This window comes from Roseofilum acuticapitatum BLCC-M154 (assembly GCF_030068475.1).
Classification (GTDB): Bacteria; Cyanobacteriota; Cyanobacteriia; order Cyanobacteriales; family Desertifilaceae; genus Roseofilum; species Roseofilum acuticapitatum.
This window is the reverse complement of the sequence record NZ_JAQOSP010000086.1, coordinates 1-57,531: the sequence shown is the minus strand read 5'-3', so window position 1 is coordinate 57,531 and position 57,531 is coordinate 1. Positions and strand designations below refer to the sequence as shown.

Sequence of the window (57,531 nt, the reverse complement as noted above, 5' to 3'; positions counted from 1 at the left end):
TAGTCGTTGCCTATGATAACTCCCGGATGGCCTTTGCCTCTCGTTGTTGGTGGTTACTTCGCTATCTCGGTCATGAGCAAGTAGCCATTTTAGATGGAGGTTGGAAAAGCTGGCAAGAAGCTGGATATCCTATCAGTCAGGAACCCAGCGCAGCCAAACAACCGGGAGCCTTTACGCCTGAGATTCAATCCGATTGGGTGGTTGATTGTGAAGCCATCAAGCGCTTAGGAGAACGATCGGATGTGATTCTAGTCGATTCGAGAGCCTATGACCGATATATCGGTAAAACCGAGCCAATCGATCCGGTAGCCGGTCATATTCCTGGAGCGATGAACCACCCGTGGCAAGAGGTTACCACCGAGTCAGGAGCGACGCAACCGATGAGCTACCATCAAACTCGATGGCAAGCCTATCCTGCTGAGTCCGAATTCTGGGTATACTGTGGTTCCGGAGTTACCGCTTGTGTTAACTTATTTTCCCTAGCTCTAGCCGGAAGACCCCAAGAAAAACTCTATGTGGGCAGTTGGAGTGATTGGTGTTCCTATCCCGAACACCCCATCGTCACAGAATTTCCTAACTCTTGACAAAACTCTTGAGCAAAAGCTAAGACTTTCTGTCATAATAGAACCAGAATTTAGAGGCCCAAATCGAATTAGAGATGCTTCTATAATGGATTAGGCCTCGTTATTCTTGTATAAATTTTAGGCGATTTTATCGCTTTGTTTTTTCTATTAAAACCCTTACAACTCAATTCTTACCCTTAATTCTATTGACTCAATTTTTGGGATAATTTCTCTCCTGAACTGCCTACTCTAACGCTCAATAGTGCCCCCCAGAATGGGTCTAGATAGCCCAACTGGATGGGGTGGGTTTTGTGTTTGAACGGTTAGCATCTTGGCTAACCGTCAGCGCTCTTGTATGCACATCCAATCGTCTAGGACAACATTTTATGGGATATAAAAATCGTGTATCAATCTTTGTCGATGGAAACAATATGTTCTATGCCCAACAAAAAAATGGCTGGTTTTTCGATCCAAAACGGGTTTTAGAATACTTTGCTGGCAAGGAAGAAATGGATCTAGCGAATGCCTTTTGGTATACGGGAATTAAAGACCCCCAAGATCAAAGAGGATTTCGAGATGCTTTGATTAGTTTGGGTTATACGGTACGCACCAAAATTCTGAAGGAATATTATGATGACCATTCGGGGCGCTATTCCCAGAAAGCGAATTTAGATATAGAAATTGTTATTGATATGTTTAATACGGTAGAGCAATATGACCGGGTGATCTTATTTAGTGGGGATGGAGACTTTGAACGGGCGATCGAGCTGTTGCGCTCCAAAAGTACCCATATTACCGTCGTTTCCACGGAAGGAATGATTGCTAGGGAACTGAGAAATGCAACAGACCGTTATATCGATCTCAATGATATCCGACCGTTAATTGAGAAAACCGATCTATAGCATGTGTTGTTGGGCCAATTGAGTTAACCGCTCTAATCCCTATCTAAAACCTGTAGGGACGTAGTATGCTACGTCCCTAGCTGATGACTGATAGCTGACGGTGAATGCTTACAGTGAAACTTTACCCTTGCTGCACCATCCACATTAGAAATCCTAAAATTTGCTCAACGGGGGGTAATGGATAATCGGTTAAATCAATGGTAACAGATTGTCCTTCGAGCTTTAAAAACCGCCACACCGTTCCACTGGTGACAGTCCCATAAATTGTGGCGATCGCTTGTTGTTTTTGTTGGTTAAACCGTTGAGCAGCGACCATCTCAGCTAAACACTGACCTAAAGCAGGTTTGAGGTCTTCTTTTTTGGCTTCGACTAACACAACAGCAGGAGCTTTAATGAACAATTGTTCAGGGGAACGACTAATCAAAAAATCTACATATCCGGTTAAATCTACTTCCGGTTGTACGGTAAACTCTTCACCCGAAAAAACACTGATTTGTCCTTTCAGTTGACGTTTTACTTCCAACAAAACGGGGTTAATAATTCCTTCGGAACGGGCTTTTTTACTACTGACGGCGATCGCCCAAGGGATGGTTTCTTTTAGGATATCTTGGAGTAGGGGGGTCGGTTGGACGGGTTGAATTTTAGGGAAAAAGCGATCGCCTTCAATCAAGGTTAGTTCAAAATCTTCTACAGCGCGACTGAGGGTAAATTTACTATAGGGCATAATTTGTATTTCCTCATATATTACTAATATATTAAAATGTGGGCTAAAATGAGATGAACCTGTTTTTGTCGAATAGCTTGTATGACTATGCAACCTCAACACGACCGTATCATTATCTTTGATACTACTCTCCGCGACGGTGAACAATGTCCAGGGGCAACTCTGAATGGTGATGAAAAACTGGTGATTGCTAAACAACTGGCCCGTCTGGGAGTTGATGTGATTGAGGCCGGTTTTCCGTTTGCAAGTCCGGGGGATTTTGATGCGGTGCAGAAGATTGCCGCAACGGTGGGGACGGAAGCGGGGCCAACGATTTGTGGGTTGGCGAGAGCAACACGCCAGGATATTAAGGCGGCGGCTGATGCGGTGAAACCGGCGGCGAAACCGCGAATTCATACGTTTATTGCGACTTCGGATATTCATTTGGAATATAAGCTGAAGAAGAGTCGGGAAGAGGTGCTGAAAATTGCGCCGGAAATGGTGGCTTATGCGAAGTCGTTTGTGGATGATGTGGAGTTTTCGCCGGAGGATGCGGGACGTTCCGATCCAGAGTTTTTATACCAGGTTTTGGAGGCGGCGATCGCGGCTGGCGCAACGACGGTTAATATTCCAGATACGGTGGGATATACGACTCCGGCGGAGTTTGGGGCGCTGATTCGCGGCATTAAGGAGAATGTGCCCAATATTAACCAGGCGATTATTTCGGTTCACGGCCATAATGATTTGGGTTTGGCGGTGGCTAATTTCTTGTCGGCGGTGGAAAATGGCGCTCGGCAACTCGAATGTACGATTAATGGCATTGGCGAGCGTGCCGGTAATGCGGCTCTGGAGGAGTTGGTGATGGCTCTGCATGTGCGCCGTCAGTATTATAATCCGTTCTTTGGTCGCGCTCCGGAGTCTATGGAACCTCTGACGCAGATCGATACGAAGCAGATTTATAAGACTTCGCGGTTGGTGTCGAATTTGACGGGCATGTTGGTGCAGCCGAATAAGGCGATTGTGGGGGCGAATGCGTTTGCCCATGAGTCGGGTATTCACCAGGATGGGGTGCTGAAGAATAAGCTCACCTATGAAATTATGGATGCTGAGTCCATTGGCTTGAGTGAAAATCAGATTGTTTTGGGTAAACATTCGGGCCGTCATGCGTTCAGTAACCGGCTGCAAGAGTTGGGTTTTGAGTTGTCGGAGACGGATTTAAATAAGGCGTTTGTGCGCTTTAAGGAGTTGGCGGATAAGAAGAAGGAGATCAGCGACTGGGATATTGAGGCGATCGCCAATGATGAGATTCAACAAGCGCCGGACTTCTTCCGCTTGGAGTTGGTACAGGTGTCCTGTGGAGACAATTCGCGACCGACGGCAACAGTAACGTTGCGGACTCCGGATGGGGAAGAGCTGACGGATGCGGCGATCGGCACTGGGCCGGTGGATGCGATTTATAAGGCAATTAATCGGGTGATTAATGTGCCGAATAAGCTGATCGAGTTCTCCGTACAGTCGGTTACGGCGGGAATTGATGCGATCGGCGAAGTCACCATCCGCGTCCAACATGAAGACCGGGTATATTCGGGTCATGCCGCGAATACGGATATTGTGGTTGCCTCTGCTCACGCTTACGTGAACGCGCTCAACCGTCTCTCGGAAGCGTTGAAAAAAGACCGTCTCCACGCACAGCACGAAACTGCCGTGGTTTAGCCTAATATATGATCTGATTGACTTTAGTTCCAGTGTAACTCTACTATTTTTGTAAGAGTACACTGGAACTTTGTATATAATATGTTATGAAGAAACTATGATACTAGGGAAGTTCTCTGTGACTGATACCTTGGAGAATTTCATATAAAGTAAGGAAAGCTAAATGATCATTTTACACGATGGAACTAGCGGCGACTTGTCTCACGTTCAAGCAATGGGAAGCATTGAGGAAGGTTTTGCCTTGTTTGATTATGTCCGGCTAGATCAGGGTGATATGTCGTGGATTGGCCAGATCCTTGAGCCAAACCGTAACATCTCAATTGTAAACAGTAATAGGCTTGATCCCACTATTCTTCATGGATTAAGACTGATGCAAGATAATCCTAACGTTCAGTCTGTTGAATCTGTGCAGGTTTTTGAAATTGGTATTTTAGGTCAGTATAATGGTCGTCAGTTACTTACACCTAGGCTACGTCCTTTACCTGGAGCCGTCGTAAGTAGACTGAATGTTGAAGATACCAGTAGAGTAATTGGTATCCCTCAAAGGGTAAACCGAGATGATGGTACTTCCAATGTAGTTGGAGAACTGCTTAATGCAGAAGGTGTTCCCCTATGTATTGACCCTCTCAAGTTCAATTATCACATTATGGTTTCTGGGGGAACAGGCTCAGGAAAATCTAATGTTTCAGCAAATCTTGTAGAACAAGCTCTCCAGTTTGGAAAATGTGTTCTTTTGCATGACGCGAAGCCAGATTACGGCTTCATTGATAGAGCAAATACAGATCCAGGCGTGCCTACCGAAATTTGGGAGCAGTTTAGATCCTATGGTTTAGTTCAACATGGGATTTCAAATGTAACAAGAGTTGGGTTTCATGGTTTGTGCGATCCCAATACAGTTGATGCTGTTGTTGGGTTTAATGCATCAGACTTTAGTCCAGAAATTTTAGCAGGATTATTTTTTCCCTATTCTAATGAGCAGGCTCAATTTGAGGGATTTGCAGGTGCAGGAGACACACTTTATCAAGAAGTTCATAGTAGAGATCGACAAAGCTATACAACTTCTGATATTCTCGATTTGGTTCGACAAAGAATGAACAAAAATGTAGATCCACTACTACAAATTCATGAAGCTACAGGGAAAGCGATCTTACGAAAGGCGAACAATCGTCAAAAAGGAATGCCGTGGCTAGATGTTGTCGGACAAAATACTGGAAAACGTAATAAAAAACGTTTGCAATCTAGCCTTGATGGTAATTGGAAACAAACAGTTCAATCTTTTACTTTAGAGGAATATGTAGAGCAAGGCAAGATTTTAGTTATCAACTACGCTCAAATGGAAACTAGATCCTATGCCTTGATTCTTTCGTACTTCTTGCGTATTTGCCAGCAATATTGTAAAAAACGGAATACAGACTCAGTTGGAATTGTTCAGATGGTAGATGAAGCACATCGAGTTTTTGATAATGATTCCCAATATAGTACTTCTCTTGAAAGAGCATTTGAGCGGGTTATGAGAGAAGGTAGATCGGTAGACCATTCAATTATTCTTAGTTTACAAAATACTTCACAGATTCCACAGCGTGTTATGAATAACCTGAATACCAAGTTTGTCATGCGTCAAAATAGTAAAGCTGAAGCAGATGCAGCAACTCAGACAATGGGGAGAGAATTTTCTCCACAAGCAATGAAGCTAGGTACAGGGCAAGCTCTCGTTGCAATACACGAATCAAAAGCAACAGTTTTAGCACAAATGGCTCCGTCGCCGTTTGAATTGATGAGAACCGACAATACTGGTGCTAGAATTAATGCTCAAGAACCATATTTATCAGCAGTAACAGATGAATTTGACCTCTAAAACGCAAGATACAGTTACAAAACTTATTACTGATAGTCAGGCTTTTCCATTGGGTGGAAACTCAAGCAACAATTCGTCTTATAAACAAGGGGAAAAAACAAGTGTTTTGAAGCAGTTCCAAAATTCTGTAGATAGCAACTCATTCTATGAAGTGGCTGAGTTAGTTTCATTGGAAATTACAGATCCACAAGAAATAGCAAGATGTGCTGAACTAGCTTCTCAAAGACAGCCGGGAGGAGCATTTTATCGTGCAAAACTTTGGGCACAAGCTTCTAAAATTTTTGATCATCAAAAAGAAATAGATAAATCGCAAAAACTAAAATTTAGCCAATTATGTACTCAAATTGGGATCAATTCTGTCAAAGCTAGAGGACTTGTGACACAAGGTCAAGCTCTCCTAGAGCTTGAGGCAGAGGGTATAGATACAGGCAAGTTACGTCAAGCTGCTCCTAAATTATTTCAATATGCTCAACGACAGAAAGGTAGGATGAAAGAATATTTTACTGAAGCTCTAGATCTTCTAGATAAAAATCCAGCATCAACATATACCCAAATACACAGAAATTGGTGCAAGAAAAACGGCAGTGTTAAAGCCAATCTTGACATCATAAAACCTTCAGATTGGTGGGCTTTTAGTCATCCAAAGTGGAAAAAAGAAGAGGATTTTTCAGGTTCCATCCCTGGTGAAGTTTATGCAAATGCATTATACTATTTTGCTCCTCACAAGGGAGTTGCAGTAGATGCAATGGCTGGAAGCGGAATGCTCAAAAGGGTTTATGATGACCGTGATCGATGGCAGAAAGATTCTAATTTCAAGCTCAAGATTCATCTATTTGATCTATATCCTCGCCGTCATTTTATACAACAACACGATGCGCGAAACCGCTTACCAATTAAAGCAGATTGGATATTTATTGATCCATCCTATTATGGTCAATCTAGCCACTTATTTGATGATCTGTTAGCTTCAGCAGAAAGTTATCAAGACTATCTGGTTGTGATGCAAGAAATTATAACTTCACTAACAGAATCTCTTAATGAGAATGGCAGACTATGTGTTTTTCTCCCTAAGTGGAGTGGCTTTAAACCCGAAGATCCAAATCATGATGTGCCATCAGATGTTTATTCAATAGCTGTTGGTGGTGGCTTAAGTTGGTTAGATACTGCCTATGTTTCTCGTGGTCGTCAGCAAGAACCTGGAAGTGCATACAAAAATAATATGGCAAAGCGTGACCGTAGAATGAGATCAGACACTTGTGTTCTTAACGTATTTGAAAAAAGGGGAAACTAGAGATATGTTTAGTGAGTTAATTAGACGTTCAAGACGTATTACCCGTGATGAGTTCGCCGCAACTTTTGGCGGTATTGCAGATGATGTCGTTGAAATGCTTGATAGTGAGCAAGCAAGGCAAATCACCCGTGAAGCAAGAGAAGCAATGGAGTCATCAGGCCCATTACCTGGAGGCAGACCCAGGTTACGCCAAGTTGAGTTTGGTTTATTCAGTAACGCTCCGGAATTAGAACAGGGTCATGTTGCTGCTGTAGATGGAACTCCAGCACTTCCTTTACAGATGTACTCATCAGGGCAAGCTCTATGTGTAGGAATTGGTAGCATCTCCCATCGTCGTCCCTTACAAGATTCGTTGCATTATTGGTCTGGTAGAGCCTATCTTAGTGATTCTACAGATACTAATGATTTTATTGCACGGCAAGAACAAGCACTTTTTGGTATTTCATCAACTGCTTATCTCCGGTACTTTGAGGTAAGACATGGATTAGAACTTGAAGAACCTTATATATTTTTTGACGGTACTTTAGTCTATGAATGGCTTGTTGCTATTCAAGAAGGTGTCAGTCTTTACGATACTCTTTTTTCTAGTGGTAAGCAATGTATTGGAGTGATGAAAAATATTAAAGCTAATGTGATATTCTCAACATTTGCTCGTGCTTTAAGAACAGGAGAACTATATATTATAGAAACCCTTGAAGATCACTTGTTAAATAGTAATGTTCCTAATAGAAACCAAGGGGAGAGATCGAGAGGGACACTTCCATCATTCCTCCATAATTATGCTCCTCATATTTTCAGGGGAATTTTTAAACCCAGAAATAAAGTTTTTGGTTTCGAGGTACACGAAGATCATTTAGAAAATATGCTTCGTATGATGGGCGCTGACTGTCAAATGAACCATGCAGGACATGAAATTCCCTTTTTACTTAATCGTGTTGATGAAGAAGTACGTCGAAACTTCAATGCAAGAATTCTTCAAGATCGGATAGCGTTACAAATGGCGACTGAAAGTGAGGAGCTATTTTTTGAGGAAATGAACGAGCGAACTTTTCGATAATCATCTATAGCTCCTTGAATAAAATGAAGATTGAGCAACAAATTCTACAAGAAGGGCTGGAAATTCTTTTCGCCCACATGGAACCCTCTGAGGTCGCCCGATTTTGGGCAGCCTGCAATCTTAGAGGCAGTGACTACCTGAAACTGAAGGATGAATTGTTTGCGGAAGAGTCCGTAGATAGTCTATATGCAAAAATTCTCGATTTCCAATCGCCAGCACAGGAAGTCTAGCGTTCTCAGTGATACATCAACATAGCAGCGATCGCTGCTATATCATGAAAGAAGCCTAACCCAAGATTGAGAGGTAGAGGATGGAAAGCATTAGCATCCAAGTGGATTCAGAAATCGCTCAAGCCTATGAAGGAAAAACCTTGATAGAGCGTCAGAAGATGCAAATCATTGTCAATGGATGGCTGAAGCAAATGATGAAGAAGCGATCGCTAGACGATATTATCGATGACATGCGATCGCAAGCACAAGAAAATGGCCTAACTCAAGAAATTTTAGACGAAATCTTGAGTGAAGATGTCTAAACTGAGATTTGTCATTGATACCAATACTAATGATTACCACAATCGCGAATAGGATAGCGGTTGATGCCAAAAATGGGCGCAAAGAATATGTTAAATACTCAATCTAGCAATTATATTGACCTTCTGCAAGACTTTCCACCTCGCCCGATTAAATCAGAGCAGGATTTACTGGCTGTGCAACAAGTGATTGATACTTTACTAGATTCTGGTGAACTCACACCGGACAAACGAGATTACCTGAATCTGTTGGGTCTTCTGGTTCATGAGTATGAAGAAAAGTATGTATTGATTCCCGACTTAAATGGGGTTGAGTTACTGAAGGCTCTGATTGATGAGTTGGGTTTGAAGCAAAAAGATTTAGTCCCAATTTTCAAAACGGAGTCCATTATTTCTGACGTTCTCAAGGGTAAACGAAAGTTGACGGTGGAACATATTGAAAAATTAGCGGATTTCTTTCAGGTGTCTCCATCGGTGTTTTTCAGGAGATCGCCAGCTCAGGAAGTCTAGCGTGTTCATGGATTGCCCCCAGAAGTAACCCAACCAGTGCAAAGGCGGATAACCGACAATCCCAAGGGCTTAATCTAAAGATACTTTAAAGGGAGGAGGGCGTGATTTCAGTTCTCCTCTAATTGTAGTAATCGAGATGTTGAAGAGCATAACTGATGAAAAACCAATCTTGGCTCAATCGAAAAACCGCGTGGAAATCCTTGGTACTCATGGTTTTAATGCTTGGCCTCACCTTTGGCAGTGCCAGCAGCGCCCTAGCTGCCAGAAGTGGGGGACGCATTGGGGGCGGCTCATTTCGCGCTCCCAGCCGCAGCTATAGCGCCCCTAGCCGCACCTATACGGGCGGTGGTTATGGGTTTGGGGGGGGATTCGGTTTTCCCTTTTTACTGCCCTTCTTCGGCTTTGGAGGTGGGTTTGGTGGGCTGTTTACGATCCTGATTTTTGTGGCGATCGCCAACTTCCTCATGCAAACCATGCGCCGTCTGGGTGATGGGGACACAGAAATGCTCACCGGTAGCTCTAATCCCACCACCTCCGTTGCCCAAGTGCAAGTCGGACTCTTAGCTGATGCGCGTAGCCTGCAAACCGACTTAGACCGAATTGCCCAAACCAGCGACCCCACCACCGGTTCTGGACGCGCCCAAATTCTGCAAGAAGCCACCCTTTCCCTGTTGCGTCATCCCGAATATTGGGTGTATGGCAGTACCGAAAGTTCTCCAGGACGCTTAGATACGGCAGAAGCGAAATTTAACCAATTCTCCATTGCCGAGCGCAGTAAGTTCACCGAAGAAACTCTATCGAATTATAATAACCAACTCAAGCAAGCTGAAAGTAAGGGCGCATTACCCGGTGATGCAACCGATGAGTTAGCACAAGCTTCTGGGGAATATATTGTGGTAACGTTAGTGGCGGCAACATTGGGTAAATTAGAACTACCCACCATTAACGGTTCCCAAGATTTACGCCGTGCCCTGAGTCAAATCGGATCGTTAGGAGAAGATAATCTCTTAGCCATTGAAGTCCTCTGGACTCCCCAAGCGAGTGGGGATACCCTCACCAGTGATGATATTTTAGCCGCTTATCCCAATTTGAAGTTGGTTTAAGGCTTGAGAAACCGGGTTTTTGTCATGGAGATCCTAAAAACCCGGTTTCTTGGGGTGGGGGAAGGGCGGTATTCAGTCTTGAGCTATCACTTGACTAATTTCTTGTAAAACTTGAAAAAGGTTCGGTTTAGGTGACGAGATCACTTTATCGGGTAAGTGCTTGTGATAAGGAAAGTCGGGTAAATCAGGAAAATGAGGGGTACTATCATAGCGAAAAACCAGATAATTCTGTTCATCCTGAAAGTGATAACGGTAATCGAGAAAATTCAATTCACTATCCGTCACGATGATCGCTTCATTCATTTCCAGAAGATGACCGGGATTAAATCGCAGTCTAATCCTGAGATTAACTCGTGTTGGTGTTAAAATTTCTTCTTCATAGCGTTCAACATAAACATTAACAGATTGTTGGACTGCTTGCTCAACGAGATCGAGATAAGCAGATAAGCGTTCATGCAGCATCGTTAATGTATTGTTCTATTTCATGACGTAGAGCTAGATAATGACGGTAGTCGTTTGCCCATTCGACCAATTGGGCATCATCTGATAATAATCCCTGACTATACTGGTAGAAAAATTCCTCAGAGTCCATATTCTTCTGATTTTCATACAAGCTTAATCGCTTGGCAACGGTAATTAGGGCATCTAAGGGGGATGTATATTGAATCGTCTGTTTACGCATTATTTCTGGATGTTGATCGTGACTGAAGGAACCTGCTGTTAATTTTAGCAAAGAGCGATCGCCCCGAAGTCAGAAACCGGGTTTTTGCCACGGATATCGCTTCAGCAGCAAAAGTGACCTAAAAACCCGGTTTCTTGGGGTGGGTCTTTTAAGCCACCGTTAATTCATAATGTAAAGCTAAAATTTCGTTCGCTTTTAATGTTGCCATTGCGTATTCACAGCCTTGGCGATCGCAAAACTCAACCAAATACTGAGGTTCTTCTGCCCGATCATATACTTCAACGATAGTTCCCACTTGTCCGGTGGGTAAACTCAGAATGGATTCATATTCTGGCTCAATTAAAGTGAGCCTTTCCCTGGAAATGGGTTCGAGCAAGGCGACTGAATCTAGAAGTTGAAAATTTTTCATGGTAGTTTCAGAAAAGCAGAAATCAAACGGGGGTTAGGGTTAGTTGAAGTGATTTCCCATATCATGCGAAGTGTGTTAGTGGGGAATTAATTTAGGCCAACTCAATACAAGGCTACAGGTAATTGGAGTCAATATTAACCCATTAAGGTTTTTCTCACTCTCTCTAGCTGCTTTTGACGAATTTCATCTTCCAATCTTGCATTGATTTCTGCCAGTTCTAAGCTAACTTCTCGAACTTCTAAACGAGTTCGACGTAGATTATTTAACAAATGTTTTGATGTTTCCGTGTTAGGGATCTGATGTTTGTTTTTCATAAGAGTTTATACCTGATATTCTTGTTGAACTTCTTGAATACTTCTTTGTAATGCTGGAATTCTTAATTGTGTTCTCTCAATTACTTTCGTGAGTAATTTTAACACATCAGAAGGAACATCCGGTTGGATTTTAGCAATTTGTAACTGGAGGGTGGACAGTTGCGAGTAAGCTGATGCGGCATCTTCTCCCGCATTCTTCATTTCGTCTAAAGCGGCAATGGTTTGCTCTGTTTCTCCAAATTGCTCAAAAACTTTTAGCTCTATAGCTAGAGATTCATCAACTATATCTAAGGCTTGCTGTTTTAATTGATTAACCAGAACAGTTATTTCAATCGGGAGTTTTGCCATTGTGAGATTGTGTTGGGTTTTGTTAATTAGGGCTTGTTTTGACCCATTTGGCGATCGCCCCCTCCCTGCTCGTCCAAAGATCGCCTCGAAGTCAGAAACCGGGTTTTTGCCACGGATATCGCTCAAGCAGCAAAAGTAACCTAAAAACCCGGTTTCTTGGGGTGGTGGAAGGGCCAGGATTTGAACGAGAAAATAACACCTGGTACAATTGAGGTTCTAACCTTTGTATTGATTAATGCAGTTTTATGGACAAAGAGTTATTTCTCAAAGAAATAGAAGAGCTTCCTGAAGCCATGTTAGAAGAGGTCTGGGATTTTTTGCGGTTTCTGAAACAAAAACGCGATCGCCACACCTTAGAAACCAGCTTGCTCAGTCAATCCTCTTTAGAAAAAGATTGGTTGAGCTTAGAGGAGGATGAAGCATGGCAGAATTTGTAAAAGGGGATGTGGTTGTTGTTCCTTTCCCTTTTTCAGATTTAACCCAAGCCAAACGCAGACCCGCTTGTGTGATAGCCACTTTAACAGGAGATGACGTAATTCTGTGTCAAATTACGAGCCAGAAAATTAGCGATCGCTATGGAATCTCTCTGGACACGGATGATTTTAGTGAGGGTGGACTCAACCAAAACAGTAATATTAGACCCAATCGCTTGTTTACAGCCGATCGCCGAATCATACTGTATCGAGCGGGTAAGCTGAAACCAGAGAAATTAAACGAGGCGATCGCCAAAATAGTGGAAATCATCCAATAGCGATCGCCTCCCTCCCTGCTCATCCAAAGATCGCCCCGAAGTCAGAAACCGGGTTTTTGCCACGGAGATTGCTGAAGCAGCAAAAGTGACCAAAAAACCCGGTTTCTTGGGGTGGGGAAGAGGATGGAAGGGACGATAATGCTCCGCATCGCTGGCGAGATCTCCTCCCTGGTTAACTGAAAATACGATTCAAGAACAAGAATTTGAGATATAATAAACACTCACAATCGTCTAGTTTCATTTTTCCATGACAGAAGTAATTTCAGAACATATTCAAATTTCTCCTGATATTTGTGGTGGAAAACCCCATATCGCTGGCCATAGAATTAGAGTTCAGGACATTGTAATTTGGCACGAACAAATGGGCATGTCTCCTGATGAAATTGTCTCCAGATATCCTTCAATTACTTTGGCAGATGTCTATGCTGCGTTAGCTTACTATCACGATCATTTTCAAGAAATTCGACAACAAATTCAACAGAGCGAACAATGGGTTCAAGAGTTGCAAGCCAAAATTCCTTCTAAAGTACAGCAAAAACTAAAGGGAATGAATCTTGGAGAAGATTAAATATCATTTAGATGAGTCAGTTGAGCGGGCGATCGCAGAAGGTTTAAGACGAAGAAGTATTGATGTGACGACAACACCAGAGGAGAATCTTTTGGGAATTACTGATGAGGAGCAACTAGCGTTTGCGATCGCCAACAATCGAGTGGTTTTTACCCAAGACGATGATTTTTTAGCCCTTCACCAACGAGGCTTAGATCATTGTGGTATTGTTTATTGCCATCAAAAGAGTCGCTCAATTGGTGAAATTGTACGAGGTTTAGTCTTAATTTGGGAGGTATTGGAGCCGTTGGACATGCAGAATCATGTAGAGTTTGTTTAGAAAGGGCGATCGCCAGAAACTGACGATATGTACCCAAATCTGTAGGGGCGTTTCATGTCGCGAAGCGAAACGGAGTTTTATCGCCCCCTCCTTTCTCATCCAAAGATCGCCCCGAAGTCAGAAACCGGGTTTTTGCCACGGATATCGCTGAAGCAGCAAAAGTGACCTAAAAACCCGGTTTCTTGGGGTGAGGGAAGGGCGATTGCCTTTCCCAGATCCCGTAGGGTACGTTAATTAACGCACCATAGAATATGGCTCTACAACCTTGTCAGTTGGGCAAATTTACCAATTTCCATTACCAAGAACTGATGGTAAAGACAACTTCGTACCATACCCTCGACCTTCACGAACTTCTACATGAGTATGAACTCCCCAATATGGACTAGACATTGGATATCCTGAACCGTTTCCATTCACATGGCCAGTTCGACCTTCCAGACCGATTAGAGCGCCGGTAGAAATGTGGGTTCCTTTGATAGACTCATTGATCGAACCTTCTTGAAGATGCCAATAGATGAAGGTTTTATTCATCTCTTTGTTATAGATGGCTATCATTCCATTGTAAATCCATTGATTGAAATCCAGAGGATTACTGACTACCTTCCCATTTTTAGCTTCTATCACTTCACCTCCTGCGAGTGCATATACATTTGCACCAAGGCCGCTCCATGAATCAATTGCTCCACCATGCTGGGAAGCAGATTGTGTGATTTGACCTGACCGACCACCATATAGACGATTCAGATATTCTGTACGACTGTTGATTGGAGTAAACTGACCCTCGCCACTATTGGGCAAATTTAGTTTCCACAGGTGGTAGGGGTTCCATGACATGGGATTGGGATGCATGTAGATCTGATTACCACCTTGACCCCCTGGATCTAAAACTTTCCCTGTCGCTTTATTGATGATCATATAAGCATCACCCACTTTTTGCAGTTTCCAGAGATGGAAAGGATTCTGCGTATTAGGGTCGGGATGAATGTAAGGTAGTGTACTACCCGCTCCACCAGCATCTAAAGCTTTCCCTGTGGCTTTGTTGATGATGATGTAATAATCTCCCACCTTCTGAAATCCCCATTGATGAAACTCATTCCCAGAATTAGGTGATGGATGAGGATAAACTGAGTTATTTTTACCACCTGAATCTAGTGCTTTGCCTGTTGCCTTGCTGATGACTGTTGAAAACTGTAACCCAGGAAAACGCTTGAGATTTTTATCTTTCAAGGATTCTCCAGGTGGTTGTTTTGGAGAACCACCAGGAAGATAAACTACTTGATCAATACGCAAACGCCGCGCAGTGGATTCATTGAAAGGATTACCCTTGTCATCTTTAATTTCCCGCCAACGATTACCATTACCTAACAAGCGTTGAGCAATTCCCCAGAGAGTGTCTCCCCTTTTAACAGTATAAGGAACGCCACCAGGAGTAGGTACAGGAGTTGGGCGATTAGCTGGTGGAGGCGTAGGTGTGGGAGTCGGAGTTGGAGTTGGTGTGGGAGTCGGGCTTGGAGTTGGCAACGATGGGGCAAGTACAGGTGGTTTACTTCCTGGATAACCCCAGATATAAGCACTCGGAACCCAGTAACTTGTTCCACGCACTCGATACCATAGCTCATCTGGGCGGTTTAACCACAAGTCAGTGACTCGACTGCCATAAGTCCAGGCATCAAAGTACAATGTTTTCTTGTAGGGTTCGTTAACAGGGCCGCGATCGCTATGAACAGGAGTATTACGAAGATTAACACCTCTTGTTGGCCCAACCCAGCCACTGAAATTGTTTGGGACAATGGGATAATTTGGATAATTCGCAGCACGTTCCGTAGCAGTAAATTGACCGTCTCCACTCCAAGGTTGTGAAAACTCAATAGCAGAATACTCGTAAACTTCTGGTTTCGTCACAGTTGCCAACTGAACGGCGGCGGCAATATTTAACAAGCCAAACCCAGTCTCATGATCGGGATTCGCTTCATGCAAATCAGTCGCTGTTTCCTTGAGAATTCGCACCACTTGCTGATAGCTTAATTCAGGATTAGCCGCCCAAACTTGGGACGCTGCCCCGGTAACTTTTGCGGTTGCTACTGAAGTCCCAGTCATGGTTCCTACACCATTACCAACGGTGGATAAGATCGGATATTCATCGGTTCCTCCAGGAGCAACCAGATTTAATCCTTCTCCATAACTGGAATAGTCTACTCGCTCGAAACCTTCAGCCACAGAGACTTCTAGATTCACTTGTTCAGCAGCACCGACGGTAAGAATATTATCGAACTTCTGAGAAGCTTGTCCCAACGCCGACATCACCCCGCCATCATTTCCGGAAGCAGCTACAATCAACACATTATTTTCACGAGCATATTCAATAGCATCCCACTCCTCTGGGGTAAACTCATAGCGAGTGGTGACATTTCCTTGGGCATCAATCTGAGTTAAATCCATACTCAAATTCACCACTGCATTCGGTTGTCCTGACTCTCGCGCTGCATCGACAAATTCAATCAAAGACTCGGCCCATTTTCCTGAACCGACGGCACGTCCTACCCACAGGGGAGCTTGGTCATTGATGCCATCGATACCGATGCCATTATTCTCGGTTGCGCCGATAATGCCGAGGATATGGGTTCCGTGTTCGTTTCCTTCGCCTTCGGACAATAGGGGATTATTGTCATTGTCGATATGGTCTTGACCCAGGGTAATGCGAGAATAGTCGATATCCGGATTATCCCCGCTAAACCCAGTGTCGATGATACCGACGAGGGGTTGGGCAGTTTGGGCAAACTCAAATTCTGGAGGAGTTTCACCAATGGGAACGATGCGTTGGGCGACATTTTCCAAGCGCTCAACCACTCGCGTGACGGCTAATTCTGCCCGCTCGGAGAAGGATTGATAGTTGGGTTGTTCTAGGGTTTCGGTTAAAGTTTCCACCTGTTGCACTAAGGTTTGCAGTTGTTCCGCTTCTTCGCTGGAAACGGGAGCATCCTGCGCGTCTTCGAGTCGCGTGGTTAAATGGTCTAACCGAGCGATGAGGTTATCGGTGGCTGAGGGTTCCTGATATTCGTCATGAATGTGTTCGGGTTCCTCAGTGTCTGGAGTTTGTGCAGTCGAGTTATCAGAAGTTTCTGTTTCCTCAGTATCTGAATTTTGCTCGTTTTGCTCGGAATTAGAGGTTTCAGCAGTCGAGTTATCAGAATTCTCGGTTTCCTCAGTGTCTGAATTTTGCTCGTTTTGCTTGGAATTAGAGGTTTCAACAGTCGAGCTATCAGAAGTGTCCGTTTCCTCAGTATCTGAATTTTGCTCGTTTTGCTTGGAATTAGAGGTCTCAGCAGTCGAGTTATCAGAAGTCTGTGTTTCCTCAGTGTCTGAATTTTGCGCGTCTTGCTCAGAGTCAGCAGAATTGTCAGTTACTTCAGTCTCTGCGGGTTGCACGGGTTGCTCGGAAGTGGGAGTTTCTGGTTCTGGAGCAGGTTCTTCAGGGGTTTCAACAGGTTCTACAACTTCAGGTTCTAGAGTTTCTACTGCGTCTTGCAAGGCTTCGGTTAAGCCTTGTACGTCCTGAATGAGGTCGCTGACTTCGGTTTCGACAGACTCAGGGGTGATGTAGGGTTTGGCGTATTCGAGTAAGGCTTGCCCAAGATCAGAATAGCGCCATTCTTTGTCGGAGGCGATCGCACTATCCAACAGCGCAGCCTTCCCTTCTGCTCCCCTGACCTGGAAAATCACATCATTGTAATCTGAGTCCGTCTTACCATCGACGCGGATATCTTCCATCACAAACGTCGAACCATCTCCCGTAACATCCGCAATTTGCCCCACATGGAACGCATCATCCGGATTCGCAGTTACCATGGAAAACAAGGGACGACCGGAACCGCCAATACTGGGATTATCCAAAACCCTCGCTACGGTTTTATTCGGAACCAGCATCACCCCAAATTCATCCCCAGAGCGCATCTTAAAGGTTTTCACCCCTAAATACTCTCCGTCATTTTGGTCGCGCTCGCCCAAGTTACCGCTAAACTTAGCCCCTTCTTCAGCATCGGAAATCACCACATGACCGAGTTCTGAATTACTCAAGGCGCGACTGGCTGCTTCTTGGATAAATTCCTCGGAACCGGCTTCAAATTCATCCATTCCCTCTAAGGAAAAGATGGCCAGTTCCCCTTGATATCCGCCCCCATCAAAGAGGAAGTCAACTCCAACTTCTCCACTTTCTCCCACGGTGAAGACTCCGGAATCAAAGGTAAAATTGGGTGGCACAATTTCTAAGGTGGGGGCGAGTTGTTCCTCTTCTTCAGGATAGTCTAGGCTTTGTTCTCCAGTGGGATGATCGTCTATGGGGTCAATCCTATCTCCTCCAGTGGTTTCGGTATCGCTCGGTTGAGAAATGCCTTCAGGAAACTCTTCTGCTGGAGTGCGGTTTGCTGACACAGTGGCCAGGAGTTGGCGATCGCCATCCGCTTCAGTATCATTAAGTTCTATACCTTCTTCGATAACCGTCTCTTTCCCCGTTACCGGTTCATTTCCCTCCGTTTCTCCAGCTTCATCTGCGTCAACTGAGGTTATATAGGCAACTTCTTCTTCCGTTTGTGGATCGAATTCCACCTCATCAACATCAGTCCCATCTATGCTCTCTCCTGTTTCCCCCTCCGTGAAGTCACCCTCAGCAGTGTAGGTCTCATCAGGAGTATCAATATCGTCACCGTCAGCAGCATTGAGGTCAATATCAAAGTCTCCATCTAAGGGGGGAATTTCGTCTCCTCCGTCTCCATCTAAACCCAAACCTGAAGGGGTAAGGATGGGTTCGAGGATGAAGGTCTGACCTGAGTTAGGGTTGGTTTCAGGGGCTTTAGGAGAGGTGAGATTCAGTAATTTCCGTAGTTTCTGTAAGAAGCTCATCGTGGTAAATTCACCCAAATGGTGAAGAACAGTAAAGGATGTGTAGAGTGGCTTGCGTGAAACCCTCTATAGGGTTCTCGTTTTTTTGCCCCTGTTTTTATGCCACTCGCAACAATTCTTTACATCACCTCTGGGATGGATTAGGCTCAAGAGGCTTCTTTCACCAGAACATAGGGTTGGACAATCAGAGCCTCAAACTGCTGATCTTCGGTATGCTCCCAATGGTTTAATTGTTCAAGGGTGGGTTTGGTAATCAGTTGTTCGCCAATCCAGCGCTGTACAGAGGTGACTTCATCGGTGGCGATCGCCACTCCCACATCGACTAAATTTAATCCTGGATTGACTACAACCACATTATCCCTAGCAATATGGGGCTTGAGCCATTGCCATTGTGCCCGATCTACTTCTTGCGTAAGGCGTTCCCTAATGTCTTCCATGTTTGAGATTATGATCTGTAATTCTGCACCCGCCCATTCTACCGCCCTAAGTCATGCAGTGCATGGATCTCATCCCGACAGACTTCAGTTACTCGCTGTAATTCCTCTCTTTTAGTCGTTTTTGGCGGATCGATTAAGGAACCTATACGGACAGTCACTGGGACAGCACGGGGGATCGGAGTCTCTTTAACGAGGATTTTTTCCGTACCCCATAAACTCACGGGCAAAAGGGGAGCTTGAGCTTTAGCCGCAATCATGGCTGCACCTAATTTAGGGGAAGTAATGCGGCCGTCTTTAGTGCGAGTGCCTTGTAAAAATAAGCCGGTTGCCCAACCTTGTTCTAGAGCGGATAGGGCATTGCGAATAGCGCTGCGATCGGCGGATGCTCGTTCAACAGGATAGGCTCCATATAAGCGGATGGCTTGTTTTAAGACTGGGACTTCAAAGAGTTCTTCTTTAGCCATAAAAGCGACCGGTCGCCGCACACAGTTGGAGACAATGGGCGGATCGAAATGACTGGCATGGTTACTCACCACCACTAAGGGCCCCTCTTGGGGCACATTTTCAGCACCGTAAATCCGACCTTGGAAATACACATGCAGCATGGGACTGACCACAGACCACTTGAAGAGGTGGTAAAGAACAAGACTTTCCAAGGGTTCGCGGTTTTGAGTCATGGCTTTAGGGTTTGATTTTGGTTAATCGATCTAATCTGAGCTGATGGTAGGGACTGAGCAGAGCTTGCCAGGCTAGTAATACCACACCGAGGGTTCCTAGTGCGGTTCCAGAGGCGATCGCAAACACAATGATAATCTGATAGCGCACCGCATCTAAAGGGTTGGCTCCGGCCAAAATTTGACCGGTCATCATCCCCGGTAAGCTCACCAGTCCCATCACCATCATGGAGTTAATCATGGGAATCATCCCCCGACGGACAGCTTGTTGCACTTCCCCATGGGTAGCTTCCCATCGAGTTGCTCCTAAGCTCAAGAGGGTTTCAATTTTGCCCTGATTGCTTACTAAACTCTCCATGAACTGCTCTAATCCTAATGAAACCCCATTTAAAGCATTTCCTAGAATCATACCCAATAGGGGGATGAAATACTGGGGATCGTACCAGGGATCGACTTGAATCACTGCCAGGATAGAGAATTGGGTAACGAAGAACGCAGCTACTAAAACAGACAGGAAGGAGCGCCAATAGATGCCCACAAACCGCCGCGAAGTGCGATTCACGCCTGAGATTCCGGCGATGCTGGTCATTAGGACTGCTAGGATGATAATGGCGATCGGATTGGATAAGGAAAAGAGCCAGTTGAGAACATATCCAATTAACAAGAGTTGCACGACCATTCGAGTGGTGGCAATCACCAAAGTTTTTTCTAATCCTAAGCGCAAACCCACCGACAATCCCAGATTAATTAGAATTAACAGGGATGCAGCGATCAATTGACTCACACTAATAGAGATATAGCTCATAGATATCCCTTTTTACCATTTCATCATCGGTAATGGGTTGAGGGGGTTTCGTTTAAATTCTTCTTGGGTTAAGCGGAGCAAGTTCGCATGAAAACCCAGGTTAGGAAAAGTTTTTAAGACTTGCTGAATATAAACTTTGGGTAATCCAAAAGAGCGCAAGCCTTGAGTAACATCTACCCAATCTCCTCTTCTAAAGACTTCCACTAAACGAGACTCAGATTTAGGAACTGGGGTAAATTTATGGTGCAGATCGATCATCTGGGTGATTTCTGTCGTCCACTCTTCCTTACCCTGATTTTTCAGGTAAGTTTTGGCTAATTCAATTGATGGGGGTAAATAGTCTACGGTATCATTCGGCCAAATGCCTAGATCGTGAAAACAACCGGCAATAATGAGCTTTTCGCGATCGTTATCTTGGCATTGATGAAAAATAAAGCAGAAGTTCAGGACTCGATAGACATGATTTTTGTAGGGTTTATATTGACTGCCGATCGCGGATTTCCATTCTTCGAGGATGGATTCTAATAAGGGAATGTGGGTTTCAATCATACTAGATATACTCCTAATGGATGCACTAAAAGTTTTTCATAGCTCGTTGAATTTGCCGTTGATCGTCCCGGCGTTTAATATCTTCCCGCTTGTCATGGAGTTTTTTGCCTCGACCTAAACCAACGGCGACTTTTACCCATCCTGATTTTAAATAGAGTTTGAGGGGAATTAAGGTTAACCCTTTTTGTTCGACTTTGCCGATGAGTTTGCGAATTTCTTCTTTGTGCAATAAGAGTCGGCGGGTGCGTAAGGGGTCATGGTTAAAGTAATTTCCTGTGGTTTTATGGGGGGAAATATGTACATTCAATAAGAGGGCTTCTTGATTGCGGATTAAGACATAGCCATCCCGCAGGTTAACCCGTCCTTCGCGAATGGATTTGACTTCTGTTCCTAGCAGTTCAACTCCTGCTTCATAGGTTTCTAGGATTTCATATAAGTATCTCGCTTGCCGGTTATCACTTAATATTTTATGTCCACTGCTGATTTTAGTCATGTTTTTTTCTCAATATATTAGTATTTTTCAACTTATCGATCCCCCTAAATCCCCCTTAGAAAGGGGGACTTTTTCTAGTGCCCCCTGCTTTCTATGGGGGACTTTTTCTAGTGCCCCCCTTTCTAAGGGGGACTTTTTCTAGTGCCCCCCTCTTTCTAAGGGGGACTTTTTCTAGTGCCCCCCTTTCTAAGGGGGGTTGGGGGGATCGAGATTAAAATGGCTAGACTTTCTTTTCATTCAACGACAATACACCATTCATAGAGATCGTAGGTAACACAATGATTAAGAATTAAGGGATCTTGTTTGACGATCGCCTCGGCTTCTTGCCAAGATGGGGCTTCAAAGATTAACATGCCACCGCCTCGTCTGTGCCAATATCCACTCCGGGCTTTATGTCCTTTGTCTATGAGGTCTTGAACAAAGGCTTTATGGGCAGGAACATATTGATCGAAGGTCGTTTTATCAACAATTCCGGATTCGATTTTGGCAAACCAAGGCATGATCGAAGAAGGGTTATGATTTGGGTGATTCTTTCTTTATTGTAGCGATGAATAGGACAATACAGCGTTTTTTTGTGGCTCTGGTGGTTCCTTCTCCACTTCAGGAAGAGATCGAGCAGATCAAGCAGGAGTTTGGCGATCGCTACCAGAAATGTAAAGTTTTGTTAAAACACTGGACATTCCCCAAAACCGTATCGTAGACTACAGAAAGATAAGGATAAATCGTTCATCTTAATTCGTTTGTCGAGTAAGACGGAAGTAAGGAGAAATCCTGAAGGAACGCGCCTCTGTTAACGATGAAACAAAGCGAGTTTGATTATCTTAGGAGGCGAAAGCTATGGAACTTCGTTATCGCGGACTGACTTACGACTACAATCCCCCCGTAGTTGAAATGGGTGATGAAAAGATTGGTGGAACCTATCGCGGTTTAGAATGGCGTTTCCGCAATATGAGGAAAGCGCCCGTCATGCAAACCAATCTGGATCTGAAATATCGTGGACTGAGCTATCATGTCGGCAGTGAAGTGGAAGCACCCCAAGCTGTTCCAGAGGCTGCACCGGTTACTCCAATGGTGGCTGCTGTAGCATCGGTGGCTGAATCTGTAACGGAAAAAGCTAGAGCGTTGATGATTTCTCGCGATCGCAGCATTAAAACCCGTCAACAAGCTATGCTCGGCCGTTTGGCTACAGAAGTGGGTTTAACTGCCGATCCTGGAAAATATTGGAGCCGCATTCAAGGCAAAATTCAACCCACCTTCCGGGTAAACTATGAGCATCATGTAGGTTCCTACAGCTAAAAGGAACCCGTGGATTAGTTAACTCCTAGTTGGTATACAATCAGTCTTAATATCCCTCCATCACCTGGAGGGATATTTTTATGTCTTAAATCCAAGTTTAGATATAAGATCCGATATCTTCGCCACAGCGATCGGCGAGGAAACAGAGACAACGGAAGCGTAAACTCATGAGTTCATCGTAGAGGGGATTGAGTTTGCATAGGGGGGGGATATGGGCAATGGTGTGCCCAAAGAGTTTGATATCCCGTGCAAAGGGGCATTGAGCGGGGATGAGTTTGACGATTAATCGAGCTACGTCTGGGCGATTGATCTCTAGAGTATTTAACCATTGACGAATGGGATAGAGTAAATCCCAGTGTATGGGAGAGCTGAAGGTAATCTGACTAATTTTAATTAACATAAATCCTCACTCCTTGTGGCGAGATACATTAGGGCGTGGTGCATGAGAATGCGGTTGTTTTAGTCTTTTGTTGGCCATAGATATAGCCATTTAGAATCGGTTCTAAGGTTGTGGATGAATTCAGGCTGGGGATAGTTCCTTCCGGATCAAAAAAAAAGTTTAAGGGGGAACTATTGATGAGTTTAATCGCAGGTTAAGGGAATCGGTTTTTGATGTGGACAATGGTTAACCTGTCACAGGGGTAGGTGGCTGGGTCATGTTGTTTGAATGAAATAGTGCCTTCTCTAAGCTTTAATCGTAAATTGGGCGAGAAGGATGATATTGTTACAATTATTTAATTATTGCAATATAAACTGATATTTTTTGATATTTCTTTGATTAACATTCAGATTGTCTCTGAATAAATAATAGGGTTAAGAATTCAGGCTTTCAGAATTGATTTTGCTGAAAAAAAACTGGGGATCGAGATTACTGGGTAGATGAAGCCGCCTTAGAGAAAAGTTCAAGGTTCATCAGGAACGGAAAGAGGCGCGTAACTGCGCCAGGATGAGAACCGGGTATCAAAATAGAATAGAGCTATTAGAATTAGGTAAGATATCCTACGATCGCCGATACTCATGAATCCGATTTACTGGCTCACCGAGATCCAAGATCGACACCGCTTATCGGTGGGCGATCGCGTTTGGAATTTAAGCCAACTGCTGCAACAAGGCTATCCAGTCTTGCCGGGTTTGGCGATCCCCAATGAGATCCGACAGCAATTTTTAAATGCTCTTGAGTGGTCTTATCCCATTTTGGGGCAAAAGTCCGATGGTAGGCTTTCAGAGGTTTTCCAGGAAACTCTAGAGGATCGGGATCTTCAACTACGCCAAATGACTCAAAGGATTCGAGAGCAAATTCTGAGTACCCCCCTCAATTGGCCAGGGTATAACAGGGTAGTGGAGGCGATCGCCACCTGGGAAGGAGATTTTGTTCTCTGTCGTCCCTCTTTGAGTCTACCTAAACCGTCTAAACCCCAGGGTTATAGGGGCTTATCTGGCTTATGGACGGCTTGGGGATCGCCTAAAAATCCTGATGCTTTAGCCCAGACGATTAAACAAATTTGGGCGGAAACTTTCCGCAATAAATACTTGCTCTACTGGCAATATAAAGGGATCTCGTTACATCAGATTAGGCTGGGTATTCTGATTCAACCGTTGCACAATGAAGTGATGAGTGGGGCGATCGCCACTCAAGATCGTGAAATTGAAATAGAAGCAACCTGGGGATTGGGGTATCTGCTCAATGAACCTCAAGTGAGTAGCGATCGCTATCAGATGAATCTTGAACCTGACCAGATCGAGGAGAAACATTTGGGAAATAAGCGCATCGCTTATCAGCTCTGTGGTGAATCCTCAAGCTTGCCTTTGAATTCTCCCCTGTTCAAGGGTAAGGAGGGTTCCCTTTGTGCCTATATTCTCGATGCCTCCCTGGTGGATCAACCCTGTTTAAACGAAGCACAAATCCAATGTTTAGGCGATCGCGCCCTCTCCTTGAAAAATCAGTGGTCTGATGAATTTCGCCTAGAGTGGATCGGCATACCTGACTTAAATTGGTGGATTACAGATGTTATTCCTTTAAATGACAAAAAACCCTCTTTACTGCCCCATAAGGGTATAGGAGCTTCTCCAGGGGTGGCTATGGCTCCGGTTTTAGTCTTACCAGATCGGCTGGAATCCATGTCCCTAAGTCCAGGGAAAATTATGGTTAAAGGTGCGATCGCCCCCCAAGATACCTGGATTTTAAAAGAAGCGGCGGGTTTAATTACGGAGGAGGGTGGAATCACCAGCCATGGAGCGATCGTAGCTAGAGAATTAGGCATTCCGGCGATCGTGGGAGTCGAACAAGCCACTCACCACCTGTTGAGCGGAGAGACGATCCGAATGAACGGTGAAACGGGAGAGATTAGTTTAGGGGCGAGCGATGATTCATCTGACCCCATTCAAGTTACGGTGGGGGCGCAAAATTTTGCGCCCCTACATGCAACACAGCTCTGGATTAATCTCTCTCAACCCCATTCCATCTACCCTTCAGACTCAGAGGTGGATGGAGTCGGTTTAATCCGCTCTGAATTATGGGCCGCCAGACTCTTTCCAGGAATTCAATGGTGGAGAGATGTGGATCGGTTTACCTCCGAATGGTTGAAGCATCTACAAGAGTTAGCCGAGAGTTTTTATCCCCGTCCCATTTATTATCGTGCCTTTGACTCTTTTGCGCCTTCTCCTGTGCGGGGAATCGTAGCCTGTGAGGTCAACGAGCAAAGATCGGCCTTATTGGATTTAGAATTAACGGTGCTGGAAAAACTACATCGCCAGGGCTATCAAAATCTTCATTTAATGTTACCTTTTGTGCGAACGGTAGATGATGCGATCGCCATTCGCAAGCGGGTCGATCGACGGCAGTTATCGCGGATGGAACTGTGGATCATGGTGGAGGTTCCTGGGGTACTCTGGCAAATTTCCGAGTATATCAACCTGGGGATTGATGGTTTGAGTGTGGGAACCAATGACTTAATTCCCTTGTTGTTTGGTCTAGAGCGTCAGCAGTGGGAAGCGAATAAACGGGGTTTGAATGCTCTGCATCCGGTGGTTTTAAAGGCTTTGGAGCAGTGCATTACTGAAGCGCGAGCTGGGGGAATTCAGTCTAGTGTTTGCGGTCAAGCAGTGGTGAATCATCCAGCGTTAATTGAGCATTTAGTGCGTTGGGGAATTACTTCGATTTCTGTGGAGATGCCTGCGGTGGATCGGGTGCGAAGGGCGATCGCCCGTGGGGAGCAGCAGTTGATTTTAGAGGCAGCTCGGAGTCAATTAAAAATTAAAAATTAAAAATTAAAAATTAGCGGGGGTTTTCCCTTTTAATGGTAAGGAAGATTGGGGAACAATGGTTATGAAATTTGTGGATGAATATCGGGATGCTGAGTTGGCGCAGAAGATGGCAGGGGCGATCGCCGAAATCACCACCCAACCTTGGACAATTATGGAGATTTGCGGCGGTCAAACCCACTCCATTATTAAGTATGGCATCGATCAACTGTTGCCGGAGGAGATTACCCTGATTCATGGGCCGGGATGTCCCGTTTGTGTGACTCCCATAACGCTGATCGATCGGGCGATCGCGATCGCCTCCCATCCCCAAACCATACTCTGTTCCTTTGGCGATATGCTGCGCGTTCCCGGAACCGAAAAAGACCTACTGAGCATGAAAGCCTCTGGTGCAGATGTACGGATTGTTTATTCTCCCCTAGACTGTCTCAAAATTGCCCAAGCCAATCCCGAATCTGAAATCGTCTTCTTTGGCGTGGGCTTTGAAACCACCGCCCCCGCCACCGCCATGGCCGTGTATCAAGCCAAACAACAACAGATTCACAACTTCTCCCTCCTCGCCTCCCATGTGCGCGTTCCCCCAGCCATGGAAGCCATTCTCTCCTCCCCCCAATCTCAGGTACAGGGATTTCTCGCAGCCGGTCATGTTTGCACCATTATGGGCTATACCGAGTATGAACCCTTAGTCAAAAAATACCAAATTCCCATCGTCGTCACCGGATTTGAACCCCTAGACATTTTTCAAGGATTATATCGCTGCATCCAACAGTTAGAAAAGAAAACAGAACCCCTATCTGTCGATAATCAATATAGTCGTTCCGTCCGTCGGGAAGGCAATCTAGGGGCGCAAAATCTGATCGATCAAGTGTTTGAAATCATTCCTCGCACCTGGCGCGGGATTGGGGAAATTCCTGAGAGTGGATTAGGACTGCGGGCAGAATATTCTCCTTGGGATGCTCAAAAGCGCTTTGCCGACTGGCTCGATCCCCATCCCCCTGTACTGACAACTGAATGTATCAGTGGTGAAATCATGCAAGGCGTAAAGAAACCCCATGATTGCCCTGCATTTGGCACACGCTGCACCCCAGAACATCCCCTCGGTGCGCCCATGGTTTCCTCAGAAGGCGCTTGTGCTGCCTACTATCGCTATCGAGGAAAATAGAATTAATAATCAGTAGGCAGGCAAAGAAACCCGGTTTCTTGAAGAAACCGGGTTTCTACCTCTGCGAGTTTCCAGATACAGCGCAACGCGCTGTATTATAGTGGATTCAAATAGCATTGAGACATTTCTGTAGGGGCGAGCGGCCGCTCGCCCCTACAACCATGTCCCATCCTTAATTAAAACAACTATAACTATCAAGTTCCTATGCTGATTTTCTTTATCCATGGTGTCGCCACGCGGAATGTTCAATACGCTGATGCACTCAAAAAATCCCTCAAACAAGCCAGTCAAAAATTAAACCAATCTGCCCCCATCTTTTATGCCAGCTTTTGGGGCAATGCCCTCAGCGATATGCAACAAGTTTGGAATTATATCGATCAAGATTTACAAATCCTGAAACGCGAAAATCCTCAAATTGAGATTAAGGACTCTCTGCGCTATCGCAGTTTTAGAGAAGACTTTCTCTCCCAATTTGCCGGAGATTTATTTACCTATCTGAATCCCCAAAGAGGGCTACAAATTCGTCAAACCCTAGCCCAGCAACTCATTGAATTTCTCAAAGAGAATCCCACAGAAGATGAACTGCACATCATTTGCCATTCCCTAGGCACAGTCATCTTATGGGATATTTTATTTTCTGACCGGTTTACCAACAATGATCCGGCCCATACCATCCGCAGAATCATCCGTCATCTATCAGAAAATCCCACTCGAAGAACGGTCAACCTGAAAACCATTACGACCATGGGATCGCCGATTCTATTCTTAAATACTATGTTAGCCGTCAACCCTCAATCGGTGAAAGACTTTTCCAAAAAACAAGGGAATTCAGGTCTAAAATGGCTCAATCTCATCGCTTCTTCTGATTTAATTGCCTATCCTTTAAAATCGAGTTTCGAGTTAACGCCAACAGATAACTTAAAAGTCCAAGATATTTACGTTGAGACCGATATTAATATGGTTGCCATGGCTGCACGCTCTTTAGGTCAAGATATGGCATCCATGGCTTTAGAGTCCGGTAAAGCTCATGAAGGATATTTTCATTCTCCTAGAGTTGCCGAACTCATTTTAGATCATATTCACTACAAGACCATCGAGACCATTGTCGGCCAATCCTCTCTCAATTTAGTGATTGAGAGATTAAAGGCGGTCAAAGGAATGACTGAGGATAAACTGAAACTACACATTAATGATGAACCTAAACTTAAGCTCACTTTATCCGATGGGAGCGGTGTTGTGTTCCATGTGGTGAATGCGGCCAAAGTTCACCATGTTTATCTCTTTGATCGTCAAAATATATGTCAGTTTGCCGGGTATGTGGGATGGCTCGACACCAAGTATTTAGAGGCGTGTATTGAGTCAATTCAAACCCAATGGTGTGATGCCCTTTAGTTGAGTCGTATGGTGACCGCACGAACAATGAGGCAATAGAGGAGTGCGAGCATCTTGCTCGCTGTTATGTTCCCTAGCGAGCGAGACGCTCGCACTCCAGAAAACCTATTGTCCTATTTTAGCTGAAACAGTCCAGTAGGGTTCGTTAGCGCAAGCACAGGGTACTAATTACATTACTAACTACCGCACATTCATGTCTGCGAAGGTGTAAAATAATAACCAACCACCAACCACCAGGGTAAAGATATGATAGTCTATCGACAAAACTCCCCAGAACTGAAGGCCGCCTTCAAAAGGGAAGTCGATCGCAAAGTAGACCAGCGCCGCGAAACAGTCAGAGAGGCTATGGGTAACGGATTCTTTGGAATGATCGGAGAGACATTCTATGAATTCCAACAGTTTGGTAAGGATTTCAAAGGCTTCATGGGGGAAAGCCAAATCTCAACGAGATTAGCAAAACTACCTAATACCTGGGGAATTTTCCAAAACACAATCATCCCCGGAACTTCAGGCAAACCAACCGAAATTGATATCCTCCTCATTGGGCCTGGTGGCATCTTCATCATTGAGGTCAAGAACTGGAAAGGCTCCTACAGTGCTTACCGGGACAACTGGAAACGCCGGGACGGGGAAAAGTGGATCGCCATGTCCAACAGTCCCACATCGCAAAACCTTTACCATAAGGACAGCTTTCAAAAATGGCTCTACAAACAACTTGAGTCAGGGCCCTACCCTAGAATATCTGCCCCCGTCATCTTCCCCTCTGCTCGATGGATTGGGACAACCGATTGCTCGGTTCCAGTCCTAACCCACCCGGAAGAATTACTCGATCTGATCGTCAACAGTAAACCCTGTCTCACCCAGGAGCAGTGCCGAGATATTATAAACAAGGTTGCCAACTGCACAGTTGATCGGATCTCAATTCCGAAACCGGTTTTGAGAAAAAAAACTGGCTCTGGGGATCTGCTAGAAGCAGAAATCATAGAACCGTTAGACAGTAAGGAGTCTGTACAAACCCAGAATCTCAGATCCGCAGAGATCTCTAGAGATCTGCACAGATCCACAAAAGAGAACAACCAGCAGGAGAAGAAAGCCTGGAGATCGACAAGTAAAACTCCTTGGGAAGAACACGCATCAAGGGCATCTGCAAAGATACATGAAGAGCTGATAGAAAACTTCTCCAAGCTTGACAAAATCATGACCGAAAGAAGGGAAGCAGCGATCGCCCACTTTGCCAAAAGAGAGCAAGAGTTTAAAGAATCCGTCGCTAAACTTGACAGAGATCGGCATGAAAAGAGACAACAGATAATATCCCACTTTGCTCAGAAAGATAAGGGCCCCTCTCTACCCGGTGACAGATAGAAGCAAGAAACCCGTTCAAGTCCTAATTCATTAACCTATAGTGCGTGCGTGTATGTCAGCCGAAATTATTTGTGTGGGCACAGAGTTGCTCCTCGGAGATATTCTTAATCGGAATGCCCAGTTTTTAGCCCAAGAGTTGGCACAGTTGGGGATTCCCCACTACTATCAAACGGTGGTGGGGGATAATGTGGAGCGCCTGAAACAGGCGATCGCCGCCGCCCTCGATCGAAAGACAGAAATTATACTCTTCACCGGAGGACTCGGCCCCACCCCCGACGACCTCACCGGCGAAACCATTGCCTCCTTCTTCCAAACCCCCCTAGTCGAGCGCCCCGAAGTCCTAGCCGATATCGAAGCCAAATATGCCCAACGGGGACGCACCATGAACCCCAGCAACCGCAAACAAGCCCTCAGTCCAGAAGGAGCCATGATTTTACCCAACCCCAGTGGAACCGCTCCGGGCATTATCTGGCATCCACGCCCCAATTTAACCCTAATGACGTTTCCTGGAGTTCCCAGCGAAATGCATCGCATGTGGAAAGAAACAGCCGTTCCCTATCTCAAACAGCAAGGATGGGGAGAAACCATGATTTATAGCCGCACCCTCAAGTTTTGGGGCATTGGGGAGTCTGCCCTAGTGGAAAAAATCCCGCAAGTCTTTGACTATAAAAACCCTACAGTAGCGCCCTATGCCGGTAAAGGATTGGTGAAGTTGCGGATTTCCACCCGCGTCAGTTCTGAAACCGAAGCCCAAGCCCTGATTAATCCTGTAGAAGACCATATTCGGGCAATTGCGGGAGAATACTGCTTTGGAGTCGATGACCAAACCTTAGCCGATGTAGTGGGCAAATTATTGCTAGAGGGGGGACAAACCTTAGCCGTCGCCGAATCTTGCACCGGGGGCGGTTTAGGAGCAGCTATTACCTCTGTGCCGGGCAGTTCCGCCTATTTTAGGGGGGGAGTCATCGCCTATGAGAATCAGGTCAAGGTGAGCCTGTTAGGGGTGAATCCGGAGGATTTAGAAGCCTATGGTGCAGTGAGCGATCGCGTCGCCGAACAAATGGCAAAGGGCATTCAACAGCAATTAAACACCGATTGGGCCCTCAGTATCACCGGCATTGCCGGGCCCGGTGGCGGTACAGAGGAGAAACCCGTCGGCTTAGTTTACATCGGATTAGCCTCACCCAACGGGGAAGTCAAAAGCTATCGCCAGCAGTTAGGCAGTATCTTAGATCGCTCCACCCTACGGGACTTCAGTCAATCTTGGGCCTTAGATCATCTGCGGAAACACTTACACAAAGCTTAAACTTTTGAAAACTCACAGCGACAAAGGTTGCCGATCTGCGATCATTCGTTATGATCGAAGAAAGGATTAAGCCTTTGATTGACTAACCCAGCTTAAATGTACTGGGCTAAAGTTCAGCGAAAGGAGCTTCATACTGAATGGACTATATCGACGAAATCTGGGAAAAAATCAAAGAATTGGCTCGTAAACTGATTGAAGCCCTCTTAGGGCCCGATGTCCAGCCTGAACCTGAGCCGATTCCGATTCCCGTTAATGACCGCGAATACAGACGCTAAAAAGTTCTATCAACTGAGGATATTAAAACTTGTTCAACGTTTTGGTATTGCATGGCCCTAATCTGAATCTATTGGGGCTGCGAGAACCAGGAATCTATGGCTCGACCACTCTAGCCCAGATTAACCAGCAATTGAAAGAGGATGGCAAAACCCTTCAAGCGGAAGTAACCCCCCTTCAATCCAATCATGAGGGCGTATTGGTTGATGCCATACATGAGGCGGTGAATCGCTATGAAGGCATTGTCATTAATGCCGGAGCCTACACCCATACCAGTGTAGCCCTCAGAGATGCGATCGCCGCCGTTTCCCTTCCTACCGTCGAAGTTCACCTCAGCAACATTTATCGTCGCGAACCCTTCCGCCACCACTCCTATTTAGCACCCGTGGTTGTCGGGCAAATTAGCGGTTTCGGCCCAGAAAGCTACCGCCTAGGGTTACAAGCCCTAGTCTCTCATCTTCAGCTAAAAGCTATCAACCCATAGCTTTTAGCTTTTTAATCACAAGTCTTTCTTGGGCTTCGACTTCTTCTTTGCTAACGGTAAAAATCGGTCTAGAGCAGCCTTGAGTTGATCCAGTTCTTCCTCAATATTGCCCTCACGAGCCGCTCGACCAATACATTCGGTCAAATGTTCATCTAAAATAATTCGAGAAACGCGATCGATTGCCCCCCGGACTGCTGCCAGTTGGATCAGCACATCAGGACAGGGGGTACTTTGTTGTACCATACTCTTAATCCCCCTCACATGGCCCTCAATTCGCGAGAGCTGATTGACAATTTGCCGCAAGGATTCTTCACTATGAACATGGGGGTGTAGGGTATTCGGTTCATGGGGATGGTGATGATGGGGCAAAGATTGAGGATCGTTTGGAGATGGGGAGTGGGTCATTGGATAAAAGTTAATCTTGTCAGTCGCAAGAATTTTGAGCATTATATTAATTGTAGAACAAATTTACACTTATGACTCCTGAAGATATTAATGAAGTGTTAGATGAATTATTTTCAGACCAGATCTCTGAAGTCAGTCGAGGTTCTTGGAAAATCGATCGGGGGAATTTACGATTATTGGTACTGCTCTCCGACGATGAATCTTGGGTGATGGCGTTAGCACCTATAGCCCCCGTTCAAGAAGCCAAACCCTTTTTTGAAGACCTATTAGAGGCTAATTTTGAATTTACCCAAGAAACTCGCTACTCGATCAGTGAAGGAGTGATCTGGATAACTTATCGCCACCAGCTAGAAGATTTAAAACAAGAAACCTTTGCGGAAATGATTGGCCGCTTAAATCGCTTGCAAGAAGAAGGATTAACCCCTTATTTCCAAGCCAAATTAGACCGACAGTTGCGGATGATTGTGGAAGTCTCAAAAGCCCAAGGACAAACCCTAGAAGGAACTCTACAAACCCTACATCGATTTTATGAAGAAGGAATGATGGGCGAGTTATCGCAAAATGCCCAAGAACGGGAGCAAGTTTTAGCCGCTTGGAAACGGCAACTAGAGCGACTCTGGCCAGAGGTATAACAGATGAATGCAATGCGCTGGAGGGTTTTAACTCCCTATTTGTTCTTGCTTCCTGCCCTATTCATTTTAAGCTTAACTGTATTTTGGCCCGCTTTGCAAGCCATTTACCTCAGTTTATTTAACTATGATTTAATCAGCCAGCAAACTCAATGGATGGGGTTAAAAAATTTCCAGCGATTAGGGAGCGATCGCCTGTTTTGGCAAACCCTCAGCAATACCCTGCTTTATCTCTTCTGTGTTGTGCCTTTACTGGTCATTCTTCCCCTAGGATTAGCCATTTTAGTCAATCGAAAAATTAAAGGAATCAGTGGTTTTAGAGCCGCTTTCTACACCCCCGTAATTATTTCCATGGTCGTTGCCGGAATTGCCTGGCGATGGCTCTATGCTGAAAATGGCTTATTCAACCAAACTTTAAGCTATTTACATCTACCCACCATTCCCTGGTTAACCAGTCCCCAATGGGCGATTTATAGCGTCATGGTGGTCACTATTTGGAAAGGATTGGGCTATTATATGGTCATCTATTTAGCCGGACTGCAAAGTATTCCTAAAGAACTCTACGAAGCAGCAGCCATTGATGGTTCCGATGGTCTGATTAAGCATTGGGATATTACCCTACCCTTGATGAAACCCTATTTATTTTTAGTGGCCGTGATTTCAGCAATTTCCGCCACTAAAGTGTTTGAAGAAGTGTACATCATGACCCAGGGAGGGCCGAGAAACAGCTCGAAGACTTTGGTTTATTATGTTTATGAGCAGGCATTTCAGAGGCTAGAAATGAGTTATGCTTGTACGATTGGTTTAGTTCTTTTTTTAGCGATCATGGGATTGTCGATTGTAAATTTAAGGTTAACAAAAATGCGATCGTAAACTGATTTTTGCTATTCTGTATACTATACCTAATTGACCTAGATTCTACCTATGGATTATCATCAGTTCCTAGAGCAACTCCCCTCCCTCTATGAAAATTGGGGAACCGACTATATCCATCCCAAATCTGACCGATTTTATGAAGCTGGACAGGATCTGCGCGGTATGACAACGACTAATGTCATGCAATTGCTCAATTTTGCTGTATATTGTATGGAACCGGATGAAATTTACTGTGAAATTGGTAGTTATCAAGGAGTAACTCTCATTGGTGCGCTTCTAGATGCTCCAGAGCGAATGGCTTATGCAGTTGATGATTTTTCTCAATTCGATCCAGATGGTAAAAATCAAAAAGCACTAGAAGAGAATTTAGAAAAGTTTGGTTTAGACAGTCAGGTTTGTTTCTGCTGTCAAGATTTTGAACAATTTTTTGTCGATCTCAAAGAAGTCGAAACCGAAAATAAAATTGGTGTTTATCTTTATGATGGAGCGCATGACTATCGCTCTCAATTGATGGGTTTATTCCTGGTTCGTCCGTTCCTAGCTTCTCAAGCTATTCTGATTGTAGATGATGCCAATGAAAAAGAAGTGCAGCAAGCGAATTTAGATTTCATTACCCTGAATCCCGAATGCAAGTTATTGCTAGAATTCCTGACTCCGGGGAATGGATATCCCACGTTTTGGAATGGAATTCAGGTACTCAGTTGGGATAGTCATTCTGAAGGTTAGGTCAAGAGGTTTAGAGTCGGAATTAGAAGATAAAGACTAATTTGACTGACCAGTTGGGGGGAGCAGTTTCAAAAGAGCGGATAATTTGAATTTGCTGGATAAATTCGCGCAAGTAAAAGCGCCGTTCTGATTCGGAGAGATCGAGCCAAAATTGGGGGATAGATACGGCTTGGGCAACTGAGGTTAAATTAACGGGTGGAAGTTGGGCTAAATTGGCTTGCAGTTGGGAGAGTTCGGTACGGAGTTGGTAGGCGCGAAGATCGGCGGTTTTGGTGTCTAAAATTCCGGTTTGGATGAGTTCGGGAAGTTGGTTTAAGATCTGTTTATTTTGCTTGATTTTTTGCTGAAGTTGTGCTTTGATTTGATCGAGATCGGGTAGGGTGAGTTGAGAGATGGCTTGCTGTAAATCTTGACAAATTCTGTTAATAGTTGCGTCTAAAACTTGTTGGTAGCGCAGGCTTTTGCATTGGGGTTCGCGGGGACAGTGGATGGGGCGCAGATAGAGGTATTCGCCGGGTTGACGATGACGGGTGACGCGGGTGATTTTCATCCCGGATTGGCAGTTTTGACAGGAGACTAAGCCTGCGAGCGATCGCGGAGCGCTGGCAGAGCGGGGGGGAAGGCGACGATTGCGACGCAGGAGGCGATCGATTTGGGCGGCTTCTTCTCGTGAGAGAATGGGGGGATGGGTATTGGAGAGGATTTCGCCGTTTTTAAAGGCGGTATCTCCACGATAAACGGGATTAGTGAGCCATCTTTTTCCGGTGGAAACTGAAATTTTTTTGCGATATTTTTGATTGAGATAACGAACAGCAGCCCGAACCGATCCATAGAGGAGAAAATGCTCGAAGAAGTCTTTAACAACGGGGGCATAGCTGCGGTCTAGAATATAGCTATTTTTGCTGCGTTTATAGCCATAGGGTGCTTTTCCGGGTGGGGGTTTGGCTTGCAGACGGTTTTGAGCATGGCCTTGGCGAATGCGAAGACTGCGATAATAGGTTTGAAGGTGATTAAAGAGTTGGAGGGTTGGGGTGCGATCGCCTCTATTCCCGTCTTCCCCTTGAAGCGCAATCACTTTCACCTTCCGCGACTCTAAGCGCAGGAGCGCATGGGCCATGGTTTCTAGGGTATCACCGAGTTCTTCAAGTCGCCGAATCAGGAGATAAAGCTCCTCGGTTTCTTCCTCCTTTTCCAGGTCTTGAAAGAGGGTGTTGAGTTGCTCTCTGTCCCCTAAATCTTGGTAGATGCGATCGACTTCCCATCCCCAAATGGTTGGATCGGGGGGAGATTCGAGGATGGGGTCACACCAAACATAGGCGAGAATTTTCATAGAGCGCTTACCCATTTTTAATTTTTAATTTTTAATTTTTAATTGATATTAACGCAGATGTTGCCCAGTTCCCCCATCGGCTGGATCGAGGAAGGGCCGGAGATCGATACCGTTGGATAGGGTGCGGGGTTGGGGAGTTTGGGGTTGGGGGTTGGGAATGCGGCCGAGTCCAGAAAGATCCCGGTTGGTGACTTGGCCGAGCAGATCTAACCAGTTGCGGGCGTTGCGTCCTTCGGTTAGGGTGGTAACGGGGAGAGTGCTTTGGCCGCTATCGGCGATCGCCAAATTCTGAAACACGCGATCGCGGATTAACTCCGGGTTTTGTCCAGGAGGAACCGTCAGCACAATGCGACAGCGATAATCTGCACGGGTCGTGACACAAACCGTATCATAGCCATTCTCAAAACCCGTTTGCAATTCCAGCAAGCCATCCGCCCGATAAAACTCCAGTCGTCTACTAATTTCTGCACAGCGACGCTCCGGTGTCCATCCCCCTCCCAATTCGATGGGAGTAGCCCAAGCATAGGCTTGACTCGGTTGACTGCTGGGATGATACATTACCGTTGGCATTCCCTGCTCAGTTTCGCAAGTAAACCGGGGTTTGGTTTCCACCGGAATACCCTCAGTAGGAACACTAGGAGAGGGTTCCGAGGGAGCCGGTCGAGTATCCACAGGAAAATCACGGGGCCAAGTTTGCGCCAGACTCGGAGAAGTCAAGGCTACTACCGTAAAACTTAAAAGTAAGCTCAGATAAGGTTTCATAATTTGAAGCGTATTTGAATAACAACTTAACTCAGTCATGACGAGAGGCGATCGGCCTTAAGTTCCTGGTCATTGTTTCATCTGGGCAGGATAATAGCAAATTCTCTGTCCTGACCTAATGGGAAGTAGCGGTTATAATCAAGGGTAGTCATTTGTGCCTTCGTGACTTTCTTTGACACTCCTCGACCTAAAGGTACGAGGATTCTTTAAAAGGAGATATCCACCATTGGAAATTGCTCGAACCACAACTCCCAATACCGTTTTTAGTCGAATACCGGTGTTGTGCGATAGGCGGTGTCAATTGCCGCTACTCTGTCCGGTGTTGCCACCATTCAGGCTACTTGTAACTATTGTGCTTCACTCACTCAAAGTCTTTGCTTGTGGGGGCTGTGTTCAGAGTGTTTCCACCAAGCTAACCATTTCGGTTAGCCGTCTTTTAACTGAGTGTCCCACCACTGGAGTTTCACCCGCCTTTAAGGTCAATGTGGCTTCTCCCTTATTATAACGTAAAGCCGTCCTAGAAGGACGGGGTTTCTACCCAATTTTCTGATGACTTAGCAGCCCACCTAAAGCTGCGATATCTCGATCACCATAGAGGTGTAGTTTAATGTCTATTCTTCTCGACTATCAGAACAGAGAAGTTCGTTTGACTCAAGAAAGGTTAGTGCATATATTGACTCACCCTGAAATGGTCGGGATGGAAGCACGAATTGCCCATACTTTGAAGTATCCACAATTAGTGCGTCAATCTCGCAGTGATGAAAGTGCAGAACTGTTTTATCCATTTTACACCCAAACGGCCATTGGAGATAAATGGCTTTGTGTGGTGGTCAAGTATCTTCCTGATGACGCATTTGTTGTAACTGCATATTTCACTGATAAACCGAAAAAAGGAGAAGACCTATGGCAGAGCGAGTAAAGGTTTGGTTCGACCCGGAAGCTGATTTTCTAGAAGTCATTTTCTCAGATACTCCCGGTTATATGCGGGAAACTGAAAACGATGCCATCCTAGAACGAGTTGATTTAGAAGGCAACCTTCTCGGCTTCTCTATTTTGGCGGTTAGTCAGCTTGCTCAGTCAAAACCATTAATGGCTGAGTTTCAACATTGTCGTGATACACAATCATAATTGTAAGGAGTTCACTGGTGCTTACTGCAACTGAAGTAATAACAGAAAAAAAAACTTGGACAGATGAGGAATTCATGGCACTGCCCAAGGACGGACACCGCTATGAAATTGTGAATGGAGAATTGATCGACAGGGGAAATTCAGGCGCATTACATGGCAATATTGGTGCTATTCTAAGCTCCGCTCTTTTTGCAGTAGTCAAGTCCCAAAAACTAGGAGCTTTGTTTGATTCCAGCACTGCCTTCAAAATGAAAAATGGGAATAGGCGCTCTCCCGATATTTCCTTCTTTGCTAAAGAGCGTTTGCAAGGGATAACTGAACTTCCCTCTGGATTTTTGGAGGGTGCGCCCGATCTAGTTGTTGAAGTCCTATCTCCTGGGAATACCGTTGAAGAAATGCATGACAAACTGGTGGAATATTTTGACAATGGTACTCGCCTAGCCTGGATGATTCATCCGAGCGAACACTATGTCTTAGTTTATCGCTCTGCCCAAGAACCCGATCGCCTGCTCAAATCTGTTGACGCTTTAGAGGGTGAAGAAGTAATTCCTGGATTTAGCTTACCTGTGGCTCACCTATTCCAAAAACTCTCGTTCTAAGGAGAGAATAAGTTATACAGGCAGGTGAATTACAAACTCCGTGCCTTTGCCCAATTCAGAATTACAGACAATTGTACCGCCATGTTTTTCGACAATAATTTGATAGGCGATCGCCATCCCTAACCCTGTCCCCTTACCCACAGCTTTAGTCGTAAAACCTTGCTCAAAGATGCGTTCTTTCACCTCTTCTAACATCCCTGTACCATTATCAGCAATGTAGATCGCTACTTTCTCAGCCATAGCTGAAGTTTTAATCGTAATCTGATTAGGATTAGCCACAATCTCCTCAAAACTGCGTCCCTCATTGGTCGATTCTAAAGCATCGATCGCATTGGCAATCAAATTCATAAATACTTGATTGAGCTGTCCTGGAAAACATTCCACTTCTGGCAAGTCTCCATAGTCTTTGACAATTGCGATCTCCGGCCGCTCTTCGTTCGCTTTCAGGCGATGTTTGAGAATCAGCAAGGTACTGTCGAGTCCTTGGTGCAGATGAAACGGTACTTTATAGTCTTTATCCGCACGGGAAAAGGTGCGTAAAGAATTACTGATATGGCGGATGCGATCGGTTCCTTCCCGCATGGAGGAAATTAATTGTGGCAGATCCTCCCTGAGAAACTCCAAGTCTATCGCTTCAATTTCTTCTTCAATGGCTTCCCTTGGCTCTGGATATTCTTCCTGATACAGGTCAATCAATCCAAACAAATCCTCCAAGTATTCTCGCACCGGTTCTAGGTTGCCCGCAATAAATCCCACGGGATTGTTAATTTCGTGGGCAACTCCCGCCACCAAGTTACCCAAAGCCGACATTTTCTCACCTTGCACCAGTTGCAATTGCGCTTGTTTGAGTTCATCAAAAGATTGCTGTAATTGTTGCTGTGTCTGCTGAAGTTCCTGCACCATTCCTTCGAGCTGTTGAGCATACTGTTGAGATTGTTCATACAGACGGGCATTTTCCAGGGAAATCGCCGCTTGGGAACAGAGCAAATTCAGCAGGTCAATCCGATCTGTGGTGAACACTTCCACCGCGAGACGATTTTCCAGATAGAGGATACCAATCAGGTTGCCTTGATTAAGAATTGGGGTACATAGAAAACTCAGGGGTTGCCCTTCCAGCAGATAGGGATCGCCCGCAAATTCAGTATTACCAGCAACATCGTTAACCATAATAATCTTTTGGCTGCGTTTCACCTTATGAATGACGCTGCTGGGAAATCGATACTGCTCTGGTGACAACTCTTGCAACTCACCCATCTCAAGTGCATATTGGCCAGCCACTTGCCAAGTACCTTCTTGGTTTAAAAGCAGAATGGCGCGATCGGCTCCCGCATTTTCCATGGCTGCTTTAATTAAACTAGAAACGAGCTTCTCTAGGCGCATTTCACTTGATAGAGATTGAGCTGCTTTAATAGCGGTTCCCCAATCCAGGATAGAGCGGGTTGTGGCGCTACTGGTACTCACCATTTGGGTTACCGTGGAGGTGAGGGTTTGATCCCTAAGAAGCTGGAAGGATGATTCTTGTATAATGCGAGAGAGCAGTTGAGGATAACGTTTTTCCAAATCTTCTGTTTTGGCTCCTGCTCCCCAACGGGCATAGCAATAATAAGCATCACTCATATACAGGGCAGCTATTTTTTCTTTGCCGTTCGGTTGGGGACAGTCCAAACCCCATTCTAGATAGAACTTCGCCGCCAATTCATGAGCCAGTCCCTCTTCTTGAATGTAGCCGTTTGCTTTCGCTCCAGAAATCGCGAGATCGTAGAGTTCACTTGCTTTCCCTTTTTCGCCTAAAATCCGGCATTTTTCTGCCTCTACCAAATGAAATTTGTGCAAATGGTTCATTGGGGCATGACTGGCCCAATGAACCATTTTGTTCTGATTGGCATCCACTTTTGCCAGGTGCGTTTCTCGGTCAGCACTATTGGCATCATTTAAGGCTGATAATCGAGCCAAAGAATCGTAGAAATAAAATGCTGGAATCACAAACATGCCGGTGACTCCATCTAGATAGGTTTCTGCGATCGCGGCATTCTCTAAGGCTGGATGGGTTTGTCCAAACCAATAATTTAAGATCAGTTTGTGGCTATGGAGGATATGGAGCGCGAGGCGATCATTCACCGAGTAATGAACCGCTAGATTGGTATACTCATTGTAAGCTTCCCCCACTAAGCACCCTGGATTACTGTTGGGTCGGATTAGGTTTAAAATTCCTTGCCTATGAAGTTGGTTCCACGACAAAACTGTATCCTGTTTTAGTTCCCGAAATGCCTGACTGTACCTGCCCAGTTCCTGTTCAAGTTCTATCAAGTTTGTGCCAGAGAAATAGGAATTACAAAATCCGTAAAATGCACAATAGGTGGCGAAAATAACGTCACCTGCTTCTAAACCGATTTGATAGGCGGAGAGTAACGGTTTGATTGTTTCTCTGGCCGGTTGTTTCCAATGTTTAACATCTCCATCAGTACAGAGAACGACCTTGGCCGTAATTTCTTTAGCATTAAATTTAGCCAACAGGTTGGAAGCCAATTGACCAAACTGATAGCCCGATTCAATGTCTCCAACTATCACACAAAGAAGTAGGGCGTAAGTCCCATAAGCAAAAGCTGCATTTGGCTCGTTGCCATTTTTAATTAAGAGTTTAACCTGCTCGCAGACAATCAGGGATAAAAATTGGGGCAGAGCAATATAGGCTGGCGAAACAATGCTATTGAGAATGCGTAAAACCGCTTTTTTTTCTGGATATTTCAGTTCGGGCAAATTGATTAAATCTTGAATTTCGAGACCCATCCATAGGGATTTGGTCTCAGCAAAAGATTGTTGAATATCTGCATCGGTTGGCGATTCAGGAAAACTGATGTCGAATACCTTTAAAATGTTAAAGGCAGTTTCGATCGCCTCTGTAAATTTCTGTTGGATGGTATAGGCTTGGAGTTTGACTTCGTAAACATTGATTTGGTCTAATAGCGATCTCCCCTCACGCAATACCTCCTCAATCAATCCCTCCATTCTCTCAAACTCGCCATTGAGATAGGCCGCTTCTGCTGCGGACTCAAACAAGGCTAAAGTGAGGTCGTATTGATTCTGCCAACAGTTCGCCGACAGTAGGTTTTGACCTAGAGTAAAATAATTGACTGCTGAACTATAGGCTGTGGCACTTTTGGCTTTCATGCCTGCGGTTAAATTCAACCGAGCCAGGTTTTCCCGCTCCTTGAACCCAAGGAGCAATTCTGCTCCGTAATTTAGCTGATTCACTATAGCAAAAAGATGCTCTTCCCGTTCTTCCTCTGTGGTATTAGAAAACAATAATTGCCCAATTTTTAAGTGAGTTTTCTGTTTCTCGGCTTCGGGAATCAGGGAATAGGCCGCTTGTTGGACGCGATCGTGTAAAAATTTATAGCCAACTGATATTTCTTCTGTCCGTACTTTTTCCTCTCCCTCGCTCCCTTGGAAAAACTTATAGGTCTCGCCTAGGGGCAACACCAACCCCTCTTGTAGCGCCCTCCACAAGGAAGTTGCCACCTCCATCTGCTCCCGTTCGCTAACAATAGCCAAAGTCTCTAAGTCAAATTGGTTGCCAATACAAGCGGCTAACTTCAAAATGTCCCTGGTTTCTACTGGTAGCTTGTAGAGCCTCGTGGCCATGAACTCGACCACATCATCGGTCAGTGCCAACTGCCGTACCTGCGTCATATCGCAGAGCCAATAGCCCAAATCGCGGTTAAAGACAATCAACTCATCCTCGTGCAATCCCTTGAGAAATTGGGTAGCAAAGAAAGGATTTCCCTTGGTTTTTTGATAGACTAATTCCGTTAAAGATTGAGCCACATCTTGACTACAGCTTAGGGTATCTGCCACTAAGCAATTAACATCGGTTTGGCTTAAAGGCGCAAGGGTTATCGTATTCAGATTCCCTCCCGAATGAGCAATTTCATCAAGAGTTAGCATTAACGGGTGGACGGGATTGACTTCATTATCCCGATAAGCTCCTAGCAATAATAGATAACCCCTTTCGCTCTCACCCATGAGCAGTTGCATCAAGTTCAAAGATGCCGAGTCTGCCCACTGAAGGTCATCGACGAAAATGACTAAGGGATGCTCAGGGGTGGTAAAAACCTGAATAAATTTCTGAAACAATAGATTGAAGCGATTTTGCGCCGCACTGCCAGAGAGTTCCAGAACGGGGGGCTGTGGGCCAATCATTGACTCCAATTCGGGAATTACATCAATAATCACTTGCCCATTTTCGCCCAAAGCCGCGAGAATCTTCTCCTGCCACTGGTTTAACTGAGCGTCTGATTCTCCTAATAACTGCTGCATCAAATCCCGGAAGGCACTTACGAAGGCGCTAAAGGGAATATTGCGCTGGAATTGGTCGAATTTGCCTTTGATAAAATAGCCCCGTTGTTTGACGATGGGCTTGTGGACTTCGTTGATTACGGCAGTTTTGCCAATGCCAGAAAATCCAGCTACCAACATCATTTCACACTGAGGAGTCGGCACTGGGGAGTCGGCACTGGGGGAAGAGCCTGCTACTCGCTCAAAGGCATCAAGTAATGCTTGCACTTCTGTTTCTCTGCCGTAGAGTTTTTCGGGAATCAGAAAGCGCCCGGCAATATCTCGTGTGGCTAACTCAAAGGCTTCTATTTTGCCGCTTTCTTGCCATTGCTTGAGACACTTTTCTAGATCGAATTTTAAGCCCAAGGCACTCTGATAGCGGTCTTCCGCATTTTTGGCCATCAGTTTCATGATGATATCGGCAACCACGGGTGGGATTTGAGAAACCGGGTTTCTTGGCTGTTGGGAAATATGACAATGTACCAACTCCATGGGGTCGTCGCTGGTAAAGGGTAAGACTCCTGTGAGCATTTCGTATAAAGTTACGCCTAGGGAATAGAAGTCGCTGCGGTAGTCTATGCCTCGATTCATTCTGCCGGTTTGTTCGGGGGAAATGTAGGCTAGGGTTCCTTCTAGAATATTGAAATTTTTAATTTCTTGCGCTTCGCGAGGCAGTAAGGAGGCAATACTGAAATCAATCAGTTTCACTTGTTGGGTTTCCGGCTGAATGAGGATATTGGCCGGTTTAATATCTTTGTGGATGACTCTTTGTCGATCGAGTTCCTGTAATATGTCAGCCAGTTGAATGGCGATTTTCAAACAGCTTTCTAAATCTAAGGAGCCATTTTCTGCTAAAACTTTGTCTAGAGAGGTAGCGCCCCAGTCTTCCATCACCAAGGCATAGCCATTGCCATAGCGCTCTAGGCTTAAGGGTTTAACAATGCTGCTGGGGTTCAAGTTTTTAGCGATGGCATACTGGTTGCGAAACTGCACCAGTTCGCTAAAGCTGGGGTATTCATTGCGGAGAACTTTGATTGCGACGGCGAGGGAGTCAGAAGAGCGAAGTCCCCGATATACGAGGGTTCTCTCTCCTGCATATAGGCTTTCACTAATTTGATAACCAGGTAAGTTCGAGACCATGTGTCTATGTGCTTTTGGCTAAATTTAGATTATAGTCTTTATATGAAATTCAGTTACCCAGAAGCGATCGCACCCATTACATAACTCATTTAGGTTTGCTATATCTAGTTTTCAGTTAACTCAATGGGAATTTCAATCACAAACTCCGCTCCTTTTCCCAACTGGGAAACACAGTACAACTCTCCCCCATGCTGCTCGGTGACGATCTGGTAACTGGTGGATAACCCCAGTCCCGTTCCCTGACCGACGGGTTTGGTGGTGAAAAATGGGTCAAATATGCGCTGTCGAATGGTTTCGCTCATTCCCGGCCCATTGTCAGCAATCCGAATTTTGATGCTTTGCGAGTTCACCATCTCGGTGCTGATGCAAATCTCTCCTCTAGTCCGTCCCACCTCAACATTCAAGGCTTCTAAAGCATCGATCGCATTGGCAATGATATTCAGAAAGACTTGATTGAGCAAACTGGCGTAGCAATTCACCTCCGGCAGCTTTCCGTACTTTTTAATTACTTGAATTTCCCCTTGACTCTTGGCAGGGTCGAGGCGATGCTGCAAAATCATGAGAGTATTATCCAATCCTTCATGGATATCGACTCGTTTCATCTCCGACTCATCCAAACGGGAGAAATTGCGTAAGCCTAGGACAATCTTGCGAATGCGATTGCTCCCAGTCTGCATAGAAGACAGGATTTTTTCCATATCTGACTTCAAAAAATCTAACTCGCTCTCCTCTAGCTTGTCTTGAAGAGTCTCACTCTTGTCCGGGAATTCCTGGTCGTAGAGTTCGAGCAGCTCGATCAAAGTTTGGAAATATTCGCGAGAGTAGATAATATTGCCCGCGATAAAATTGATGGGATTATTAATTTCATGGGCAACTCCCGCCACCATTTGCCCCAAGCTAGACATTTTTTCGCTCTGAATTAACTGGAGTTGAGTCCTTTGCAATTTCTCTAGAGTGATTTGCAACTGCTGGTTTTGCTCGTTGAGTTCTTGGGTTCTGCTCTCTACTTGCGACTCCAGGGTATGGCTATACTCTTCCAGGCGATGATACAGTCGGGCATTTTCTAGGGAAATCGCCGCTTGGCTACTGAGGAATTCCAGCAGTTCCAGGCGATCGCCCGTAAACACTCCCGTAGCCAGATGGTTTTCCAAAAAGAGAATACCAATCAGCTTGCCTTGATTGAGAATGGGGCTACACAAGAAGCTTTTAGGTTGCCCTTCCAGCAGATAAGAATCTCCTGCAAACTGCATGTCTTCAGAAAAGTCGTTGACAATAATTGCTTCTTGGCGGCGCTTGACCTGATTAATGACGCTCGTTGGCAGGGGGCGATCGTCTGATGCAGAGTTCAAACGCAAATCGCACTCTTCTCCCCATGAGCATCGGGCTGCCACCTGCAAGCCTTCTGAGTGCTGTAAAAGTAAAATTGCGCGATCGGCTCCCGCATTTTCCAAAGCTGCTTTCATCAAAGCCAACACCAATTTGTCCAGGTGAATTTCGCTCGATAGGGACTGAGCCGCTTTCATCGCTGTTGCCCAATCAAGCATGAAGCCGGTTGTGCTGGTACTCGAACCCGCCGTTCGCGTCAAAGTGGCATCAGACGCTCGGTTTCTTGACTGTTGCAGAATCGGCATCAGCAGTTGGGGATATAAGGTTTCGAGCTGGTTGCTCTTAGCTCTTGCCCCCCAGCGAGCATAGCCGTAATAAGCTTCTTGCATATAGCCTGCGGCCACTTTTTCTTTACCCCAATTCAGGTAAAATTTAGCCGCCAGTTCGTTGGCGAGGGCTTCGTTTTGGATATACCCATTGCTTTTCGCTTCAGAAATTGCGCGATCGTAGAGTTCTATGGCTTCGAGAGTCTGACCTGAAACCCTGGCCATTTCCGCCGCAACCATCAGATAGCGATGCAGGAAGTTTTCCGGGCAATTGTCTGCCCAGAGTTTCATCTGTTCTTGATTGGCGATCGCCTGTTGCCAATCGGATGAGTTCACCCCTGTTGAACTCGGTTGATGCAAAGCAAGCAAACTCAAAGAATAGTAAAAGTTATGTTCTGCTACCGAAATATTGCCCTGGATCGATCCAATTACATGGTTTGCCTCGATCGCAGACTCTAGAGCCTTTTGAGGTTGATTTTGCAAGTAAAGGATCTGGGATTTCAGAATCAGGTACTGGGGAACCGAGGTGAGGGTTGCGATAAAATCTGATTCCTCCTGCTGCTCCGCTTCTGTTTCTGTTTCCGTAAATTCTACAGCATCGAGTTGGGACAGCAATTTCTGACAAGATACTGCCATATCAATTACGATTCGATCCTGTCTTTTTTCACCAAAAGCTAGGCAGACTTCAACCGCCTTCAAAGTCTCTTGTATATTCTCTCCAGCAAAAATGAGCATAAACAAACGATAGGCAAGATTATAACCAGCCCATTGTAAATTCCCATATTCCAGCCCTGAATGGTAACCTTTTAACGAGAGGTCTTTGCTGATTTGTGCCGGTTTGAGCCAAGGACTCAAGCACAGCCCAAAGACACAGTAAGTCATACTCTGATTACTCTTATCCAAATATCTTTCACTCAAGTCAACCCCAAGACGACCAAACTCATATCCCGTGCGAAATTGCCCTGAATGAAGATTCACATATAAACCATACTGCTCATAGGCAGGAGAGGCTTCAACCGTATTGCCATATTTCATCAGCAAACGAGCGCATTTCACAATCGTCAACGCCCAAACATCCAAATTGTAGAAATATCCCACCGGTTGCATACGGAGTAATAAACTGATGGCCACCGCAATCTGGGGATTCTCAATTTCTTCAAGTTGAGCGAGTTCGCTAATATCCCGTTTTCCCAAGGTTTCTGCGGCTAAATCATTTTCTGGCACAATTGCTTCAGATAGATTCTCTGTCGGGAAATCAATCCCCAAAAGTTGTAATCCTGTAATCCCCGCCTGAATCGATGCTTCAAATTCAGCCATTGCCGCATATTGCACAATCAGGAGTTTATGAATCCTGGCTCTTTCCAGATCTGTTTTTGCCCGATCGAGAATTTCTTGTATATACTTTTGTGAATCTCTAAATTCCCCTTTTAAGTCCTCAATTTCTGCCCTTAACTCATACACCTTTAGGGTCAGATCATACTCGACTTCCCAGGAGTTTTCAGGCAGCAAATCCATAGCGATTTCCAAGTAATCACTGGCTGCTTCATAGGCAGTTGAAGCTTTGGCTTTTTGACTGGCTCTTAAATTCAACCAAACCAGAGCATTACGCTCGCTCTGACCGATCAGCTCAATGGCACAGTTTAAATGATTGACGATATCAAAAAGTTTCTCTTCTTGTTGCTCATTGGGTGTTTTTTCTAACAATAATCGTCCAATCTTTAAATGAGTGACTTTTTCTTCTCCCTTTGCAATTAAAGAATAAGCAGCTTGTTGGACTCTATCGTGCAAGAATTTATAACTCGCTGACTGACTTTCAACACTCGATAAGCCTTCTCCATTGTCTTCAGATTGATAGAACTTATAAACCTCATTCATAGGTAAAACTAACCCCTCTTGTAGCGCCTTCCACAAAGAAGTTGCCACCTCCATCTGAGACAATTCACTGACAATAGCCAAGGTTTCTAAATCAAATTGGTTACCAATGCAAGCGGCTAACCTTAAAACTTCCTGGGTGAATTTCGGTAGTCTATACAGCCGAATTGCCATAAACTCTACTACATCATCTGTCAGTACCAACTGCCGAACCCTCATCATATCGCAGCTCCAATGGCCTAACTCGTAGTTAAAGAGAATAAAACTATCCTCATGTAATCCCTTAAGAAACTGGGTAGCAAAAAAGGGATTGCCCTGAGTCTTTTGATAGATTAATTCCGTTAAAGGCCGAGCCAATTCTTGGTTACAGCTAAGAGTGTCTGCTACCAAGCCATTCAGATCGGCTTCCCTTAAAGGCGCGAGAGTTATAGTATTCATCGTTGCTCCCGAAGTGCTAATTTCACTTAAAGTCAACATCAAGGGGTGGATGGGAGAGACTTCGTTATCCCGATAAGCTCCGAGCAACAGCAGATAACCCATTTCGCTCTCACCCATGAGCAGTTCCATCAACTTCAGGGATGCGGAATCTGCCCATTGCAAGTCGTCAACAAAAATGACTAAAGGATGATCTTTTGTGGTAAAAACCTGAATAAATTGTTGAAATAATCGGTTAAAGCGATTTTGTGCCGCATCACCAGACAGCTCGGAAACAACAGGCTGTTTGCCAATGAGTCGCTCTAACTCAGGAATCACGTCAATAATCACTTGCCCATTTGACCCCAAGGCTGCCAGAATCTTCTCCTGCCATTGGGCTAGGTTTTCGTCTGATTCCGAAAGTAATTGCTCCATGAGATTGCGGAAGGCTTGGACGAAAGCACTAAAGGGAATATTGCGGTTAAATTGGTCAAATTTTCCTTTGATAAAATAGCCGCGCTGCCGCACAATGGGCTTGTGAACTTCGTTGATGACGGCAGTTTTGCCAATGCCGGAGAATCCAGCGATCAGCATCATTTCTGCTTTTCCAGCTCCTGCTTTATTCGGGGGGTCTGGGGGCGATGCTATGCGATCGAATGCTGCTAATAATTGGGCGACCTCTTGCTCTCTTCCGTAGAGTTTTTCGGGGATGAGGAAGCGTCCGGTAATGTCCCTGGTTGCTAACTCAAAGTTGTCTATTTTGCCAGTTTTTTGCCATTGATTTAGGCATTTTTCTAGGTCATATTTTAACCCAGATGCACTCTGATAGCGGTCTTCTGCATTTTTAGCCATCAGTTTCATCACTATATCGGCAACCACGGGCGGGATTTCAGAAACCCGGTTTCTTTGAGAAACTGGGTTTCTTGGTTGTTGCGAAATATGACAATGTACTAACTCCATGGGGTCATCGCTGACGAAGGGTAGGACTCCCGCGAGCAGTTGGTATAAGGTTACTCCCAATCCATAGAAGTCGCTGCGATAGTCAATTCCTCGATTCATGCGGCCGGTTTGTTCGGGGGAAATGTAGGCGAGGGTTCCTTCTAAGATGTTAAAATTTTTGATTTCTTGGGCTTCGCGGGGGAGCAGGGTGGCAATGCTGAAGTCGATGAGTTTAACTTCTTTTGTTTTTGGGCAAATCAGGATGTTGGCCGGTTTAATATCTTTGTGGATGATGCGGTTTCGATCTATTTCCTGTAAGATATCCGCCAGTTTAATGGCGATCTGTAAACAATTTTCTAAGTCTAATGACTGATGTTCTGCGATTATTTTATCTAGAGAAATAGCCCCCAAGTCTTCCATGACTAAGGCATAACCATTACCATAGCGCTCTAGGCTTAAGGGCTGGACAATACCAGTTTTCAGGTTTTTAGTAATAGCATACTGATTGCGAAACTGTACTAATTCACTAAAGGTCGGATATGAGTTACGGATGAATTTGATAACGACTTTTAGGGAGTCCGAGGAGCGAATCGCTTGATAAACTAGGGTTCGCTCTCCTGTGTAGATGGGGTTGCCAATTTGATATCCGGGTAGGTTTGGAGTCATGGTTCTAAGATTTTTTACTGTGGTTGTATCGTCGCTATTATATTCAGGTGGGGGACAAATAGCGATCGCATGTTTTCTGTGATGCTATGGTGAGGGACGATCGGTTTCACTTACAGCACTTTTCTCTGTTACCGATCATAAAAATGTAGTAATTCGTTAAAATCTGGATCTTTATTACGGAGAAAATCGATCGCTACTCTCAGGGAGTCAGAACGCCGAATGCCTCTATAAATTAGGGTTCGCTCTCCTTGATAGATTTTTTCCTGAATTTGATAACTGAGCAATTTTATTGACATTAACTTTGTGGATCTTCGGGTAACTTGGGATTTTAGCTATTATATTAGCCTAAGGTACAAATCGCGATCGCCCCTAGGTTACCTTATAATTAACCTTTAGTAACAAGGGTTTCATCTCTATGATTACCGAATTAACCAAAGGCGCACGGTTGAATCTGTCCCAAATCTATCCCCAAGTTCAACATCTCCAGATTGAGGTGGGTTGGAGAGCCACAGAGCCGGGATATGATATCGATGGCTCCGTGTTTATGTTAGGGGCGAATGGTTTAATTCCGGCCGAAGAATACTTCATCTTTTATAATAATCCCCAATCTGGCGATCGCGCCCTGCAACGAATCGAAAATTCTGGGGAAGACCGACAGAAATTCATGTTAGATTTGAGCAAGATTAGCTCGGTGATTACCGAATTGGTGTTTGTGGTCACGATTCATGAAGCAGTGGAGAAAAAGCAAAGTTTTGGCCAGGTTGAGCAAGCATTTATGGCTATCTCCAATCCCCAAACCCAGGAAGAATTAGCCCGTTATCAATTAACTGAAGCTTTTACCTCAGAAACGGCTCTCGAATTTGGTCGTATCTATCAAAAAGATGGACAATGGCGGTTTCATGCCCTGGGTCAAGGCTATAATTCTGGCTTACAAGGCTTTTTAAACCAATATCATCAGGAAGGAGCGACTTCACCTCCCCCTCCTCCGGCTCCTACCCGCAGACCAAAAGCGGTTGAGTTAGAGAAGAAATTAGAACAGGAGGCTCCCGCATTATTCGATTTAGTGAAAAAAGCGGATATTTCTTTGCAAAAAGCTAATTTAACTGACCATCAAGCCCAAGTTGCTTTGTGTTTGGATGTGTCGGGTTCTATGTATTCTCTGTATAGCTCAGGGAAGATTCAACGGTTAGCAGAAAAGATATTAGCTCTCGGTTGTCGGTTTGATGATGATGGAGCAATTAAAATTTTCCTGTTTGCGGGAAATGCTCAGAATCGGGGTGAGATGACGGTGGACAATTTCCATAATTTTATCGGCCAAGCTTATAACCAATATGGAGGTGCAGGGGGAACTAACTATGCTCCTGCTTTACAAGCGATTAGAACGGCTTATTTTCCTGATGCAAGGGGAGGCAATCGACATTCTCCTTTGAAGGCGAATATGCCGGTTTATGTGATGTTTGTTACGGATGGACAACCCTTCGATCGAGACCAGTCTGAACAACAGTTACAATGGTCTTCCTATGAGCCGATTTTCTGGCAATTTATGGCGATTGGGAAATCGAGTAAGGATGCTAAAGCCAAGCATGGGGGCATTTTAGGGTTTTTGAGTGGTGGCAGTCAGTTTGAGTTTTTGGAGAACTTGGATGATTTGGGGGGAAGATATGTGGATAATGCGGATTTTTTTAGTGTAGAAGATCCGGAGGCGATCGCCGACCAAGAGCTGTACGATCTGCTGATGACTGAATACCCCCATTGGCTCAAAACTGCCCGCAGTAGAGGTTTACTCCCTTAAAAATAAGCGATCGGGTCGGTTTTATCAACCGTAGATGAATCAATTAAAAATTAAAAATTAAAAATGATTCTGGGACATTGCACACAATAACTTAGAAACCCGGTTTCTTGCTTCAATACCTTCGCCATTTTCCCGTAGGTTGGGTTGAACGAAGTGAAACCCAACGTATTTGTTCGGTTTTCGGCTGTCGCCGACATGCACGTTTCTCAACCCAACCTACGAATCAAGGCATTTTTGGTTTTGGCGAAGGTATTGTAAATCTCCTCCCCTAGACCCTAATGATCTATCATCAAGGAGAATAGCCCTACCCTCGCCTATCTGCCCTCTCAGCATGATGACTCAAGAACCCGACTGGCAAAGACTCCAAAAAGCCTTGACAGTAGAACAGGAGCGCGGATTTAATGACCTGCAAGGCAAGCAATATCGGTTTAGTGAGTTCCTCCATCTCAGCTTTGCGAATGCTCCTGCGTCCCTTTCGCCACGGGAAAAGCGCCAGTGGAGTCAACTCTCTGAGCAGTTCCAAACCTATCCCCAGTTTACCTTTGCCCAGCGCCAACAGCTTGTTGCTCACACGCGCAAGTTTCTCTCAGACTCCCAAAAGCGCTTTCAGAACCCCCCAGCGATTCCTTCCCCAAAACCTGCTCCTGCGGCAACGGTGCGCGAAAAACTGCCAGAGACGACGGAGCATGATCGCCTTTTAAAAGAGCTTCCTGAATTTTCGGTGTATCATGCGCGACAGTTAGCCAAGCTAAACTTAAACACCGTTCGCGATCTCCTATTTTATTATCCGCGCAACCATGCTGATTATGCCTCACAAGTTTCTATCGCCGATTTAGAACCAGGGGAAACCGTCACCGTTATTGGCGAAGTCAAGCGCATTAACTGTTTTTCTTCCCCGCGCAATAAGAAACTCACCATCTTAGAACTTGTCCTCAAAGATGCCACAGGACAATTAAAAATCTCCCGCTTTTTTGCCGGAGGCTATTTTACCCAGAGGGGATGGCAAGAAAGCCAGAAACGCAATTATCCAGTTGGCTCGATTGTGGCGGCTTCGGGTTTGGTGAAAAAGAATAAATATGGACTAACCTTAGACAAACCAGAATTAGAAGTTTTAGAGTCTTCCGGAGAAGTAGATTCTCCAATGGTTGGGCAAATTGTGCCCATTTATCCCTTAACAGAAGGAGTCACCGCCGATACCGTTCGTAAAGCCATTTGGCGAGTTTTACCGACAGCAAATCAGTTAATCGATCCGGTTCCTGAACCCATTTTAGCGCCCTATAATTTAGTGGGACTCTCTCAGGCAATTACTCAAATTCATTTTCCTGACGATCAAGACAATCTAGAGAAAGCCAGACGGCGCTTGATTTTCGATGAATTTTTCTATCTACAAGTCGGTTTTCTTCAGCGTCGTCATCAGCAGAAGAAAAATCAAAAAGCTATCCCCTTAATACCCACCGGAAAACTAATCGATCAGTTTTATCAAGAGTTGCCGTTTTCCCTAACTGGGGCACAAGAACGGGTGGTTAATGAAATTTTAAGCGATTTGCGATCGCCCACAGCCATGAATCGCTTAGTTCAAGGCGATGTTGGTTCAGGAAAAACCGTTGTTGCAGTCATGGCAATTCTCGCTGCAATTCAGTCCGGATATCAAGCGGCACTCATGGCTCCTACGGAAGTCTTAGCCGAGCAACATTACCGCAAATTAGTCACCTGGTTTAACCGTCTCCATTTACCCGTAGAACTGCTCACCGGTTCCACAAAAGTGAAGAAGCGCCGGGAAATTCACGCCCATTTAGAAACCGGAGAATTGCCCTTACTCGTAGGAACTCACGCCCTGATTCAAGAAGGAGTAAATTTCAATCGTTTAGGCTTAGTGGTCATTGATGAACAGCACCGCTTTGGCGTAGAACAACGGGCACTATTACAGCAAAAAGGAGAATCTCCCCATGTTTTGAGTTTAACCGCTACTCCGATTCCCAGAACCTTAACATTAACCATGCATGGAGATTTAGATGTCAGTCAAATCGACGAATTGCCCCCCGGAAGACAAGCCATAGAAACCCTCGCTTTAACCCATAAAGAGCGCAAAAAAGTTTATGAACTCATGCGCCGAGAAATTGCCCAAGGGCAGCAAGCTTATGTGGTTTTTCCCCTCATTGAAGAATCCGATAAACTGAATGCGAAAGCCGCCATAGCCGAACATAAAAGTCTCTCGGAAACTATCTTTCCTGAATTTCAAGTGGGGTTACTCCATGGTCGCATGACTTCAGCAGATAAAGATAAAGTATTAACCGCATTTCGCGAGAATGAAATTCAAATTATTGTCTCGACTACAGTGATTGAGGTCGGTGTTGATGTCCCCAATGCCACGGTCATGTTGATTGAGAATGCAGAACGATTTGGCCTATCCCAACTGCACCAACTGCGGGGAAGAGTCGGGCGAGGGTCTCATAAGTCCTATTGTATATTATTAAGCAGTTCTAATAGTCCCGATGCTCGTCAACGGTTAAATGTTTTAGAACAGTCTCAAGATGGCTTTTTTATTGCTGAAATGGACTTACAATTTCGCGGCCCTGGGGAAGTTTTGGGCACTCGTCAATCCGGTTTACCCGATTTTGCTCTGGCTAGTTTAGTCAAAGATCAAGATATTCTGATGTTGGCACGGGAAGCGGCAGAAAATTTGATTGCGGAAGATCCAGAATTGGGGAATTATCCGTTAATTAATCAAGAACTACAACGGCGCTATGAGCAGTTGATGGGGGGCACGATTATGACGTGATAACAATGAACAATTATAGTTAGGTAGGGTGGGCACTGCCCACCTTACTATGGTAGGTAGGGTGGACACTGCCCACCTTACAAATTCTGAGATTTGATATTAATTCTTGACGTATTCTTTAATCATCGGTTGCAAAGTTAAAACTGAAAATTTTTCCAGTAAGTTTCGTCTCCTTAAAGATTGTATCGCTTTTAAGAAATCTGCGTCGGATAAAAGGTCTGGAGGTTTCTGGCTAATCTCTACCGGTTGCTCTTGGTTTGCTAACCAGCGCAGAAAAATCTTCTCAGATTCACAGAGACGTTGATAATGTTGCTCGATCATCGGTTCTAGGTCGCCTAAAAATAGGGTAGGATAGGCGAGATATTGTTCGACACTGCCGTTAAATAAATCGACAATCGTAGAAGCGATGATTTTCAGCCATAGAGGGTTACCGTTACAAAATTGGATCAGATCTGACCATTTTTTCTCATCTTTAAGTTGTCTTTCCTGGAGCAGTTCAGTGGCTAAATCCCCTAATCCGGGTACAGGGAATGTTTTACAGTAGGGATTTTCAGTTTCTAAGGTAGCTATTTCTAGGGGTTGTTCCCAACTGAGCAAAAGGAGGCAACTGTTGTGGGGAAATTGTCCGATTTCTTGGATAAACTGACCATAATTTTCATATTCTGGGCAATAGTTGCCGACGAATTCCCCAGGGGTTAAGGTGTGCTGGAAGTCGTCGAGAATGATTAAGCAACGGTGATTTCTGAGAGTGTCTAATAGGGAGTTGGAGGAGTTGATGAGGGTGGGGTTTTGAGATGGAGCGAGAAATTCCAGGAGGGTGGTTTGTAGGGCGTTGAGGCTGGGAATTTTGCGATGACTGTGCCACAGAATAAGCTCGAAGTGGTCTTTTATTTTTTCTACCAGTTGTCTCGTCAGGGCGGTTTTGCCGATTCCAGAGAGTCCGGTTAACGTAATGATGCGGCTATTTTCTGCAAGTATCCATTGTTGGAGTGTAGCGAGTTCTTCGGTGCGGTTGTGGAGGTTCGGATATTCGGGTGCTTGACTGAGGTTGTGGCGCGGTTGAGGGGTTTTGTTGGTGCGAGTGGGCGATCGTTTTTTTTTGGATTGTTGTATAGGTCGTTACAGATGTTTATGTTACTGCCAATTTGTACGCCACTATTGTGATAAGAGAATAGCTGATTTTCGATGAGCGATCGCACATTCTTCTTTTTCACCTCCTCTCCCAACATCTCCGACAGCAGTTTCCATAACTCCGATGCCGACTTTCTCACATGATCGTTGCTACAGTGGTATTCCTCGGCAATATCCTTATATCCCTTATGTTCCCATACCCCCTCCAAAATAGCCCGTTGCAACGAGTCCAGATGCTTCCCAGTTTTCGCAAAAACAAACTCATCTGTCCACTGCACAGCGTCCTGAATCTCCATAGCCGTTAAATTTAGGTTATAGTTTTGTGTACTTTTACCCCCCATTATCCCACAGTTTCCGCCATTGTGCTACAAAATCTCACATTTTCCCATTTTTTAGCTTTTCATTCCTTCACAAATATCCCCTTAAATTACATTTTTATGAGGTTGGCAACCAAAAAAAGAAATTGAGATAATTCAAAGATATTGGGGAATTAAGGACTAAAGATTGCTTGCGCTAACCACGAATTGCATAAATAGAAAATTCTTGCCCAATACCTTAGTGAATACAATAGATAGATGGAGTGACAACTATGCGAGTTAATCATACAGGTAAAGTCGCTGTTGGCTTGTTAGTCAGTACCTCGCTTCTTATTCCTACGGTAGCGATCGCTGACTATTACGAAGATCAAATAAACACTCTACTCATGGGGACAGCAGAGGAAGTAGGATTATATGAGCTTGTTTCCGGTCCCTATATCGGTAGCGTAGATGCCAGCAGTTCTACTGACATAACACTCAATCTGAGAAAAGGACAGGATTATACTATTCTTGGTGTTTGCGATGAGGATTGTGACGACCTCGACCTAGAAATTTATAACCTAGCTGGGAATCCAGTGGAGGCCGATACGTTGGGAGATGACTATCCGATTGTTCGGATTTCCCCAAATCGGACAGGCGGGTACCGTTTAAAAGTAGATATGTATAGCTGTTCTACTTCTTTCTGTTATTACGGAATTGGTGTTTTTAGGGAATAGTTTAGGAAGTCAAACCTTGTTTTTCGACAACTTCTAGCAGGGAGTGGTAAGTTTTCTCAGATAAAGTAATTGTATAATTTGACATAATTGTACTCAACTCACTCGATCCTATCTTAACCCCTAGCTCCTGATTCGTCATGCGGTCTAGAAACCTGGTTTCTGCGTGCGGGTGGCGATCGCCCTATAGCCTGCGGTCAGCAGAGCGCCAGCTTTTTTGGCTCATTCAGTAATGCACAGGGGAATGCTGTGTCATAGCACTACTGCTATGGTGAATATGGGGGTAATGAATCGATATTCTCTAAAGCAAAATTCAGCATTTCTTCCCCCTGAGATACCAGTTGTTCCACATCAGTTTCTGAAATATCGAGTTCGGTGTTGTAATCGGCTCTTAATCGGATTCTTTCTGCATCAATGAGATAGCGATGTAGCTCAACCGGAATGCGATTAGTGCGAGCAAATATCCTACCAAAAGCGGCGATAACTGCTGAATGTTTAGAGTAGGACAACCCCTCGCCTTCTAAAAATGCTGTGGCAATATAAAACATAGCGTAGTAAGTGCGCGATGCTGCAAAATCCGGAAAACCTGTACGGTTTAATTCTCTGGCAGCTTGTAGACTGCGATTCGCTTTTTCCAGCAATTTTTGCTGTTCTGGTGTCATAGGGGTATACCTTCTCGTCGGATGTTACGAAAGAAGCTATTGTTATACTCTTGGAATTGGCGACTGCTGGCCAAAGCGCAGCTTATCAACGTATTATATTCTAAGCATAAATCGGCAATGGTTTGACTAATTCTGTTGCTCTCTTCAGAATATTGGAAGTCTTGTTTCAGGATGATTAAAAGATCGATATCTGAGTCAGGTTCTGCATCCCCTCTTGCTTGAGAACCATAGAGAATGATTTGGTCAATTTGCTTGCCATATAAGGCTTTCAGTCCTTGACAGGCTTCTTTTAAGATGGTGTCAAGAGTCTCTTTTTTCATCTTTGATTTCAACCATTTAATTAATCTAGCGTATAAAATAGGCTTAAGATGAGGCTGGGCACTACTCTCAATAGTCCCAATTAAATCATCTATTTTGTCCGATAAAGGTTTGTCTTTCGCTTGGGGTTTAGGAAGTTGAGCCATTATCCAAGCTTCAGGAGTCATATCAAGTCCGGTTTCCGCAAGCGGACATGAAAATTGGTTAAGAAGCGGGCAAGATGCCCGCACTCCTCGAATTCTTTGATATGACTGGAGTGGGAGCATCTTGCTCCCTGGATTTTTAATTAGGGTATTTCTCCTCGAATTCTTTGATATGACTGGAGTGGGAGCATCTTGC

55 protein-coding genes, 1 pseudogene and 1 riboswitch (1 of these 57 only partly in view) are annotated in these 57,531 nt (G+C 44.9%); of the genes and pseudogenes, 33 read left to right on the top strand and 23 right to left on the bottom strand.

Features of this window, described 5'->3' with window-relative positions; genetic code table 11:
- Nucleotides 1-584, top strand: the 3' portion of a protein-coding gene (locus tag PMG71_RS12675) for a sulfurtransferase (protein WP_283754060.1). 274 nt of this gene lie to the left of the window's left edge; 584 of the gene's 858 nt are visible here — the last part of the coding sequence; its start codon lies off the left edge, out of view; its stop codon occupies nt 582-584.
- Nucleotides 585-949: 365 nt separating this feature from the next.
- Nucleotides 950-1,465, top strand: coding sequence for a LabA-like NYN domain-containing protein (locus PMG71_RS12670; RefSeq protein WP_271939944.1), 516 nt, complete (start codon nt 950-952; stop codon nt 1,463-1,465).
- Between the two features lie 121 nt (nt 1,466-1,586).
- On the opposite strand, the gene PMG71_RS12665 is transcribed toward PMG71_RS12670, so the two are convergent.
- On the bottom strand, nt 1,587-2,189 hold the full coding sequence (locus PMG71_RS12665; protein ID WP_283754058.1) for a hypothetical protein: 603 nt from the start codon (nt 2,187-2,189) through the stop codon (nt 1,587-1,589).
- An 87-nt stretch (nt 2,190-2,276) separates the two neighbouring features.
- On the opposite strand from PMG71_RS12665, the gene PMG71_RS12660 reads away from it, so the two are divergent.
- From PMG71_RS12660 to PMG71_RS12625, 8 genes are all read left to right on the top strand, one after another.
- Nucleotides 2,277-3,881: a 2-isopropylmalate synthase gene (locus PMG71_RS12660; protein ID WP_430541009.1), complete on the top strand. Its 1,605-nt coding sequence runs from the start codon at nt 2,277-2,279 to the stop codon at nt 3,879-3,881.
- 163 nt (nt 3,882-4,044) lie between these two features.
- The gene (locus PMG71_RS12655) at nt 4,045-5,736 is read left to right on the top strand and encodes an ATP-binding protein (protein ID WP_283754056.1); all 1,692 of its coding nucleotides are present in this window, start codon (nt 4,045-4,047) and stop codon (nt 5,734-5,736) included.
- Nucleotides 5,720-7,027, top strand: a complete 1,308-nt coding sequence (locus tag PMG71_RS12650; RefSeq protein WP_283754055.1) for a hypothetical protein — start codon at nt 5,720-5,722, stop codon at nt 7,025-7,027. The genes PMG71_RS12655 and PMG71_RS12650 overlap by 17 nt, the downstream gene beginning before the upstream one ends.
- Entirely contained in the window at nt 6,993-8,084 is a 1,092-nt protein-coding gene (locus PMG71_RS12645) for a hypothetical protein (protein ID WP_283754054.1), read from the top strand. The genes PMG71_RS12650 and PMG71_RS12645 overlap by 35 nt, the downstream gene beginning before the upstream one ends.
- Before the next feature lie 23 nt (nt 8,085-8,107).
- Entirely contained in the window at nt 8,108-8,314 is a 207-nt protein-coding gene (locus PMG71_RS12640; protein ID WP_283754053.1) for a hypothetical protein, read from the top strand.
- Between the two features lie 80 nt (nt 8,315-8,394).
- Complete coding sequence (locus PMG71_RS12635) at nt 8,395-8,616, top strand: hypothetical protein (protein WP_283754052.1); 222 nt, start codon at nt 8,395-8,397, stop codon at nt 8,614-8,616.
- An 87-nt stretch (nt 8,617-8,703) separates the two neighbouring features.
- Nucleotides 8,704-9,123: a helix-turn-helix domain-containing protein gene (locus PMG71_RS12630; RefSeq protein ID WP_283754051.1), complete on the top strand. Its 420-nt coding sequence runs from the start codon at nt 8,704-8,706 to the stop codon at nt 9,121-9,123.
- A 155-nt stretch (nt 9,124-9,278) separates the two neighbouring features.
- On the top strand, nt 9,279-10,226 hold the full coding sequence (locus tag PMG71_RS12625; protein WP_283754050.1) for a DUF1517 domain-containing protein: 948 nt from the start codon (nt 9,279-9,281) through the stop codon (nt 10,224-10,226).
- A 72-nt stretch (nt 10,227-10,298) separates the two neighbouring features.
- On the opposite strand, the gene tumE is transcribed toward PMG71_RS12625, so the two are convergent.
- The 5 genes from tumE to PMG71_RS12600 all read right to left on the bottom strand — a co-directional run bounded on the left by tumE (nt 10,299) and on the right by PMG71_RS12600 (nt 12,105).
- Nucleotides 10,299-10,688 (bottom strand): toxin TumE, encoded by a 390-nt coding sequence (gene tumE, locus PMG71_RS12620; RefSeq protein WP_283754049.1) that lies wholly within the window; start codon nt 10,686-10,688, stop codon nt 10,299-10,301.
- The gene (gene tumA / locus PMG71_RS12615) at nt 10,678-10,908 is read right to left on the bottom strand and encodes an antitoxin TumA (protein ID WP_347179278.1); all 231 of its coding nucleotides are present in this window, start codon (nt 10,906-10,908) and stop codon (nt 10,678-10,680) included. The genes tumE and tumA overlap by 11 nt, the downstream gene beginning before the upstream one ends.
- Nucleotides 10,909-11,056: 148 nt before the next feature.
- Entirely contained in the window at nt 11,057-11,317 is a 261-nt protein-coding gene (locus PMG71_RS12610) for a DUF4926 domain-containing protein (RefSeq protein WP_283754047.1), read from the bottom strand.
- 134 nt (nt 11,318-11,451) lie between these two features.
- Nucleotides 11,452-11,631 carry a hypothetical protein gene (locus PMG71_RS12605; protein ID WP_283754046.1) on the bottom strand — a complete coding sequence of 60 codons (180 nt, stop codon included), beginning with the start codon at nt 11,629-11,631 and terminating at the stop codon, nt 11,452-11,454.
- Nucleotides 11,632-11,637: 6 nt separating this feature from the next.
- On the bottom strand, nt 11,638-12,105 hold the full coding sequence (locus PMG71_RS12600) for a hypothetical protein (RefSeq protein ID WP_283754045.1): 468 nt from the start codon (nt 12,103-12,105) through the stop codon (nt 11,638-11,640).
- A 119-nt stretch (nt 12,106-12,224) separates the two neighbouring features.
- On the opposite strand from PMG71_RS12600, the gene PMG71_RS12595 reads away from it, so the two are divergent.
- From PMG71_RS12595 to PMG71_RS12580, 4 genes are all read left to right on the top strand, one after another.
- A complete protein-coding gene (locus PMG71_RS12595; RefSeq protein WP_283754044.1) occupies nt 12,225-12,416 on the top strand; it encodes a DUF2281 domain-containing protein in 192 nt (63 codons plus the stop codon).
- On the top strand, nt 12,401-12,730 hold the full coding sequence (locus PMG71_RS12590; protein WP_283754043.1) for a type II toxin-antitoxin system PemK/MazF family toxin: 330 nt from the start codon (nt 12,401-12,403) through the stop codon (nt 12,728-12,730). Before PMG71_RS12595 ends, PMG71_RS12590 begins: the two co-directional genes overlap by 16 nt.
- A 247-nt stretch (nt 12,731-12,977) precedes the next feature.
- On the top strand, nt 12,978-13,298 hold the full coding sequence (locus PMG71_RS12585) for a DUF433 domain-containing protein (RefSeq protein WP_283754042.1): 321 nt from the start codon (nt 12,978-12,980) through the stop codon (nt 13,296-13,298).
- Complete coding sequence (locus PMG71_RS12580; protein WP_347179277.1) at nt 13,282-13,617, top strand: DUF5615 family PIN-like protein; 336 nt, start codon at nt 13,282-13,284, stop codon at nt 13,615-13,617. Before PMG71_RS12585 ends, PMG71_RS12580 begins: the two co-directional genes overlap by 17 nt.
- A gap of 282 nt (nt 13,618-13,899) precedes the next feature.
- Here PMG71_RS12580 and PMG71_RS12575 read toward each other — a convergent pair whose 3' ends face one another.
- The 7 genes from PMG71_RS12575 to PMG71_RS12545 form a co-directional block, all read right to left on the bottom strand.
- Nucleotides 13,900-18,513 carry a S8 family serine peptidase gene (locus PMG71_RS12575; protein WP_283754040.1) on the bottom strand — a complete coding sequence of 1,538 codons (4,614 nt, stop codon included), beginning with the start codon at nt 18,511-18,513 and terminating at the stop codon, nt 13,900-13,902.
- 146 nt (nt 18,514-18,659) lie between these two features.
- Complete coding sequence (locus PMG71_RS12570; protein ID WP_283754039.1) at nt 18,660-18,950, bottom strand: DUF2288 domain-containing protein; 291 nt, start codon at nt 18,948-18,950, stop codon at nt 18,660-18,662.
- A 38-nt stretch (nt 18,951-18,988) separates the two neighbouring features.
- Nucleotides 18,989-19,627: a lysophospholipid acyltransferase family protein gene (locus PMG71_RS12565; RefSeq protein ID WP_283754038.1), complete on the bottom strand. Its 639-nt coding sequence runs from the start codon at nt 19,625-19,627 to the stop codon at nt 18,989-18,991.
- A gap of 4 nt (nt 19,628-19,631) precedes the next feature.
- A complete protein-coding gene (locus tag PMG71_RS12560; protein WP_347179276.1) occupies nt 19,632-20,435 on the bottom strand; it encodes an ABC transporter permease in 804 nt (267 codons plus the stop codon).
- 6 nt (nt 20,436-20,441) lie between these two features.
- On the bottom strand, nt 20,442-20,978 hold the full coding sequence (locus tag PMG71_RS12555) for an HD domain-containing protein (RefSeq protein WP_283754036.1): 537 nt from the start codon (nt 20,976-20,978) through the stop codon (nt 20,442-20,444).
- Nucleotides 20,979-21,003: 25 nt separating this feature from the next.
- Nucleotides 21,004-21,471: an SsrA-binding protein SmpB gene (smpB, locus tag PMG71_RS12550; RefSeq protein WP_283754035.1), complete on the bottom strand. Its 468-nt coding sequence runs from the start codon at nt 21,469-21,471 to the stop codon at nt 21,004-21,006.
- Nucleotides 21,472-21,704: 233 nt separating this feature from the next.
- The gene (locus tag PMG71_RS12545; protein ID WP_283754034.1) at nt 21,705-21,971 is read right to left on the bottom strand and encodes a YciI family protein; all 267 of its coding nucleotides are present in this window, start codon (nt 21,969-21,971) and stop codon (nt 21,705-21,707) included.
- 47 nt (nt 21,972-22,018) lie between these two features.
- Between PMG71_RS12545 and PMG71_RS12540 the strand changes: the two genes are divergently transcribed.
- Nucleotides 22,019-22,171, top strand: coding sequence for a hypothetical protein (locus PMG71_RS12540; RefSeq protein ID WP_283754033.1), 153 nt, complete (start codon nt 22,019-22,021; stop codon nt 22,169-22,171).
- A gap of 21 nt (nt 22,172-22,192) precedes the next feature.
- Nucleotides 22,193-22,257, top strand: a riboswitch (Glutamine riboswitch).
- A gap of 51 nt (nt 22,258-22,308) precedes the next feature.
- The gene (gene gifA / locus PMG71_RS12535) at nt 22,309-22,767 is read left to right on the top strand and encodes a glutamine synthetase inactivation factor IF7A (RefSeq protein WP_283754032.1); all 459 of its coding nucleotides are present in this window, start codon (nt 22,309-22,311) and stop codon (nt 22,765-22,767) included.
- Nucleotides 22,768-22,864: 97 nt separating this feature from the next.
- On the opposite strand, the gene PMG71_RS12530 is transcribed toward gifA, so the two are convergent.
- A complete protein-coding gene (locus PMG71_RS12530) occupies nt 22,865-23,167 on the bottom strand; it encodes a Mo-dependent nitrogenase C-terminal domain-containing protein (RefSeq protein WP_283754031.1) in 303 nt (100 codons plus the stop codon).
- 617 nt (nt 23,168-23,784) lie between these two features.
- Here PMG71_RS12530 and PMG71_RS12525 point away from each other — a divergent pair.
- The 7 genes from PMG71_RS12525 (at nt 23,785) to aroQ (ending at nt 32,007) form a co-directional block, all read left to right on the top strand.
- Nucleotides 23,785-26,031, top strand: coding sequence for a putative PEP-binding protein (locus PMG71_RS12525; RefSeq protein ID WP_283754030.1), 2,247 nt, complete (start codon nt 23,785-23,787; stop codon nt 26,029-26,031).
- A gap of 61 nt (nt 26,032-26,092) precedes the next feature.
- Nucleotides 26,093-27,190 (top strand): hydrogenase formation protein HypD, encoded by a 1,098-nt coding sequence (gene hypD, locus PMG71_RS12520; protein WP_347179275.1) that lies wholly within the window; start codon nt 26,093-26,095, stop codon nt 27,188-27,190.
- A 204-nt stretch (nt 27,191-27,394) separates the two neighbouring features.
- Nucleotides 27,395-28,582: a hypothetical protein gene (locus tag PMG71_RS12515; protein ID WP_283754028.1), complete on the top strand. Its 1,188-nt coding sequence runs from the start codon at nt 27,395-27,397 to the stop codon at nt 28,580-28,582.
- A gap of 345 nt (nt 28,583-28,927) precedes the next feature.
- On the top strand, nt 28,928-29,944 hold the full coding sequence (locus tag PMG71_RS12510) for a nuclease-related domain-containing protein (protein WP_283754027.1): 1,017 nt from the start codon (nt 28,928-28,930) through the stop codon (nt 29,942-29,944).
- Between the two features lie 52 nt (nt 29,945-29,996).
- Nucleotides 29,997-31,250, top strand: a complete 1,254-nt coding sequence (locus PMG71_RS12505; protein WP_283754026.1) for a competence/damage-inducible protein A — start codon at nt 29,997-29,999, stop codon at nt 31,248-31,250.
- Nucleotides 31,251-31,387: 137 nt separating this feature from the next.
- The gene (locus PMG71_RS12500; RefSeq protein ID WP_283754025.1) at nt 31,388-31,525 is read left to right on the top strand and encodes a hypothetical protein; all 138 of its coding nucleotides are present in this window, start codon (nt 31,388-31,390) and stop codon (nt 31,523-31,525) included.
- Nucleotides 31,526-31,554: 29 nt separating this feature from the next.
- Nucleotides 31,555-32,007: a type II 3-dehydroquinate dehydratase gene (gene aroQ, locus PMG71_RS12495; protein ID WP_283754024.1), complete on the top strand. Its 453-nt coding sequence runs from the start codon at nt 31,555-31,557 to the stop codon at nt 32,005-32,007.
- 15 nt (nt 32,008-32,022) lie between these two features.
- On the opposite strand, the gene PMG71_RS12490 is transcribed toward aroQ, so the two are convergent.
- Nucleotides 32,023-32,412 carry a metal-sensing transcriptional repressor gene (locus PMG71_RS12490; RefSeq protein ID WP_283754023.1) on the bottom strand — a complete coding sequence of 130 codons (390 nt, stop codon included), beginning with the start codon at nt 32,410-32,412 and terminating at the stop codon, nt 32,023-32,025.
- Nucleotides 32,413-32,483: 71 nt separating this feature from the next.
- Between PMG71_RS12490 and PMG71_RS12485 the strand changes: the two genes are divergently transcribed.
- Genes PMG71_RS12485 through PMG71_RS12475 form a run of 3 tightly spaced genes read left to right on the top strand, consistent with a single transcriptional unit; the run spans nt 32,484 to nt 34,643 of the window.
- Entirely contained in the window at nt 32,484-33,044 is a 561-nt protein-coding gene (locus PMG71_RS12485; protein ID WP_283754022.1) for a type III secretion system chaperone family protein, read from the top strand.
- 3 nt (nt 33,045-33,047) lie between these two features.
- Nucleotides 33,048-33,914: a carbohydrate ABC transporter permease gene (locus tag PMG71_RS12480; protein ID WP_283754021.1), complete on the top strand. Its 867-nt coding sequence runs from the start codon at nt 33,048-33,050 to the stop codon at nt 33,912-33,914.
- A 51-nt stretch (nt 33,915-33,965) separates the two neighbouring features.
- Nucleotides 33,966-34,643, top strand: coding sequence for a class I SAM-dependent methyltransferase (locus PMG71_RS12475; protein WP_283754020.1), 678 nt, complete (start codon nt 33,966-33,968; stop codon nt 34,641-34,643).
- A 22-nt stretch (nt 34,644-34,665) separates the two neighbouring features.
- Here PMG71_RS12475 and PMG71_RS12470 read toward each other — a convergent pair whose 3' ends face one another.
- Both PMG71_RS12470 and PMG71_RS12465 read right to left on the bottom strand, forming a co-directional pair.
- Complete coding sequence (locus PMG71_RS12470; RefSeq protein ID WP_347179273.1) at nt 34,666-35,973, bottom strand: recombinase family protein; 1,308 nt, start codon at nt 35,971-35,973, stop codon at nt 34,666-34,668.
- A gap of 48 nt (nt 35,974-36,021) precedes the next feature.
- The gene (locus PMG71_RS12465) at nt 36,022-36,735 is read right to left on the bottom strand and encodes a COP23 domain-containing protein (protein ID WP_283754018.1); all 714 of its coding nucleotides are present in this window, start codon (nt 36,733-36,735) and stop codon (nt 36,022-36,024) included.
- A gap of 352 nt (nt 36,736-37,087) precedes the next feature.
- Between PMG71_RS12465 and PMG71_RS12460 the strand changes: the two genes are divergently transcribed.
- The 4 genes from PMG71_RS12460 to PMG71_RS12445 all read left to right on the top strand — a co-directional run bounded on the left by PMG71_RS12460 (nt 37,088) and on the right by PMG71_RS12445 (nt 38,462).
- On the top strand, nt 37,088-37,240 hold the full coding sequence (locus tag PMG71_RS12460) for a hypothetical protein (RefSeq protein WP_283754017.1): 153 nt from the start codon (nt 37,088-37,090) through the stop codon (nt 37,238-37,240).
- A gap of 102 nt (nt 37,241-37,342) precedes the next feature.
- A complete protein-coding gene (locus tag PMG71_RS12455) occupies nt 37,343-37,654 on the top strand; it encodes a hypothetical protein (protein ID WP_283754016.1) in 312 nt (103 codons plus the stop codon).
- Nucleotides 37,639-37,863: a DUF2283 domain-containing protein gene (locus PMG71_RS12450; RefSeq protein WP_283754015.1), complete on the top strand. Its 225-nt coding sequence runs from the start codon at nt 37,639-37,641 to the stop codon at nt 37,861-37,863. Before PMG71_RS12455 ends, PMG71_RS12450 begins: the two co-directional genes overlap by 16 nt.
- A 74-nt stretch (nt 37,864-37,937) precedes the next feature.
- A complete protein-coding gene (locus PMG71_RS12445) occupies nt 37,938-38,462 on the top strand; it encodes a Uma2 family endonuclease (protein WP_347179272.1) in 525 nt (174 codons plus the stop codon).
- Nucleotides 38,463-38,474: 12 nt separating this feature from the next.
- On the opposite strand, the gene PMG71_RS12440 is transcribed toward PMG71_RS12445, so the two are convergent.
- The 3 genes from PMG71_RS12440 to PMG71_RS12430 form a co-directional block, all read right to left on the bottom strand.
- The gene (locus tag PMG71_RS12440; RefSeq protein WP_283754013.1) at nt 38,475-43,937 is read right to left on the bottom strand and encodes a trifunctional serine/threonine-protein kinase/ATP-binding protein/sensor histidine kinase; all 5,463 of its coding nucleotides are present in this window, start codon (nt 43,935-43,937) and stop codon (nt 38,475-38,477) included.
- 104 nt (nt 43,938-44,041) lie between these two features.
- Nucleotides 44,042-49,480, bottom strand: coding sequence for a trifunctional serine/threonine-protein kinase/ATP-binding protein/sensor histidine kinase (locus tag PMG71_RS12435; RefSeq protein ID WP_283754012.1), 5,439 nt, complete (start codon nt 49,478-49,480; stop codon nt 44,042-44,044).
- A gap of 128 nt (nt 49,481-49,608) precedes the next feature.
- Nucleotides 49,609-49,776 carry a hypothetical protein gene (locus PMG71_RS12430; protein WP_283754011.1) on the bottom strand — a complete coding sequence of 56 codons (168 nt, stop codon included), beginning with the start codon at nt 49,774-49,776 and terminating at the stop codon, nt 49,609-49,611.
- A gap of 119 nt (nt 49,777-49,895) precedes the next feature.
- Here PMG71_RS12430 and PMG71_RS12425 point away from each other — a divergent pair, with 119 nt between their 5' ends.
- Entirely contained in the window at nt 49,896-51,272 is a 1,377-nt protein-coding gene (locus PMG71_RS12425) for a TerD family protein (protein ID WP_283754010.1), read from the top strand.
- A 331-nt stretch (nt 51,273-51,603) separates the two neighbouring features.
- A complete protein-coding gene (gene recG / locus PMG71_RS12420) occupies nt 51,604-54,051 on the top strand; it encodes an ATP-dependent DNA helicase RecG (protein ID WP_283754009.1) in 2,448 nt (815 codons plus the stop codon).
- 99 nt (nt 54,052-54,150) lie between these two features.
- On the opposite strand, the pseudogene PMG71_RS23900 reads toward recG, so the two are convergent.
- Nucleotides 54,151-55,478, bottom strand: a pseudogene (locus PMG71_RS23900) (helix-turn-helix domain-containing protein).
- Between the two features lie 293 nt (nt 55,479-55,771).
- Here PMG71_RS23900 and PMG71_RS12405 point away from each other — a divergent pair.
- Entirely contained in the window at nt 55,772-56,215 is a 444-nt protein-coding gene (locus PMG71_RS12405; RefSeq protein ID WP_283754006.1) for a hypothetical protein, read from the top strand.
- A 263-nt stretch (nt 56,216-56,478) separates the two neighbouring features.
- Here the strand turns inward: PMG71_RS12405 and PMG71_RS12400 are convergent, their stop codons facing one another.
- Together PMG71_RS12400 and PMG71_RS12395 are read right to left on the bottom strand one after the other, a co-directional pair.
- The gene (locus tag PMG71_RS12400) at nt 56,479-56,874 is read right to left on the bottom strand and encodes a HEPN domain-containing protein (protein WP_283754005.1); all 396 of its coding nucleotides are present in this window, start codon (nt 56,872-56,874) and stop codon (nt 56,479-56,481) included.
- Nucleotides 56,871-57,359, bottom strand: coding sequence for a nucleotidyltransferase domain-containing protein (locus PMG71_RS12395; protein ID WP_283754004.1), 489 nt, complete (start codon nt 57,357-57,359; stop codon nt 56,871-56,873). Before PMG71_RS12395 ends, PMG71_RS12400 begins: the two co-directional genes overlap by 4 nt.
- Nucleotides 57,360-57,531 lie beyond the last annotated feature (172 nt).

Bases quoted from the DNA above. Each gene is read 5' to 3' on its own strand.
- PMG71_RS12670 (WP_271939944.1), top strand. From the start codon at position 950: ATGGGATATAAAAATCGTGTATCAATCTTTGTCGATGGAAACAATATG.
- PMG71_RS12665 (WP_283754058.1), bottom strand. From the start codon at position 2,189: ATGCCCTATAGTAAATTTACCCTCAGTCGCGCTGTAGAAGATTTTGAA.
- PMG71_RS12660 (WP_430541009.1), top strand. From the start codon at position 2,277: ATGCAACCTCAACACGACCGTATCATTATCTTTGATACTACTCTCCGC.
- PMG71_RS12655 (WP_283754056.1), top strand. From the start codon at position 4,045: ATGATCATTTTACACGATGGAACTAGCGGCGACTTGTCTCACGTTCAA.
- PMG71_RS12650 (WP_283754055.1), top strand. From the start codon at position 5,720: ATGAATTTGACCTCTAAAACGCAAGATACAGTTACAAAACTTATTACT.
- PMG71_RS12640 (WP_283754053.1), top strand. From the start codon at position 8,108: ATGAAGATTGAGCAACAAATTCTACAAGAAGGGCTGGAAATTCTTTTC.
- PMG71_RS12635 (WP_283754052.1), top strand. From the start codon at position 8,395: ATGGAAAGCATTAGCATCCAAGTGGATTCAGAAATCGCTCAAGCCTAT.
- PMG71_RS12630 (WP_283754051.1), top strand. From the start codon at position 8,704: ATGTTAAATACTCAATCTAGCAATTATATTGACCTTCTGCAAGACTTT.
- PMG71_RS12625 (WP_283754050.1), top strand. From the start codon at position 9,279: ATGAAAAACCAATCTTGGCTCAATCGAAAAACCGCGTGGAAATCCTTG.
- tumE (WP_283754049.1), bottom strand. From the start codon at position 10,688: ATGCTGCATGAACGCTTATCTGCTTATCTCGATCTCGTTGAGCAAGCA.
- tumA (WP_347179278.1), bottom strand. From the start codon at position 10,908: ATGCGTAAACAGACGATTCAATATACATCCCCCTTAGATGCCCTAATT.
- PMG71_RS12610 (WP_283754047.1), bottom strand. From the start codon at position 11,317: ATGAAAAATTTTCAACTTCTAGATTCAGTCGCCTTGCTCGAACCCATT.
- PMG71_RS12605 (WP_283754046.1), bottom strand. From the start codon at position 11,631: ATGAAAAACAAACATCAGATCCCTAACACGGAAACATCAAAACATTTG.
- PMG71_RS12595 (WP_283754044.1), top strand. From the start codon at position 12,225: ATGGACAAAGAGTTATTTCTCAAAGAAATAGAAGAGCTTCCTGAAGCC.
- PMG71_RS12590 (WP_283754043.1), top strand. From the start codon at position 12,401: ATGGCAGAATTTGTAAAAGGGGATGTGGTTGTTGTTCCTTTCCCTTTT.
- PMG71_RS12585 (WP_283754042.1), top strand. From the start codon at position 12,978: ATGACAGAAGTAATTTCAGAACATATTCAAATTTCTCCTGATATTTGT.
- PMG71_RS12575 (WP_283754040.1), bottom strand. From the start codon at position 18,513: ATGAGCTTCTTACAGAAACTACGGAAATTACTGAATCTCACCTCTCCT.
- PMG71_RS12570 (WP_283754039.1), bottom strand. From the start codon at position 18,950: ATGGAAGACATTAGGGAACGCCTTACGCAAGAAGTAGATCGGGCACAA.
- PMG71_RS12565 (WP_283754038.1), bottom strand. From the start codon at position 19,627: ATGACTCAAAACCGCGAACCCTTGGAAAGTCTTGTTCTTTACCACCTC.
- PMG71_RS12555 (WP_283754036.1), bottom strand. From the start codon at position 20,978: ATGATTGAAACCCACATTCCCTTATTAGAATCCATCCTCGAAGAATGG.
- smpB (WP_283754035.1), bottom strand. From the start codon at position 21,471: ATGACTAAAATCAGCAGTGGACATAAAATATTAAGTGATAACCGGCAA.
- PMG71_RS12545 (WP_283754034.1), bottom strand. From the start codon at position 21,971: ATGCCTTGGTTTGCCAAAATCGAATCCGGAATTGTTGATAAAACGACC.
- PMG71_RS12540 (WP_283754033.1), top strand. From the start codon at position 22,019: ATGAATAGGACAATACAGCGTTTTTTTGTGGCTCTGGTGGTTCCTTCT.
- gifA (WP_283754032.1), top strand. From the start codon at position 22,309: ATGGAACTTCGTTATCGCGGACTGACTTACGACTACAATCCCCCCGTA.
- PMG71_RS12530 (WP_283754031.1), bottom strand. From the start codon at position 23,167: ATGTTAATTAAAATTAGTCAGATTACCTTCAGCTCTCCCATACACTGG.
- PMG71_RS12525 (WP_283754030.1), top strand. From the start codon at position 23,785: ATGAATCCGATTTACTGGCTCACCGAGATCCAAGATCGACACCGCTTA.
- hypD (WP_347179275.1), top strand. From the start codon at position 26,093: ATGAAATTTGTGGATGAATATCGGGATGCTGAGTTGGCGCAGAAGATG.
- PMG71_RS12515 (WP_283754028.1), top strand. From the start codon at position 27,395: ATGCTGATTTTCTTTATCCATGGTGTCGCCACGCGGAATGTTCAATAC.
- PMG71_RS12510 (WP_283754027.1), top strand. From the start codon at position 28,928: ATGGGTAACGGATTCTTTGGAATGATCGGAGAGACATTCTATGAATTC.
- PMG71_RS12505 (WP_283754026.1), top strand. From the start codon at position 29,997: ATGTCAGCCGAAATTATTTGTGTGGGCACAGAGTTGCTCCTCGGAGAT.
- PMG71_RS12500 (WP_283754025.1), top strand. From the start codon at position 31,388: ATGGACTATATCGACGAAATCTGGGAAAAAATCAAAGAATTGGCTCGT.
- PMG71_RS12490 (WP_283754023.1), bottom strand. From the start codon at position 32,412: ATGACCCACTCCCCATCTCCAAACGATCCTCAATCTTTGCCCCATCAT.
- PMG71_RS12485 (WP_283754022.1), top strand. From the start codon at position 32,484: ATGACTCCTGAAGATATTAATGAAGTGTTAGATGAATTATTTTCAGAC.
- PMG71_RS12480 (WP_283754021.1), top strand. From the start codon at position 33,048: ATGAATGCAATGCGCTGGAGGGTTTTAACTCCCTATTTGTTCTTGCTT.
- PMG71_RS12475 (WP_283754020.1), top strand. From the start codon at position 33,966: ATGGATTATCATCAGTTCCTAGAGCAACTCCCCTCCCTCTATGAAAAT.
- PMG71_RS12470 (WP_347179273.1), bottom strand. From the start codon at position 35,973: ATGAAAATTCTCGCCTATGTTTGGTGTGACCCCATCCTCGAATCTCCC.
- PMG71_RS12465 (WP_283754018.1), bottom strand. From the start codon at position 36,735: ATGAAACCTTATCTGAGCTTACTTTTAAGTTTTACGGTAGTAGCCTTG.
- PMG71_RS12455 (WP_283754016.1), top strand. From the start codon at position 37,343: ATGTCTATTCTTCTCGACTATCAGAACAGAGAAGTTCGTTTGACTCAA.
- PMG71_RS12450 (WP_283754015.1), top strand. From the start codon at position 37,639: ATGGCAGAGCGAGTAAAGGTTTGGTTCGACCCGGAAGCTGATTTTCTA.
- PMG71_RS12445 (WP_347179272.1), top strand. From the start codon at position 37,938: ATGGCACTGCCCAAGGACGGACACCGCTATGAAATTGTGAATGGAGAA.
- PMG71_RS12440 (WP_283754013.1), bottom strand. From the start codon at position 43,937: ATGGTCTCGAACTTACCTGGTTATCAAATTAGTGAAAGCCTATATGCA.
- PMG71_RS12435 (WP_283754012.1), bottom strand. From the start codon at position 49,480: ATGACTCCAAACCTACCCGGATATCAAATTGGCAACCCCATCTACACA.
- PMG71_RS12430 (WP_283754011.1), bottom strand. From the start codon at position 49,776: ATGTCAATAAAATTGCTCAGTTATCAAATTCAGGAAAAAATCTATCAA.
- PMG71_RS12425 (WP_283754010.1), top strand. From the start codon at position 49,896: ATGATTACCGAATTAACCAAAGGCGCACGGTTGAATCTGTCCCAAATC.
- recG (WP_283754009.1), top strand. From the start codon at position 51,604: ATGATGACTCAAGAACCCGACTGGCAAAGACTCCAAAAAGCCTTGACA.
- PMG71_RS12405 (WP_283754006.1), top strand. From the start codon at position 55,772: ATGCGAGTTAATCATACAGGTAAAGTCGCTGTTGGCTTGTTAGTCAGT.
- PMG71_RS12400 (WP_283754005.1), bottom strand. From the start codon at position 56,874: ATGACACCAGAACAGCAAAAATTGCTGGAAAAAGCGAATCGCAGTCTA.
- PMG71_RS12395 (WP_283754004.1), bottom strand. From the start codon at position 57,359: ATGACTCCTGAAGCTTGGATAATGGCTCAACTTCCTAAACCCCAAGCG.